A 57,671-nucleotide genomic window follows, 5' to 3' on the forward strand; every position below is an offset into this window, starting at 1 on the left:
CGCTGTGCTCTTGCGCGAACAGCCCGAGCTTTTCAAGGGTCGCAGGTCCCATACCGCGCTTTGGCGTATTAATGATACGCAAAAAGGCACTGTCGTCTTCGGGGTTTAGAATCAAGCGCAGATAGCCCATGATGTCTTTGATTTCACTACGCGCAAAAAACGACTGACCGCCTGAGAGCTTATACGGCACTTGCATTTGGCGCAGCTGCGCCTCTAACATACGCGCCTGAAAGTTACTGCGGTAAAGGACGGCGTATTGCTCCCATTCATTACCAAAGCGCAGTTTGTGAGTGACGATTTCTTTTGCCACGCGCTCGGCTTCGTCATCATCGTTACGGCAGTTGATGATACGGATTTTTTCGCCGTGTCCTTTGTCTGACCACAGCTTTTTTTCAAAGATGTGTTCGTTATTGACAATCACCGCGTTGGCTGCGGTCAAAATGCGGCTGGTCGAGCGGTAGTTTTGCTCAAGCTTGACCACTTTTAACTTAGGAAAATCGTCTTTAAGCAGTGCCATGTTTTCAGGCTTTGCGCCGCGCCATGCGTAAATCGACTGGTCATCGTCACCGACCACGGTAAAGCGACCTTCTGGACCGACCAAATATTTAATCATCTCGTACTGCGCGGTGTTGGTGTCTTGATACTCATCGACGAGCAGATAGCGGATACGGTTTTGCCACTTGTCGCGCAGCTCACGATTTTCACGCAAGATTTTGGTCGGTAAGACAATCAAATCATCAAAATCCACCGCGTTATACGCGCGCAAATTACGCTCGTATAAAGCATACAGCGTAGCAAAAATCATGTCCTCAGGGTCTTCTAAGGTATCGGCGGCTTTTTCTGGCTCGACCAAGTCGTTTTTCCAATCGGAGATAAACTTGATGGCTTTGCCCACCAGCTCGCGACTCTCTGCGCCACTTAAATTGTCGCGCATCATCAGCTCCATCAAGAGGCGTTTGCTGTCGTCGCTGTCCATGATTGAAAAGTTGCCTTTTAGCGGTGTGTGTATCAGCTCATAGCGCAAAAACTGCAAGCCAAATTGGTGAAAGGTTGAGACCGTCAGCCCGCGTGTTTTTTCACTGGGCAATAGCTTACCGACACGCGCCTTCATCTCGCGCGCCGCCTTATTGGTAAAGGTCACGGCGGTGATGCGCTCGGCGGGCATGTTGCAGTCTTCAATCAGATACGCAATTTTGCGGGTGATGACCGACGTTTTACCTGAGCCTGCACCTGCCAGTACAAGCAGCGGTCCTGACACATAGAGCATGGCTTCTTGTTGTTTGGGATTGAGTTGACTCATAAGTAAACCTACAGCATAAGCAAAAAAACGATGAGCGCACCGCAGCACGGGCAGCGCGTGAGCAATCAGTGGTATGGACAGTCATTAATCAAATGGGGTTGGTTCGGCGCAGCCATTATAAAGCAAAATCAAAGACTTTTGGGCGCGGATGCGGGGTTGTCGGCGGGGTTTATTGACGCGGTAGGCACAAAAAAACGGCTGGGAAATCAAGCATTGATGTCCCAGCCGTTGACGCTTTTGTTGCTTAGCGTGTGCTTACGCGTTGTTTAACTGACGCGCGGCCTCTAGGGCAAAATAGGTCAAGATGCCGTCTGCGCCTGCACGGCGAAAACCGATTAAGGACTCCAAAATCACCGCATCACTGAGCCAGCCGTTTTGAATCGCCGCCATGTGCATCGCATACTCGCCTGAGACTTGATAGGCAAAGGTCGGCACGCCAAAGGTGTTTTTGACTTCACGAATCAAATCAAGATACGGCTGACCTGGCTTGATCATCACCATGTCTGCGCCTTCGTTGATGTCCATCGCCACTTCGTGCAGCGCTTCGGCACGGTTGCCAAAGTCCATTTGGTACTGTTTTTTGTGCCCGCCTTTGAGGTTGCCAGCACTACCGACCGCATCACGGAAAGGACCATAGTAGGCAGAGGCGTATTTTGCTGAATACGCCATGATTGCAGTATTGGCAAAGCCTTCGGCTTCAAAAGCATCACGCATGGCACGGATACGCCCGTCCATCATGTCGCTCGGTGAGATGATATCTGCGCCAGCGCGGGCGTGAACGAGGGCTTGCTTGACCAGCACCTCGACGGTCGCGTCATTGACCACATAGCCGTCATCATCGAGCAAGCCATCTTGACCGTGCGAGGTGTAGGGGTCGAGCGCCACATCGGTCATCACCACCATTTCGGGCACAGCGTCTTTGAGCGCGCTAACGGCACGCGCCGCAAGCCCATTGGCATCATACGCCGCTTCGCCATTGGCGGTTTTTAGGCTGCCATCAACGACAGGGAAGATATCGATGGTGGTCACGCCTTCGGCAAGCAATTCTTTGGCATAGCTAATTAGTAAGTCAATTGATAAACGCTCGACGCCGGGCATGCTTTTGATGGCTTCGCGTTGGTTGCTGCCTTCTAAGACAAACACAGGCGCGATAAAGTGCTTGGGGTGCAGCTCGACTTCACGAATCATGGCGCGCACATTGTCGTTATAGCGCAGGCGGCGCAGGCGAGTTTGCGGAAATTGACGGTTAAAGGTATAGCTCATAAATCAATCCTTATAAAAGTTCTTATAAAAAAGACAAGCAGGCACATCATAGACCCAATTGCTGAGCAAAGGCACTGTGATAACCAAAAATGCACAAAGCCCCACCCGTGGGTGAGGCTTTTTGGGGTAGACAATCAGCCCATTTGCTTACGGCTGCGTGGTAGTTTTGGTCAATGTGCCGACCGCCGCATCAGCATTGCCATCGTTGTTGATATCGACCGCTTGTTCTGGGTCAAAGGACACTTCAGTCACAGGCGTGTCTGATTTAATAGCGATGGCTTCAGGTACGCTGACCACGCGCGCAGAGCTTGCCGCTTTGACAGCTTCGGCGGCTTTGGTTTCGCTACTGGTTGCCGCGGTGTGCAGATTTGCCAAGTTGGTGTACTGCGGCGTTGGGATAGCGGTTGGGATGTCAAGGTTGGCACCGCCGCCGAGCGCTTGGTACAGCTCGATTTGGCTGATGAGTTTTTGCAGTTCTAAATCCAAAATACCTTGCTGGGTCGCAAACAGCGAGCGCTGCGCGTCAAGCACGTCCAAGTAGTTGTCCAGACCCGCTTTAAAGCGCGCGTTGGCAATGTTAAAGGTCTGCTCGTAGTTGTCCTGCAAGCGGTACTGCGCCTTTAAGCGCTCATCGAGCGTACTGCGGGTGGCCAGCACATCAGAGACTTCTCTAAATGCCGATTGGATGGCTTTTTCATAGCTGCTGAGCGCTTGTTTTTGTTCAATCTGCGCCACTTCATAGTTGGCGTCCAAACGCCCTGCATCAAAAATCGGAATGCTCAGGTTCGGGCCAAACGACCAGCCGACCGCATTGCTGCTGACCAAATCACTCAAACTGCTGCTGCTGATACCCACACTGCTGGCAAGACTGATGGTGGGGTAGTAGGCCGCGCGCGCCGCTTCGATATTCGCGCCCGCTGCTTTTAGGCTGTATTCCGCTTGCAAGATATCAGGACGATAGCGCAGCAGCTCACTTGGCAGACCGGCATTAAAGATGCTTTCGCTGGCGATGTTGCTGACTTGCGGCGCAGGCAACAGCTCATCTGGAATCGGCGTACCTACAAGAAATTGCAAGGCGTTACGCGCGGTCAATACCGTGCTTTGGGCGCTCAGTACCGAAAGCTTGGCGTTATCAAGCGCTGCGCTGGCTTGTAGTGAAGGCAGCTTGGCATCGACGCCCGCTTTAAAGCGCTCATTGGCAATGAACAATGACTGCTCACGACTTTTGACGGTCGCTTGCGCCAGTTGCAGCTGGGCTGCGCCATAGCTGAGATTGGCGTAGCTTTGCGCGATATTACTGATAAGGCTGATTTGGGTCGCGTCTTTGGCTGCTGTGGTCGCCAAAAAGTTCTGTAGCGCTTGGTCTTTTAGACTGGCGATTCTGCCCCAAAAGTCCAGCTCATAGCTTGCCAGACCCAGATTGACATTATAGTTGCTGTTACTGCTTGAGTTTTGACCTTGACGTGTATAGCCTGCCGTACCGTTGATGGTCGGCAAGTCATTGATGTCCGTGATTTGATACTGCGCGCGCGCTTTTTGGATGGCGAGACGGGCATTTTCAAAGTCTTTGTTGTTATCAAGACCCATGGCAATCAGCGCCTTGAGACGCTCATCGCTATAAAAGCTCTGCCAGCGGGTGGCGGCAATACTCGGCTGCGCGCCTGTGCTGACGGTTTTGGCGTCATAGGCTTCATACGTCTGATTGATAGGCACGTTTGGCTGTGCCAATACAGGCGTATTATTGGCCTTTGGAATGGTGTTACAAGCACTGATACTGGCGGCAAGCGCGGTCAGTGCAAGGATGCGGCTTGGGCGTACCAAAGACGGACGTAGGCGAGCAACCGCAACGCTTGACTGAACGGCGCGCGGCTGAAAAAAGGAACGAAAACTCATCGTGTGTTGTCTCCAAAACTGGCTGGCTGATAAGCGTCGTCGTCTTTTGGCGGCTTATCATAATGATGCGGGAAGATGCCCCGCACCCAAACATAGAACATAGGAATAAAGAAAATACCCAGCAAGGTGGCACTAATCACCCCACCAAGGACACTGGTACCGATGGCGTTTTGGCTGCCTGAGCCTGCGCCGTTTGCCAAGAATAATGGCACAACCCCAATACCAAAGGCAAGCGAGGTCATGATGATGGGACGCAGGCGCTGGCGTGCGGCGGTCATCACAGCCTCTTTAAGACTGTAGCCTTCTTCTTGGTGGTCTTTGGCAAATTCGATAATCAAAATCGCGTTTTTGGCGGACAGACCAACGACCGTCAATAGACCCACCTGCAAGTAGATGTCATTGGCAAAGTCGCGCAGCCACGTAAACACCGCAGCCCCCAAGACCCCAAGCGGAACGACCAACAGTACCGAGAAGGGGATAGACCAGCTCTCGTACAGCGCGGCTAGGCATAAGAACACCACCAAAATCGAGATGGCGTACAGCATCGGCGCTTGTGCGCCTGACTTTTGCTCTTCTAATGACAGACCTGTCCACTCATAGCCGACGCCCTCAGGCAATTTGGCAATCATGTCTTCCATCGCGGTCATGGCATCGCCACTACTGAGACCAGGCGCGGCCTCACCTTGGATATTCATCGATGACAAGCTGTTATAACGGGTCAAGCGCGGTGACGCCATCTCCCACTCACTGCTTGAGAACGCATCGAACGAAATCATATTGCCAACATCGTTACGTACGTACCATTTGCCCAAGTCTTCTGGGTTGGTACGGCTGCTTGGCTCACCTTGCACGTACACGCGCTTGATGCGACCACGGTCGATAAAGTCATTGATATAGCCTGAACCCCACGCCGTTGAAATCACACTATTAATGGTCGATAAAGACAAGCCATAAGCGGCGGCTTGTTCTTGATTGACATTGACTTTGAGCTGCGGCGCGTCTTCTTGACCGTTTGGACGGACTTGGGTCACTTGGTCGCTTTGCGCCGCCATGCCTAAGAGCATGTTACGGGCTTCTAATAGACCATCGTGCCCGATATTGCCCACATCTTGGAGCATCAAATCAAAGCCGCTGGCATTACCCAGCTCCGTGATGGCGGGCGGTACTAGGGCAAAGACTTGCGCTTCATTCAGCTGCGTGACAAAGTAGCCCATCGCGCGTCCTGCAATCGCTTGCGCGGTGTTGTCATCGCCAGTACGCGCGTCCCAGTCTTTTAGACGGACGAAGGCAAGACCCATGTTTTGCCCTTGACCAGCAAAGCTAAAGCCTGCGATGGTAAAGACTGAGGCGACGTTGTCTTTTTCTTGCGTATGGTAATAAGTGTCGATTTTATCCAGCACTTCTTGCGTGTCGTTAATCGGCGCACCTGCGGGCAGCTGCACGATGGTCAGCATGATGCCTTGGTCTTCTTCGGGTAAAAATGAGCCAGGAATGCGCAAAAATATCAGCGCCATGATACCAATGATGGCGGCATAGCCAATCAGGTAAAGCCACTTAAAGCGAAAGCTCTTGCCAACAAAGCGTTCGTACGAGCTGCTCGCCTTATAAAAACTGCGGTTAAACCAGCCAAAAAAGCCTTTTTGCGTGTCGATATTGCTCTTGTCATGGCTTTTGCTGCGTTTTAGCAAAGTGGCACAAAGCGCAGGGGTAAAGACAAGCGCCACCGCGGCTGAGAGCACCATACTGGTAATCAAGGTAACGGCAAACTGACGATAAATCACACCCGTCGAGCCACCAAAGAACGCCATCGGTACGAATACCGCCGATAGAATAAGCGCGATACCGATAACGACTTTACTAATCTCACCCATCGATTGAATGGTGGCGTCTTTGACTGAGATGGTCGAATCTTCTTCCAAGATACGCTCGACGTTTTCCACCACCACGATGGCATCATCGACCAGTAGACCAATGGACAGTACCATCGCAAACATGGTCAACACGTTGATACTAAAGCCTGCGATATACAGTACCGCAAACGTACCGAGCAAGACCACAGGAACGGCAAGGGTAGGGATGATGGTCGCGCGCCAGTTTTGCAAAAATATGAACATCACGATAAAGACCAGCACAATCGCTTCAATCAGGGTTTTCACGACCTGCTCGATAGACAGCTTGACAAAGGGCGTGGTGTCATAAGGAACGACTGAGCTTAGACCTGCTGGGAAGTTTTGCTCCAGCTCCGCCATACGCGCTTCGACCGCTTCACGGGTTTCTAGCGCGTTGGCACCTGCGGCAAGGCTGATACCCATACCCGCGGCTTGTTTGCCGTTATATAGCGAGACCACGCTGTAGTTTTCACTGCCAATCTCGACATCAGCGACATCGCCCAAGCGTACCTGCGCGCCTGTACTGTCGGTTTTTAATAAAATATTTTCAAACTCTTCAGGCGTTTGCATATAGCTTTGTAGCGTTACTGTCGCACTGATGACCTGACGGTCGGTGTCGGCAGGCGCTTGCCCGAGCTGACCTGCTGAGACTTGCGCGTTTTGTGCCGATACCGCGCTGACCACGTCAGAGGGCATCAGGCTATAACCACGCAGGCGCTCAGGGTCGAGCCAGATACGCATGGCGTACGCTGAACCAAAGACCTGTACGTTACCCACGCCTTCGACACGGCTGATTTGGTCCACCACGTTGGAGTTGATGTAATCGGCGATGTCGTTACGGTCCATGCTGCCATCAGAGATGAATGCTTGTACCATCAAAAAGCTGCTGGAGGACTTATTAACATTGACCCCTTGGCGCTGTACTGATTCTGGCAATGAGGTCATTGCCGCTTGCAATTTATTTTGCACCTGTACCTGCGCGGTATCAGGATCGGTACCGTTCTCAAAAGTCAGCGTCGTTGAGGCGCTGCCGTTTGAAGCACTCGAGGAGGACATATACATCAGACCATCGAGCCCTTTCATGCGCTGCTCGATAATCTGTACCACCGAGTTTTCAACCGTTTGCGCATTGGCACCTGGATAGGCGGCGCTCACCGTGATGGTCGGCGGCGCGATGCGCGGGTACTGCTCAATCGGTAGGTTGAGTACCGATATCACCCCGATGAGCATGACCAAAATCGCCATGACCCATGCAAAAATAGGGCGATGAATAAAAAAACGTGACATGGTAAATCCCTAAGTCTTTACTGGCTTTAAATGAGGTTATTTCGCGCCTGCGGTGTCGTTATCGTCTTGTTGCATGGCCTTTTGCGCTTGCTGTGGCGTCTTGGCATTGGGCGCACCTGCACTTGCAGCACTGGCACTCGGCGCGCCTGCACTGCCGCTGTCCTCTTGATACGGCGCTACTTTTACCTCTTGCTCAGGCTTGACCTTAGCGCCACCGATGATGACCACTTGCTCACCTGCTTTTAGACCGTCGGTGACAATCCATTTGCCCTCATAAGTGCCATTGACCGTGACGGGACGTATTTGGATTTTGTTGTTGCTGTCCACCACATACACTTGGGTTTCACCTTTTGGTGAGCGGATGATGCCGCTTTGCGGTATCAAAGCGGCGTTGGTCAAGACGCTTTGGGTCAAGCGCGCGGTCACGTACATACCAGGCAGCAAGACGTTACCGTTATTGGGGAATACTGCGCGTAGGGTCACTGCGCCTGTAGACTCATCGACTCTGGCTTCAGAGAGCGCCAGCTGCCCACGAACGGGGTAGACGCTGCCGTCTTCGAGTACCAGCTCAACGCTATTCACACCTGCTTGGGCATCGCCTTTTGATATTTGCTCACGCAGCTTGAGCAAATCAGAGGACGATTGACTGATATCGACATAAATAGGGTCAAGACGAGAGATGGTCACCAACGGGTCGGCTTGGCTTGCGCTGACCAGCGTGCCTGCGGTTACATCTGAGCGACCCGTACGCCCTGTCAATGGTGCGCGCACGATGGTGCGGTTTAAATCCAGAGAGCTGGCGCTCAAGGTCGATTGGGCGCTTTCGATACCTGCTTTGGCGCTCTCGATACCCGCTTGCGCTTGACCTGCAGCGGCGCGCGCACTGGCTATTGCTGCCTGTGCGGTGCGTACTGCGGTTTTTGCCTGCTCATACTGCTGGTCACTGATGGCATCAATGGCGACCAGTTTTTCCATACGTGCTAAGTCATCTTGTGCTTGTGCCAACTGCGCTTGCTGGCTTGCGATTTCAGCCTGTGCGTTGGCTCTGTTCGCCAGCGCCGTCTGATAGTTGGCACGCGCTTGCTGTACCGCCGCCTCACCATTGGCAATAGAGGCAGTGTAGTTGTCAGGGTTGATGCGGTATAGCGGCTGGTTTTTCTTCACCACGCTGCCTTCGCGGAACAACACCTCATCAATAATGCCACTGACCTGCGGACGCACATCGGCGGTTTGATAGGCGGCGGTGCGCCCAGAAAAAGTCTGTACTTGAGGCACAGTCTCAAAACTGACAGTCTGGACGTTGACCACCGCAGGCGGCATTTGCTGCGCGGCAGCGGCGGCCTCTGCGTCGTCGTCTTTACTGCTACAGCCGACCAATACCGCGCCAGAAAGTACAGATGCTATTACAAGCGCAAGATAAGAGTGCTTCATCAATGTCCTCGGTAATCTTATAAAATAAATAGTGATGGTCTGTTCAATTTGTAGTTTGAGGTCACATCGCAGAGTGGGTGCAAAAAAATTGCTCGGCGTTGCCCAATACGGCAATCGACATAAAGCGTACGACACCCATGCCCAACAAAAATGCATCAAAGAAAAACGATTATTATAAACTATAGGGTATACCCCACAGTCAAGCCGTTATAAAAAGGACTGGACGCCACGATATTGACAAGGATATAAGGAATAGTGTAGTCATCCCTGATAACAAAGGCGTTACACGAACAAACGAATGAGAAACTTTGCAATAACTTATGCGGCAAAAGATTGTTATTTTTTGTTATAAGTGTCTGCTTGCCGCGTATTTCATAGGGGTAGGGAGCCAAAATGGCGTAAAAAAGTGCTTTGTACTCAAAATGAGACTTTTTGCAATGAAAAATTGCAAATAAATGCAAGTAGCGCGGTCACAGGTAATTTGTTCAACCTATTTACACGTTTAGATATGCTATAAGGCGCTGATGAAAGGTTTAGTTTTGTTTAAAAATGATTTAAAAATCGTTGCTTCTAAGGCAGCGGATAGGATGAAACAAACGTGAATATTTAGAGAGGCGGACAGCTAAATTTATGCGGTAACTGCGCATAGTAAATCAGAATAGTGAGTGCTTATGTACACTATAAATCATGGCGCTGCCTATAACAAAAAGCGGCATCACCTTTACCGATGACACCGCTTGTGGCGATATAAATACGCGCAGTCTGGCGACGCTTATACCAAGCGCGCGCTGGCAAGCTCGGTCAGTTGATACAAGCCTTGGCGATACTGGTTGTCAGGCAGTGTCTCTAGCGCCTGTTGTGCCAGTGCCGTCTCTTCGAGTGCCCGCGTACGGCAATATTCTAGCGCGCCTGATTCACGTACCAAGGCAATCAGCGCCGCCGCGTCATCGGTCTTGCCCGTTTGCACCGCGATACGCAGTTTATCAAAGCCTACTGTGTCATTATCTTTGAGCAGCGCTAACGCCTTAATCGTTGGCAAGGTAGGCTTGCCTTCTGCCAAATCATCGCCCAAGTTTTTGCCCATCACTTCGCTATCGCCGCTGTAGTCGAGCACGTCATCAATGATTTGAAAAGCATTGCCAAAATGCTGCCCAAAATCGGCAAGCGCATCCAAATGCTCAGTTTTGTCTTGCAAAATCGCCGCGCCTTGCGTCGCCATCATAAACAGACGCGAGGTCTTGCCATCAATAATGGCAAGATAATCCGCCTCAGTCGCGCTGGGGTTGTGCTGATGCTGGAGCTGCAATACTTCGCCCTCAGCGATGTCACACGTACCGTCTGAAAACAGCTGCAACAGCGGCAGGCTTTGAAAGCCGACCAGCAAATTAAACGCCCGTGCAATCAGATAATCCCCGACCAGTACCGCGGTGGCATTGTCCCACGTGGCATTGGCAGTTGGCTTACCGCGGCGTTGACCCGACTCATCAATCACATCATCATGCACCAAGGTCGCAGTGTGCAGCATCTCGGTGATGGCCGCCAGATGCATCGCCTCTTTGGACGGCACATCGTTTAGCATACGCGAGCAGAGCAAGGTGATTAGTGGGCGCATGCGCTTGCCGCCTGCATTAATCACATGCTGCGAGACACTCATCACCAGTTGCACTTTTGAGTTTAGGCTGCCGAACACCTGCTTGTCCATAATCTCAAAATCATCAGCAACGATGCTTTGGATATCGGCATAGCTTAAAGACGTTGGCGCGGTCGATGGGCGAGATAATGGGGTACTGGTCATAAATATATCGTCACAATCAAAAAAATGGCAAAAAGAGAAAAAGGAATACAATCGGTAGGGCGGCATACAGCCAAATAAAGGCAGCCCCAACAGGCGCTCATAATAGCATAGCCCTTATCCAAGCGCGGCGCGAATCTGGCATACGCACACAAAATACCGATAAAGCTGAGCCCAAGCGCGGTAACGGGATGTTTTTACTGTTGTTTTCGGCAAAAAGCGGGCTGCTGGCTTGATTTTATCAGCAAAAAGACGTAAAATTTTGCCTTTAATTTTTCCCTGTCGTGTTCGTTGATGAAGCGCTGGTATCATATCAGCCACGGCACACGGGTTAAGCGGAGTCATATCATGTACGCAGTAATCAAAAGTGGTGGCAAACAGCATCGCGTTGTTGTTGATGAGCTATTGAAAGTTGAACTACTAAAAGCTGAAGCCGGCGATACCGTTAAAGTTGAAGACGTATTGATGATCGTTGACGGCGATGACGTAAAAATCGGTCAGCCAGTCGTTGCAGGCGCAAGCGTTGAAGCGGAAGTAGTGAAGCATGGTCGCGGCGAAAAAGTTCGCATCATCAAGCACAACCGTCGTAAGCATTACCACAAAGAGCAAGGTCACCGCCAATGGTACACCTTGTTAAAAATCAAAGCCATCAACGCTTAATATCTGACAATATCGTATTTTAAGAAATACTGTATTCTGGTATTGGCCATTAGGCTTTAACGATATCGCACCGCGATACTCACATTAACAAGGAGATTTTCTCATGGCACATAAAAAAGCTGCCGGTTCGACTCGTAACGGTCGTGATTCAAACCCAAAAATGCTTGGTGTAAAAGTATTCGGCGATCAAGCCGTTGTTGCTGGCAACATCATCGTACGTCAGCGCGGCACTGAGTTCCACGCAGGCGAAGGCGTTGGCATGGGTCGTGACCACACTTTATTCGCGCTAAATGACGGCGTTGTTAAATTTGCAACCAAAGGCAAATTCAACCGTCGCTACGTGAGCGTAGAGAGTGCATAAGCACCACTAATAAATGCCTGCTGATTAACGGCATTTATTGATAAAACCTTCATAACTTCGGTTGTGAAGGTTTTTTTATACACCACCGTATATTAAGCAACAAAAGTCGATATGAATACCCAAGTCAGCGCCGATAGGTTGCCGTTACAAGGCTGTATCAGGCGTGTAGTAATGATTGCAATTGAAGACTAGGCGCGTAATAAAAAAGCTGGCACACTGTGCTTATCGATTGGCAGGTGCCCTGTTTATTATCGATAGCTTTATTAAAAGTCTTTTTTTATCATAAACTTATTTATGATAAACAAGATGTTAGTAAAGCAGATGACAAGACAATAGGCATCGCCAAAAAAAGCAAACCGCAGCCTAAATGCTGCCATCGACTATTGATGATTGTTGTATATTTATTTTTTTAAGATGAGAGGATTATCATGACGGTATCAACCAACAGCACAGTAAAACAAAAACTAATGAGTGGCGCGCTTGCCGGTGTATTGATGACCACTATCGGTGTCGCAGCGCCTATGGCAGCGATGACTCAGAGTGCCAATGCTGCTGCCGCTGACAATATGGTCGCAGCCAAGCGCTTGAACAGCCTATTGACCAATACTAAGAGCATGACCGCCAACTTTACCCAAACCACCAAAGGCGCAAAAAACGGCACGTTTAAGGGCACCATGAATGTCCAGCGTCCAAACCGTTTTCGCTGGGAAACCAAGTCGCCATCAGAGCAGTTGATTGTCGCCAACGGTAACGCGCTGTGGGTGTATGACAAAGATTTAGAGCAAGTCACCAAGCAAAAGGTAGACAACCAAGTGGGCAACACGCCAGCGCTATTGCTATCAGGTGACCCAAGCAAGATTGATAAAAACTTCAAAATCACGCAGCCGTACAACAGCAAAAACTATTATGTGTTGTATCCAAAATCAGGCGATGCCAGCTTTAAGAGCCTATCGGTCAGCTTTAGCGGCGGCAAACCTGTGATGATGGTGCTAAACGATTCATTGGGTCAAACCACCTCAATCAAGTTTAACAACATTAAGCTGAACCCAAGCATCAGCAGCAGCCAGTTTAAATTCACCCCACCAAAAGGTGTGGACGTGATTAACCAGTAAGACGAGCACGACGACAGATGATAAAAAGCAGGCCTTTGGGTCTGCTTTTTTTATGCGTATCGTTTGTGGCAATATGGGGCGCTTGAGTAATGCGTGCTAAGATGTAACGCGGTCAAAAAAATTATCCACCCATACAATAATTTTTTATTATCTGTTTTTTATAAGGACATCTTGATGAGCGAACAAGCCCAATCCCCAAGCTACGATAATGACAACATCATCGCTAAAATCATTCGCGGTGAGATTCCATGCCACAAAGTCTATGAAGATGATAAGACGCTAGCCTTTATGGACATCATGCCGCAAGCGACAGGGCATGTGCTTATCGTACCGAAGACAGCGGCGGTTGAGTTGAGTGATTTGCCGATTGAGGATGCCGCTGCGGTGATGACCACTGCCAAAAAAGTCATGCAGGCGCAGCGCGAGGTATTCAACCGTACCGGCATCGTGCAGCTACAGCTCAACAGCGCAGAAGCAGGGCAGTCGATATTCCATTACCACATGCACTTGATTCCGACCAATGTACACGAGCTGGGCAAACACGCCAGCACCAGTGCTGACCATGGCGCGCTTAGCGATATCGCCGCTAAGCTCTCTGCCGCCATTCAAGCATAAAGGCAGGCACGGCATAATGTACAAGCGTTAGATGACGCGCGCTGGGTGCAGGTATTTGCGCCCAGCGACCACTGATTTTGTGCGATGCATTGTTGCGGCGCACGTTACAGTCAGCACGCAAGCTACTGAAATCTGACAGATATGCTATGATGGCAAGCTGCTTTATCGGTCAGTGATGCCTTGCATGACTGTTTTTTTTCACCCAAACGTCGTCTTGACGTGCCATACAGTCAGTTGCCTTGTGAAACATTCTAATACCGCCGCGCACCCCTCGACCCCCCAAGACCAAGCCCCCAACCCTTCGTGGATTGTCAAATTGACCATCGGCATGATTGGCATGTTTGCCTTTTTGCAGGTGTATTCTATTCAGGCGATTTTGCCCGTTTTGATGGTCGATTTTTTAGCCACCGAAGTGCAGGTGGGGATGATGGTGGGTGCGACAGTGATGGCGATTGCGCTGATGTCGCCGTTTTTGGGCATGCTCTCAGATGCGATAGGGCGCAAGTCCTTTATCGTGGGTGCGCTCTTGTTCTTAGCCATTCCTACTGCGCTGATTGCCTTAAGTCCAAGTATTGGCTGGCTGGGTGTGCTGCGCTTTTTGCAGGGGCTGTCGGTTCCTGGCATTACGGTGGTGACCATCGCCTACGTGGGCGAGGAGTTTGAAGGGAAGGCGCTGACCAGCCTCATGTCCTTTTATGTCTCAGGGACGGTGTTTGGCGGCTTTATGGGGCGCTTTTTGCTTGGGCACATGCATGAGCTGATTGGCTGGCGCAATGGCTATTATGTGATGGGCGTGATGACGCTGATTGGTGCTGCGTGGGCTGCCAAGGCTTTGCCGCAGTCGCGCCGCTTTGTGCCTAATGCCAACTTTGGCTCAGCCATACAGACCCTTGGCGCGCATTTGACCAGCCGCTATGTGGTGACTGCCTGCTTGCTTGGGGCGTGTGTGCTGTTTTCCTTGGTCGGCTGTTTTACCTTTATCAATTTGCATTTGGCAGAAGCACCCTACAATCTCAGTACAGGCGCACTGGCCAATATCTTTGCGGTATATTTGATTGGGGTGATTATCACGCCGCTATCGACCCGCTTATTACAGCGCTTCGGCGCCGCGCGTACCGTCTGTGCTGCGGTCATCATGTCGATGTGTGGGGCGCTATTGACCCAAGTGACGCCGCTGTGGGGCATTGTCGTTGGCTTGACGATTATGTCCTCAGGGGTATTTATCACACAGTCTGCGACCATCAGCTACATCGCGGTCAATGTCAAAACAGGGCGCTCGCTGGCATCAGGGCTGTATTATATGGCGTATTACGCAGGCGGTACGGTAGGCGCTTGGGCGTGTGGTTTGGCGTATGCGGCGGGCAGCTGGCGTGGAACGGTCATTTTGCTGTTAATCGTGCAGACACTGGCGCTGTTGATTGCAAGCTTTGGCATGATAAAAACCAAGCGCTCGACGTAGGATACATTCATTATAAACGCGCTGGCAGTGCACAAAAAATACAGACACTGCCAGTAGCATCGCAAGCCAAGCAAATCTTCGCCTAAACAAAATGGCGAACGCCTCAGGGCACAGACGCCCCATATCTTCGCTTTACTTCACATTTGTTTTTCCCTACCATCAAGACATGACGGCTTTTTAGCAGATGACAATGATGTCGCGTTATTTTTATACTGCCCACACAAGGAAGTTGCCCCATGTCCATCATGTACGACAGTGCGCCTGACGCCTACGCTTATCCTTTATTAATCAAACAACTGCTCAACCGCGCCAAAGTCGCGTCTGCTGACCAAGAAATCGTTTATGCTGACAAACAGCGCTTTCGCTATGCTGACTTTTTTGTGCGTATCGCAAAGCTGGCAAACGTGCTGGCAGGTCTGAATCTTGAGGCGGGTGATGTGGTGGCGGTGATGGATTGGGACAGCCACCGCTATCTTGAATCCTACTTTGCGGTGCCGATGTCACAATATATTTTGCAGACTGTCAATATTCGCCTCTCGCCAGAAAAAGTCCTTTATACCATCAATCATGCCAAGCCCAAGGTGCTGATGCTCAATTCTGAATTTGCGCCGCTGGTCAAAGACTATCAGTTTGACAATTCGAGCATTGAGCACATCATTTGGCTTGATGACAATGGCGTGACGGCGGACAGCGTTTTTGATGCGTCACAAACCCGTCTGGTGGGTGAGTATGAGGCGCTGCTCGATGCCGCTAAGGACAGCTTTAAGTTTCCTGACTTTGATGAAAACACCATCGCCACCACGTTTTATACCTCAGGTACGACAGGCGACCCCAAAGGCGTGTTCTTTAGCCACCGCCAGCTGGTGCTACACACCATGGCAGAGGCCGCTTCGCTCGGTATGCTCCCCGACAAGCAAGGCGTGAGCTATGGTGATGTGTACATGCCGATGACGCCTATGTTCCATGTACACGCGTGGGGCTTTCCTTATACCGCCACGATGATTGGTCTAAAACAAGTCTACCCTGGACGCTATGTTCCTGAGCGCTTGCTTGATTTGATTGTGAGTGAGCAGGTGACGATTACCCACTGTGTGCCGACCATTTTACAAATGCTGCTTGAAGCGGCAGGCGCGCGCGATACGCAGTTTGCGGGTTTAAAAATGATTATCGGCGGCTCAAGACTGACCGAAGGCTTAGCAACCACAGCGTTGGCACAAGGTATCGAAATTTACACAGGGTATGGCATGTCAGAGACCGCACCGCTTATCAGTCTGAGCGCCTTTTCTATCGATGAGCCTAAAAAAACAGCCGATGAAGATATCAGCCGCCGCTGCATGACGGGCGCGCCTGTGCTTATGGTTGAGGCGCAGGTGTGGGGTGAGGACAGCACGCAAGCGCGCGTGGGCGAGAGCAACACTGGGGAGCTGGTACTGCGCGCACCGTGGCTTACGCAAAGCTATTTTAAAAACCCAGACAAAGGCGCTGAGCTGTGGCAAAACGGCTACATGCACACCCAAGATATTGCCTATATCACCGAAGATGGCGTGATTAAAATCACTGACCGCCTAAAAGACGTTATTAAATCGGGCGGGGAATGGATATCGTCACTTGAGATTGAGACCATCTTATCCTTGCACCCTGCGGTGGCTGATGTCTCGGTGATCGGTGTGCGCGATAAAGAATGGGGCGAGCGCCCTTTAGCACTTGTCGTGCTCAAACCAACGCACCAAGACACCACAGCAGAGGACATTATCGAAGTGGCCGAGCAAGCGGTCAGTCGCGGCATCATTCCTAAATACGGCATTCCGAGCCAATTTGAATTTGTGGATACCCTGCCCAAGACCTCCGTTGGCAAACACGACAAAAAAGTCATGCGCGAGATGTACGGCGATAGCGCGCCCAAACCGCAATAACTGCCATACAACAAGCCATGTAGTAACACCGCATAAAAAATGAGACGTATTACAGTGGTGTTGCTATGTAGAGCAGGGGACAGGGTATTTTATGCAGTTGGTAACATAGGCAAACTCTATACGAGTATGTCTTACACCGACACCTTGCCCAGTTTGCCCAATGCTAATGACGCCCATCCTTTATTACTCGTATTAAAAAAGCGCCGCAGGGTACAATTAAAGGCTGCTGCTGTGTACGTCTTTAGTAAACAACGTAACATAAGCGTATTTTGCAAAAAAAGTATGTCTAAATATTACGGCGCTGCCCGATTGGCGGTCATTTGCGCCTATTATGCGTATACCGCTTGTAACGCTTGACTGTAGGTAAGAATACAGACACATTTGCTCAAATCTTTGCCACAAAAAAGCAGACTATAAGTAAGTAACCCCATGATATTACGTGCCTTATCGGTAAGAGAATAATGAGCAGTTAACAGCAAAGAGACATTGTTTTAGATTGTGCATTAATCCTTACAATATGCCTGCAATGGTTACACAACGGCAAATAAAATCACCACTTAGATGCGTGACTTTCCACCGCAAACTTGGTTTAATCTGCTGCATAAGGTAATCGTTTAAAACTGAAGCGAAAAAGACGTTACCGTTTTTGGACATATTGTTCTATATTTGAGGAGCACTACCATGAAATTGATTAAATTGACCGCTGTATCGGCAGCTGTATTGGCATCAACTGCAGCACTGGCTGCTGAACCTGTAGTAATGGTTGATGATTCATATGACGCAGAGCCAATGGCATACACCACCACTAGCGCAAACACTGGCTATCAGTACAATGAAGATGCTGGCGTTGTTCGTAACACTACTGGCGCTGTTGTTGGTGGCACCAAGACTTTCTTTAACACAGTAACGCATCCAGCAGCCATCAGCGCTGAAGTGGGTACACTGGGTTACGGCGCTAACCTTGCTTGGGGCCTAAACGACAAAACTGAAATCCAAGCAGGTTGGGCAGGTGGCGACGTTGCTGACCTATTCGGCGGTGACTTTGATGCTAACGACGTAAACTACGAAGTAGACACTGACTTTAGCAACCCATACATGGGCGTACAGCTACGTCCAGCAGCCAACTGGTTCACTATGGGTGCTGGTATCATCGTTCCTGATAACGACATCACTGCGACTGCAAATGCTCGTGACGCAGGCGACAACGGCTACTACCCAGTAGACGGCGCACGTTACTACGTAGGTACGCCAGACGCTGACGCAGATCTTGACCCAACTCGTGGTGACTTGACCAACGTTGGCGGCGTAACTGCTGAACTAGAACACCGCAACAAGCTAGCACCTTATGCAACTATCGGCTTCCGTCCAAACATCACCAACAACTTCGGTGTATTCGGCGAGCTAGGTGCAGCATACCTAGGTAAAACTTCTGCTAAAGTAAATGCTAACGGCGCAAGCGGTGCATTGGCTGAGCAAAAAATCAAGCAAGAGCTAGAAGATGAAGATTACCTAGAGTGGATGCCAATCGTTAAACTAGGCGCGACTTACCGTTTCTAAGTAACGACAGGTAACACCTTCTGGTGATACAAAAAAGCGACCTTTTGGGTCGCTTTTTTTTTGCGCGTTATTTTTGGCGTCGGGACGTTCGCTAAACAAATGATTCAATGAGCGATCTTATAGACCACCGTAATACTTGGGGTATGTGCAAGGTGTACGGTATGGCTGTCTAGTGTAATGCTGACAGGAGTGGTTGGTTCATCACTAATAGCAATCAATGCGGCAACCAAGTTAGCATAATGTACGCCCAAGCCTTGCGCGAGTGTGTATTGATGAATTTTAATAAAGCTTTCTTTGATTTGCCACAGCCACAGGCTGACCATAGCGCGCTTATCTATCGGCAGGCGTTGCAGCTGACGCACATCATCTGCGTGATAAAAGCGCTTTGCCACCCGCCAATCAATCGCTTGTGTCTCGACATCAATGCCAATAGGGTGCATGTCTGATAACGCCACAGCGACGCAGGTCTGGGAATGGCTAAAGCACACATACTTGCCTGTCTTTACCAAGCGATACGGAAAGCGCTGCTCGTCGAGCGCATCGACAATGCCGAGCGTACCCAGCAAATGATGCAGCAAGGCACGCACCCCTAGACGCTGTCGCTGCCGTATCTGGCGCGCCCGCGTTCGTGCGTCTTGTACTGCTGGCAGGTATTGCCATGTACTGCCCAATAGCGCTTGCTTAAGGAAGTGATAAATAAAGGGTATACGCCACTGCAAAAATATGCGCGGTGTTATGGGCGCAAGCTCGGCGCTGGCATAGAGGGTCTGGTCATCTAGGCGCGTGATCGCAATAGACGATAAAGAAAGAGGCGGGGTCTGGTCAGTCATAGGTAGGCTGTAGCGTCGATGCGGCAACAAAAAGCCCAGTCATGGTAGCATGGCTGGGTCTGTTTGGGGCTTAAAACCGCGCGGTCTTATCGCCCATGCACGGGCTGATTAGTAAGACAGTTCAGCGCGGCGGTTTTGTGCGTAGGCAGCTTCGGTCATGCCAGTTGCGACAGGACGCTCTTCACCGTAGCTGATGGTGCGAATATTGGCAGTTGATACGCCTTGGCTTGCCAAGTAGTTAGCAACTGAGCTGGCACGACGCTCGCCCAATGCCATGTTGTACTCACGGCTGCCGCGCTCATCGGTGTGACCTGCAATCATGACGCCAGCGGCTGGGTTGGTACGTAGCAAGTTGGCGTGTTGGCTCAAAATAGCGACCGCTTCGGCATCAAGTGCGCTGCTGTCAAAAGCAAAATGTACCACCGCTTGTAGATTGTCCGCGGCAGTGACGATAGCGTTTGGATTGTTAACGACCACCGCACCAGTGTAGCCTACTTGACCTGCAGGTACGCCAAGCGGCGCAACCACAACTTCTGAGGTTGAGCGTTTGGTTGCACAGCCAGTGGTGATGGTGACGGCAGCAGACAAAGCCGCTAAGGCAGCAATTTTTGCAATACGTGTTGACATGGTTCTCTCCTAAATTTAAATACAGTATGCTTTATAATACGACTTATAATGAAAGCGATACAATGGCTACTCATATTAAAATTAGTGTTACGTTGTGTAAGTAGCATTACTGTAAATAATGTCAAAATTTGCTGAGTATTACAATAAGACTTTAGCAAACAAAAAAACCCAACCGTCAGTTTGCATGTACTTATTAACATAGCAAGCGGTGTATGAGATGTACCATAAGCGGTTGCTGGCTTATCAAGGTGCTGACACCAAAAGGTAGCAATAAGTTATTGATGGCATATTGTATCTGGGCAATATCAGACCCATGATAGAGCACAGACCGTTCTTTTTTGGCAGTAACAAACTGCCTTTTTTATAGTACTTCTCTTTTTTATAATCATTATAGGAATGACTATGTCCAATAACGACACACAAATTATTGATGCCGCGGTACCTGATGCGCCCGCACACCAGCCTGAACCACAAAAAATCTACCTGCGTGATTACGAAGCGCCAAAATACACGGTAGAGAGCGTCGCGCTCGATATTCGCTTGTTTGAAGAGGATGCGACGGTCGAAGGGCGTCTGCAAATCAGCCGTGATGCGGCAGGCGATGTGCTGCTTCATGCGGAAGATATGGAGATTGAGGCGCTGTACATCGATGATACGCGCGTCGATGATACCGCGTACACGCACAGTGAGGGTCGCCTGATGCTGCATGATGCGCCAGCCACATTTGCGCTGCGTACAGAGGTGCGTATATGCCCGCAGACCAATACCATGCTAGAGGGCTTATATAAAGCGGGTACGGGTGACGAGACCATGTTCGTGACCCAATGTGAGCCTGAGGGTTTTCGTAGAATCACGCCGTATCCTGACCGCCCTGACGTGCTTTCAACCTTTACCACGCGCTTAGAGGCGGACAAGCGCTATCCGACCTTGCTTGCTAATGGCAACTTGATAGAAGCGGGTGAGGTTGCGGACGCGCCCGAGCGTCACTACGCCATCTGGCATGACCCGACGCACAAGCCCAGCTACCTGTTCGCGTGCGTGGTGGCAAATCTGGACGTGCTGAGCGACCATTACACCACGAGTGATGGGCGCAAGGTATTGCTCGAAGTGTATGCCAAGGCGGCGGACATTGATAAGTGTCATGTGGGTATGCAAGCGCTCAAAGATGCGATGGCATGGGATGAAGATAACTACGGCTGCATTTACGATCTCGACCGCTATATGATTGTGGCGGTCAGCCAGTTTAATATGGGCGCGATGGAAAATAAGGGCTTAAATATCTTTAATACCGCGTGCGTGCTCTCCAGTCCCGAGACCACGACCGATGCGCGCAGCTTTAATGTCAAAGCGGTCATAGCGCACGAGTATTTTCATAACTGGACGGGCAACCGCATTACCTGCCGTGATTGGTTTCAGCTGTGTTTAAAAGAAGGTTTTACCGTTTTTCGTGACCAGTCGTTCTCCGCCGATCAGCAGTCAGCAGCCGTGCAGCGTATTGACGATGTGGCGACCTTGCGCGCTTATCAGTTTAATGAGGATGCAGGTCCGCTAGCGCACCCTGTACGCCCTGACAGCTTTGTTGAGATTAATAACTTCTATACCACGACGGTGTATGAAAAAGGCGCAGAAATCGTGCGCATGCTTGCCAATATGCTGGGCAAAGAAAAATTCCGCCAAGGTACAGATGAGTATTTTCGCCGTTACGATGGGCAAGCGGTGACTGTCGAGGACTTTTTATCAGCGCTGAGCGTTGCCGACGAGCGCGTATTGTCGTTTATCGATTGGTATCGTCAGCCAGGTACGCCTGTGGTGTCAGGGCATCAAAATTATGATGCCGAGACGCAAACGCTTGAGATTACCTTGACGCAAAAGACGCGCCATGTTGCAGGTTTTGACGCGCCAAAAGCCTTGCCGATTCCTGTAGCGACGGCTGTTTTTGATAAAGAATCAGGGCAAATCGTCGCCGAAGAGATGCTGCTGCTCGATAAAGAAACGCAGACTTATCGCTTTGACAATATCACAGGCGCGCCTGTGGTGTCGCTGCTGCGAGATTTTAGTGCGCCTGTACAGCTGAACTTCGATTATCAAGATGCCGATTTGGCGTTTTTATTGACGCATGAGACCAATGGCTTTAACCGCTGGCAGGTCACGCAGATATTGGTCAATCGTATCTTGCTACAAAACCATGAGCCTGCGATTTATTTAGAGGCATTGGCAAAAACATTGCCAAACTTGGCTAAAGACGATGCGATGTTGGCCGCGCGCCTGCTCGATATCCCTTCAGCGCAAGAGTTGGCATCGGCGATTAGCACCGATTATGACCCAGATGCGGTCAAAGCCAAGCGCGATGGCTTGTACCAGCAAGTGGCGGTGCATTTGGCGGATATGTGGCAGCCGCTCTATGAATCATTGCCTATCACAGAATATGACGACAGTGCTGAGGCGCGCGGCGTGCGTGCGCTACGCAACGTGGTGCTGGACATGGCATTGACGGCAGGCGTTGATAACGCGGCAGATTGGGCCGTGCAGCAGTACGAATCGGCGGCGTGTATGACGGAACGCTCTGGCGCGCTAAAAGCGCTAGTGAATCATCAGGTGGCAGGCTACGAGACGCAGCTCAAGAACTTTTATGAGCGCTTTAAAGCAGATGATTTGGTCATTGACTTATGGTTCAGCGCGCAGGCGGCGTCTGAGCAGGTGCGGGTTGCTGATATCGAAGCCTTGATTGCGCATACTGATTTTGATTGGAACACGCCCAACCGTGTGCGCTCGGTCATCAGTGCCTTTACCACGCAGCCTGCGGTCTTATGGACGCCTGAGGGTTTGGCGTTATATACCCAAGCGGTGGCAAAGCTGGACGACAGCAATCCTGTGATTGCCTCGCGTCTGGTGCAAGTGCTGGCACGTTGGTATACCTTAGTGCCGAGCAAGCGTGAGGTGGCGCACCGTTACCTGCAAGCGCTCAAAGAAAAAGTGCAGTCCAAGCACGTGCGTGAAAGTTTGGACAGTGTCTTGGGGGCGGCAGACGCCTAAACATCACTGTGCTAGGACAGGATGCGTCTTTGTCGTTAACAACAGGCAAGGGCGCATGCATTCAAGCATAAGATGATAAGTGATAAAAATAAAGTCAAAAAAAAGCCCATCATACGCGATGGGCTTTTTTATGCTTATTCGTCAATCATTAACGGTTTGGCAGTACGTCTTTGATGGTGTCGCGCAAGTTGTTTAGCGCAGCGACGGTGCTTTCCCAGTCAAGGCAGCCATCGGTGATTGACTTGCCGTATTCTAGCTTGCTGAGGTCAGCGGTTAAGTCTTGGCGACCGCCTTTTAGATGACTCTCAATCATCAGACCGATGATAGATTTGTTGCCATTGGCGATTTGTTCAGCGACGTTTTGGATGACCATCGGCTGCAAGTAGGGGTCTTTGCCTGAGTTGGCATGACTTGAGTCAATCATGATTTTGGTGCTGGTCTTGCCTTTTTCTAGTTCGTTTTCTGCTTGGGCAACCGCCGTTTCATCATAGTTTGGCTTGCCGTTACCGCCGCGCAGCACCACGTGCGCGTAAGGGTTGCCTTTTGATTTGATGATAGACACTTGACCGTCTGATGACAGACCTAGGAAGCTGTGACCTGCTTTGACCGCTTGCATGGCATTGACCGCAACCGTCATGCCGCCATCGGTACCGTTTTTAAAGCCAACTGGGCAAGACAAGCCTGAGCTCATTTCGCGGTGCGTTTGGCTCTCGGTGGTACGCGCGCCAATCGCTGACCAGCTGATGAGGTCTTGGATGTACTGCGGCGTATTCGGGTCAAGCGCTTCGGTAGCACACGGCAGACCTTTTTCGTTCAAGTCAATCAATAGCTTACGCGCGGTACGCAGACCTTTTTCGATATCGAAGCTGTCGTTCATGTCAGGGTCATTAATCAGACCTTTCCAGCCGACGGTGGTACGCGGTTTTTCAAAATAAACACGCATCACGACAAAGATAGAGTCTTCAATCTCTTTTGCCAAGGTGGCAAGGCGGTCGGCATATTCGTGCGCTGCCTTGAGGTCATGAATAGAGCAAGGACCGATGACCACAAAGATACGCTTGTCTTTACCGTCCAAGATGTTTTGGATGGTTTGGCGACCTTGTAGCACGGTGTTATAAGCGGCATCAGTGAGGGGCAGCTCTTTTTTAAGCTCGCTTGGGGTAATCAAAGGAATGAATTGTTCAATATTCACGTCATCAATATCTGCATTATGAGTAGCTGGTGTTGTCATGATTATGTATCGTCTAGCTAATGAATAGGAGTAATCCATTATGCGGACAAAACCTGAGGTTGACAAGGGTTGTCGTGAGTTAATTCCCTGATAACTGGAATGTGAAAAACAAAACTTTGTTATACTTGCTTGTTATTTACCCTCTATCTTGAGTGCATCAGACATTAAGAGCCAGCTATGAGCGATTCGACATCATTAACCGTTATGCCTTCATCTGCGCCTGCATCGAATAAGCCTTTGGTCATTGGTATTGTGGCAGGCGAGGTGTCAGGGGACAGTTTGGGTGCTGATTTTATGCAGCAAATGAATGCGCTGCGTGATGATATTGTGTGGGTGGGCGTTGGCGGCGAGCGTATGCGCGCTGAGGGGTTGCAGCCTATTTTTCCGTTAGAGCGTCTTGCGGTCATGGGTCTGGTTGAGGTGCTCTCTCAGCTGCCCGATTTGCTGCAAGCAAGGCGTGAGCTGTTAGAGGCATTCGCACAAGCAAAGATTGATTGGTTCGTCGGTATCGATGCGCCTGATTTTAACCTGCGCGTGGCAAAAAAGCTCAAACCCAAAGGCGTGTTCTGCGTGCAGTACGTCAGCCCGTCCATTTGGGCGTGGCGTGAGTCGCGTATCCACGGCATTATGGCGGCGACGCATCTGGTCTTGTGTCTGTTTCCCTTTGAGCTGCCTGTGTATGAGCGCTACGGTCATCCTGCGGTGTGTGTGGGGCATCCGCTACTGCACACGATAGACAAGACGCTGACCACCACGCCGATTATGCAGCTGCGTAGTGAGCTGGTGTGGCATCACGATGGCTTGCAGCAGTTTTTTACCCAGCGTTTTGATGAGGTCAGTCACTTGATTTGTGTGATGCCTGGCTCGCGGCGCAGCGAAATCACGGCAATATTGCCGCCGATGCTCGATGGTATTCAAAAGCTGTTGCTGCTCGATGATAAGCTGTGCTTTATTATCCCGACTGTCGACCAAAACCATCAGTATATCGTGCAGGATATTTTGGATAGCTACCCAGAGTCGGTACAGCGCGCCATCGCGGTGGTCTATGATGCCGCGCAGCCGACGTTCAGTCAGCAGGCGATGGCGGCGGCAGATTTGATACTATTGGCATCGGGTACAGCCACGCTTGAGGCGCTGCTTTTAGAGCGTCCGATGGTGGTGATGTATCAGCTGAACAATTTGACCTATCAAATCGCCAAGCGCTTGGTTAAAGTGCCTTATGTGGCGCTGCCCAATATTTTGGCAAAAGAAATGATTGTCCCTGAGCTGATTCAAGAGCAGGCGAGTGGGGCAAATATCAGCCGCACGGTCAAGCAGCAGCTACAGCCGCGCGCGTATAATGAGCAGTTAGAGGCACTGGTAGCCACCAAAACGATGCTCGAGCAGCAAAGCAATCATAGCCCAGCGGACAGTGTGGTCGAGGCGTGGTATATGCATAAGCAGCGCAAACAGCGTTCAGTCGCTAAGCAGTAGTCATCAGCGTACCTGTTTGGTGCCTGTGTGCGGCGCGCTTTTAAGGGTCTCATTATTTTTAATTTTTATCTTATATAGGTGTAGGGCGTTATTGTGTCAGAGTTTTTTACGATAGATATTGATGAAAAAATCACCCATACCACGCATCAAGGCGTGCCCATTGCGCTTGCTGCGCCTGTGACGCTGACAGGGCGAATGCAGCCTGAGGCAATACAAGATTTTTTTGTGCAAACGCCCAAAGCGCTGCTGCCGATGGGTATCGATGAGGCAGGGCGTGGACCATTGCTCGGCAGTGTGACCGTAGCCGCTGCGATATTGCCTGCCGCGTGGTCGGGGCTGATTGAAGAGTCGGTATTAAACGGTACGCCGCTGAGTATCTTGACCGACTCTAAAAAATTAAGCGAAAAAAAGCGCGATATGCTCTACCCACTGGTGCAGCAGCATGCGCTCGGCTATGTGGTGGCGGACGTGCCTGCGGCAGTCATTGACCAAATCAATATCTTGCAGGCGACGATGCTCGGTATGCGCTTGGTGGTTGAGACCTTGATTCAACAGATGGCGAGCAATAACGCCCTCACTAGTGCGGTGCGCCTGCCGATACTGCAAGCGCTGTTCGATGGCAACCGCTGTCCTGATTTGGACGCACAGCCGCTTACTGCCGTTGGTGTGCCAAGTGAGGCGATTGTGTCTGAAGCATGGGTCAAAGGCGATGCGCGGCACAGCAGTATCGCCGCCGCCAGTATCTTGGCAAAAGTAAGTCGTGACGCGCAGATGTATGCCTTGGCAAAACAGCATCCAGAATATGCGATTGACAAGCACAAAGGCTATCCGACCCGTGCGCATCTCGATGCCATTGATACCCATGGCGTCTTGGACGCACATCGGCGCAGCTTTGGTCCGATTAAGCGCTTATTAACGGATATTAAACCCCAATAATTTGTCAGTAACAATCAACCATAAATCCATAAAAAACAGCACTTTATCATAAATCAGGCGACAGTCTTTTTTTGTCTTTACATTAAGACATATTGTAGTAATATAGCAAAAATATAGCTACAAGATGTGTAAGCAATAAGGATTGTTGCCCGCCTCAGTCGCGGTATCTCGCTACCAGATTAAGGAAAGACTTATGATGAATCATCGCTCAGCAATGCAGTACCTCAGTATTATGATTGCCGCTGTATCATTGACCGCATGTGGTGGTGGCGGTGGCTCAGACGGTGGCAGCACCGCAAACAAAACCGCGCCGCCGCCTGCTGCGCCAACCCAACCTGCCCCTACCGACAGTATCGACTCAGACACCCTCGACCAAGCAAAAAACCTTCCAGACACCACCAGCACCCATATCGCCATCAGCAGTATTGAAAAAGACAACCATCTCAGTGCAGGTCTGGCAGGTGCTAATGTCATCAGTCTGGCACGCCAAAGCTGCGGGCTGAGTGGGCTAAGCTACGACGACGATTTGGCTGCGATTGCGGTGGGACATGCCAACTATATCAAGCACGTGTTTAGCAACAGCCAGCCGAGCAGTTTTAATGCGCACTCGCAGGCGAGTCTGCGCGAAGTGGCGGCCTATACGGGGAGCAATAACCCGTTTTTTACGGGCATTAATTTTAAAGAGCGCCTGCTGGCAGCGGCGTATCCCAACATGCGCTACGGTGCTGTCGAAAATATTGTCCAGACGACCACCAGAAACAGCGCGGGCACAGCGCTTGCACCGCAGTACGCGGCTGCCGATATGGCAACCTCATTGCTGGCAGCGCCTTATCATCTAAAATCGCTGATGGGTTTGACGCTTGGGCAAACAGGCTCAGCGATGGTGGCCTACACGCCATACAATACAGACCGCGCGACCAATATCGGCTATGTGTTCGTCAATCTCTCGGCAGGCAATGCGCAAAGCAGTCAGCAGCCTGCGCCTGATATGGTGACCTATCCTTGTGACGGCGTGACCAACACCACGACCGCCTTATATCACGAAAGCCCAAGCCCTGTGGCGGGCACAGGACGCGACCTTAGTACCGACCCCATTGGGCAGCCCGTCTATATCCGCCTGCCAGCTGCTACCAGTATCAAGGTCAGCAATGTGCGCTTGCATGATGCCAAGCGCAATATTGATGTGCCGACCACGCTACTGGACACGCTGAGCGACCCGCATCCAAACACAGGCTATGCACTAAAACCAAATGAAGCGTTTATCTTGCCCATCACAGACAACATAAACAGCTGTGAAGGCAAACGCGGCCGCGCAACCAATTGCGGATTGCATGGCAATACCACCTATACGGTGAGCTTTGATGTGCTTGTCGATAATACAGCACTCAAACAGCAACGCTTTAACTTCACCACAGGTGCAGTCAGCTACTAATCAGCGCTGCCATAACGTGCTATAAAAGTCCTCTATGCGCTCCGTCACCGAGCTGATAATGACCAAGCAGTCATAACCAGCATCGGTGATGGGGCGCTTGTTTTTGCGCGGTTTGGTCAAAGTGCTGCCACTTACGGCAGCAGGCAGAAAACAGCAGGTAAAATCAAGGGGGCAGTAACGTTCTGACACATTATTTAAATGCCCTCAAACCAAGCTGACGGGTTGCATTTAGGTATATTTGGTTTACAATATCCACCCAGATACATAAGTAAATCATGCTTTGTTATTGCCATGCAGTGATTGCGTTAATAATAGGGGTATATCAGCCCCACGCACACGTTATCAACTGCTAGCCCTGAGCCGAAAATGACCCATTGTCACTATAAGTTTCGGACTATGAGCATGGTATGTAAGGCGATGATGCTTGGTATGGGTATATGAACCGATAGATGCCAGTTGTCATGCTATGATGAACCGTTTGTGATGAATTATTAAATCAGTGACATGAGAAAGTATGATATTGATTTAATGATTTGACCTTGCGACACCACCAATCGCTCATCGACGTTGCGATATCAGACGTATTGTCATGATTTATCGCCGCGCCAATAAGCAATGATAATTGGCCAACACCAACACAGTAAGCTGTGTTTTGTCTGCGTCAAGCACATTATGTGCTCAATGATGATGGCTTATGACACTCGAATGGGTGAGGAGCGCGTATTATCATGTCTGCCTTTAATTGGTCAGCCGTTGCTTTTATTCTAGCCGCTGTCGGCTTGGTCGTCTTTATGCTTACCGTCCCACGTCTGTTGGGCGGACGTTCTAAAGGGTCACAAAAAGAAGAAATCTTTGAAGCGGGTGTTGCCGGAGCTGGTAACGCCCGTATTCGTTTGTCTGCCAAATTCTACTTGGTAGCCATCTTTTTTGTCATCTTTGATTTAGAAGCGTTATATCTCTACGCCTATTCTGTCTCAGTCCTTGAGTCAGGTTGGGCAGGCTATATTGCGGCTGCCACCTTTATCATTGATTTGCTCATCGGTCTTATTTATGCCTTAAGTCTGGGCGCGCTCAACTGGGCGCCTGCGGACAAAAGGCGCAAAAAACCCCGTCTGTCTGCTGCCCCTGCTGGATTTAATCTGGCGGACATCACCCGCTTTGATGGGGTGGACGAGCTGGTCACGGACCCAACAGGGAAAGTACCTGCCCAATCCTCAGGGCAAATCAATGTCTCAAACAACATCGAAGCCAATCGACGTCACTTAGAAAATATTGATCATATCAATACCACAGGCAACATTACGTCTGTAGATTTTGCGCAACCTGCTGGCCTATCAGGCAACAAGCTGCGCTAACGCCCAAAATAAAGCACGATGTACAACGACGATATCGACACGTGGTGATATGGTTGTGGCGTTGTGCTGAATATAAAGGTTGTATGTTATGAAATACACATTGACCAAAGCCGATCCCGATGCGGACACCTATCCTGCACAGACCCGCCAAACCGTGAATGACCCTATCGAAGATGAGGTCAATAAAAACGTGTTTATGGGGCGTCTGGAAGAGATGGTGAACGCCAGTGCCAACTGGGGACGCAAGCATTCGCTATGGCCCTTTAACTTCGGTACCTCTTGCTGCTATGTGGAATATGCCACCACCTTAACAGCGGTACATGATTTATCACGCTTTGGCGCAGAGGTTATCCGTGCTTCCCCGCGTCAGGCGGACGTGATGATTGTCGCAGGTACCTGCTTTATTAAAATGGCGCCCGTGATTCAACGTCTGTACGAGCAAATGCTGGAGCCAAAGTGGGTTATCTCCATGGGCGCGTGTGCCAATTCAGGCGGTATGTACGATATCTATTCGGTCGTGCAGGGCGTGGATAAAATCATTCCTGTCGATGTGTATGTGCCAGGCTGTCCGCCGCGTCCTGAAGCCTTGATCCAAGCGCTGATGCTGCTGCAAGACTCCATCACCAAAGAGCGCCGCCCACTGGGTATTCATGTCAATGACCAAGGCATCTATCAGCCGCAGATGACGCCTGAGCGCGACCGCAAACAAGCCGATAGAATCGCGGTCAAAAACTTGCGCAGCCCTGACAGTATCGATTAATACCGCGCTTAACCACAGTATCCCTAGGATTAATGAAGGAAGACATCATTCATGGTCACGGTCGTTGAAAATACAGATCCTAAGATCAAATCCGTACCAGCGGTCATCACGGAGCTGGAGCAAAAGTACGCAGGCAAGTTTGTGGTGCAGCAGACAGTCGATGAGATTCCTACCGTTTGGGTAGCGCGCAATGACGTGCTCGATATACTGATGTATCTGCGCACCCTGCCCAAACCTTATGTGACCTTGTTTGACCTATCCGCCATTGATGAGCGTTTGCGCCAGCACCGCCAAGGTCTACCTGACAGTGACTTTACGGTGTTTTATCACTTGATGTCGCTTGAGCGTAACAGCGATGTGCGTATCAAGGTGGCATTAAGTGAAGAGTCACTGAGCCTGCCAAGCGCGACCAAAATTTGGCCAAACGCCAACTGGTATGAGCGCGAAGTGTGGGACATGTTCGGCATTGTGTTTGACGGTCATCCGCATTTGACGCGTATTTTGCTGCCCAAGTATTGGGAAGGGCATCCGCTGCGTAAAGAATATCACGCGCGTGCAACCGAATTTACGCCGTACTTTTTGAACACTGCCAAGCAGCAATACGAGCAAGAAAACCTGCGCTTTGTGCCTGAAGAATGGGGCATGAAACGCTCAGGACGCGATGAGGACTTTATGTTCCTAAACATCGGTCCTAACCACCCTTCAGCGCACGGCGCATTTCGCTTGGTGCTGCAGTTGGACGGTGAAGAAGTGGTCGATTGTATCCCCGATATTGGCTATCACCATCGCGGCGCAGAAAAGATGGCAGAACGTCAGACGTGGCACTCATACATTCCCTATACCGACCGTATTGATTACTTAGGCGGGGTGATGAACGAGCTGCCGTATGTGATGGCGGTCGAAAAGCTGGCAGGCATTACCGTGCCTGACCGCGCCCAAACCATCCGCGTGATGATGAGTGAGTTTTTCCGTATCACCAATAACCTCTTGTACGTTGGTACGTTCATTCAGGATGCAGGCGGTATGACGCCTGTATTCTATATGTTTACCGACCGCCAAAAAGCCTATGACGTGATTGAGGCGGTGACGGGCTATCGCATGCACCCTGCATGGTTCCGCATTGGCGGCACGGCAGCGGATTTGCCACGCGGTTGGCAGCGCTTGGTGCGTGAGTTCCTCGACTGGATGCCCAAGCGTTTGGATGAGTATGTCAAAGCGGCGCTACAAAACAGTGTGCTAAAAGGACGTACCCAAAACGTGGCGCAGTACGATGCCAAGCAGGCCCTCGCGTGGGGCGTGACTGGCGCAGGTCTGCGCGCCACAGGCATTGATTTTGACTTGCGTAAAGCGCGTCCGTACATGGGCTATGAAAACTTTGATTTTGAAGTGCCGATTGGCTACAACGGCGATGCCTACGACCGCTGTATGATTAAGGTCGAAGAGATGCGCCAGTCACTGCGTATCATCCGTCAATGTCTTGACCACATGCCGCAAGGTCCGTACAAGGCTGACCATCCGCTCGCTGTACCGCCACCAAAAGACCGCACGCTAAACGACATTGAGACCTTGATTAACCACTTCTTGTCGGTATCGTGGGGTCCTGTGATGCCTGCGGGTGAGTGCTCGATGATGGTTGAGGCGACCAAAGGCATCAACAGCTATTATATAACCTCAGACCGTGCGACCATGAGCTATCGCACGCGCATTCGCACCCCGACATTCGCGCATTTGCAGCAGATGCCGTCGGTGATTAATGGCTCATTGGTGTCCGATGCGATTATGTATTTGGCATCGATTGATATCGTTATGGCAGATTGTGACCGCTGAGCCATAAATACGGCGACGCGTCGCTATTGTGGCGCGTGATTGCCTCCATTTATCATACAGTTATCGCCGATAGGCACACCAAACGCACTCAGGGCACTGATTGCGTGATGAGTGAGGATAAAAAAGAATATGAAAATAGTTTCTGACAAAGCGCCCAAAGTCGATGTCGAGAGCATCTTAACCGCGAGCGAGATTGCGGCGATTCATGAGTATATGCATCACTACCCGCACGCACGTGCCGCCTCATTAGACGCGCTAAAAATCGTACAAAAACGTAACGGCTGGGTCAATGATGCCCAAGTCAATGCCGTCGCCAACATGCTTGACGTTCCTGTGACAGACATTGAAGGCGTAGCAACGTTTTTTAACCGCATTTACCGTCAGCCCGTCGGTCGCCATGTGATTTTGATTTGTGATTCGGTCGCCTGTTACTTGACAGGCTATGAAGCCTTATCCATGCGCCTGCGTTCTGAGTTGGGCATTGAGTATGGACAGACGACCGCGGATGGTCGTTTTACCTTATTGCCCATATGCTGCCTTGGCAACTGTGACAAAGGTCCTGCGGTATTGATTGACGAGGACACGTACGGTCCTGTACAGCCTGACGATGTCGCACAACTACTGGAGCTATACGCATGAGATTAACGATTGCTGAGCAAATTGCCAAACGTGGTCAGGGTAAAGCCCCAAGCCAGCTGAACAAGCAGCGCATCCCTATCTATGGCGATAAAGAAACCGCCAACAGTAAGACCAAGCCATTAACGTGGCGCTTGGCACATCATGACGCGGTGCTTGATTTGGCAACTTATGAATCCTTACAAGGCTTTGAAGCGCTAAAAACGGCACTGTCTAAGCCGCCTGAAGAGATTTTAAAAACCATCAAAGATGCGGTGGTCAAAGGGCGCGGCGGTGCAGGCTTCCCAGCGGGTATCAAATGGTCACTGATGGCACCGCCCGATGGCGGTCCGCGTTACCTCGTTTGTAATGCTGACGAGATGGAGCCAGGCACCTTTAAAGACCGTCTGTTGATGGAACGTCTGCCGATGCAGCTTATCGAAGGCATGCTGATTTCAGCATACGTCATCGGTGCGACCGCAGGCTATATCTTTATTCGCGGTGAATACATTTTAGCCGCTGAGCGCTTGATGGCGGCGATTGATGAGCTAAAGGCGAACAATCTGGTCGGCGACAATATCTTAGGCTCAGATTTTAGCTTTGATTTACACGTCCACACAGGCGCTGGACGTTATATCTGCGGTGAAGAGACGGCATTGATTAACTGCCTAGAAGGTCGCCGCGCAAACCCACGTACCAAGCCGCCATTTCCACAAGTGGCAGGGGCATGGGGTCGCCCAACCGTGGTCAACAACGTCGAAACGCTCAACAACGTCCCTGCCATTGTATTAAACGGCAGCGAGTGGTATCAGAGCTTGCCTAAAGACAAAGGCGCGAGTGAAACCCCAGGCACCAAGCTGTTTGGTTGCTCAGGTCTGGTCAATGACCCCGGTCTTTGGGAGCTGCCTTTTGGCTATACCGCACGCGAGATTATCGAAGACTTTGCAGGCGGCATGCAAGAGGGGCGCAAGCTCAAAGCATGGCTACCTGGCGGCGCATCGACCGACTTTTTGACCGCTGAGCATTTGGATGTGGTGATGGATTTTGACCCCATTCAAAAGGCGGGCAGCCGTATGGGTACAGGTCTTATCATGGTCGTCGATGAAGCACAAGATATGGTGCCGTTGGTACGCAATTTAGAGATTTTCTTTCAGCGTGAGTCGTGCGGTTGGTGTACGCCGTGCCGTGACGGTCTGCCGTGGGGCGTCAAGATTTTGACCGCCATCAACGACGGCGAAGGGCAGGTTGGCGATGTGGAAAAGCTTGAGGGCTTGACCCGCGACTTGTGGATTGGCAAGACCTTTTGTGCGCACGCCCCAGGTGCGATGGAGCCACTCATGAGTGCGATTAAATATTTCCGCCCTGAGTTTGACCAAAAAATCGCTCAAGGGGTTGGTGAAGATGTCATAGACGCTGCCAGCCAGCAGCCAGCAGCGAAATAAGGAGAGCGGCATGGCAGTCATTCATATTGACGGAACGACCGTTGAAGTCGATGGCGCAGACAACCTCTTGCAGGCGTGTCTGTCCCTTGGCATTGATGTGCCGTATTTTTGTTATCATCCTGCACTTGGCTCGGTCGGCTCTTGCCGTCAGTGCGCGGTCAAGCAGTATCAGTCCAAAGAAGATTTAGAAGCAGGTCGCGGACGCTTGGTCATGTCGTGTATGGTCGCGCCGAGCGATGACATGTACATCTCAGTGACCGATGACGAAGCCAAAGCGTTTCGTAAGTCGATGGTTGAGCTGCTCATGACCAACCACCCGCACGATTGCCCAACTTGTGAAGAGGGCGGACATTGCCACTTGCAAGACATGACCTATATGTCAGGGCACAGCCGCCGCCGCTACCGCTTTACCAAGCGCACGCACCACAACCAAGAGCTTGGACCTTTTATCGCGCATGAGATGAACCGCTGCATCGCGTGCTATCGCTGTGTGCGTTTTTATAAAGACTATGCAGGCGGCGAAGATTTGGGCGTGTATGCGTCAAACAACCGCGTGTACTTTGGTCGTGACAAAGACGGACAGTTTGAAAGTGAGTTTTCGGGCAACTTAACCGAAGTCTGCCCAACAGGGGTATTCACCGATAAGACGCATTCTGAGCGCTACAACCGCAAATGGGACATGCAGTATGCGCCGAGCATCTGTCATGGCTGCTCGGTCGGCTGTAACATCTCGGCAGGGGAGCGCTATGGCGAGCTGCGCCGTATCGAAAACCGCTATCATGGCGACGTGAACCGCTACTTCTTATGTGACCGTGGTCGCTTTGGTTACGGCTACGTCAACCGCGCTGACCGCCCGTCACAAGCGCTTGAGCGTATCAATGACAAGCACGCCAAAATCAATGTCGACTACGCACTTGATGAAACCATCAAACGCCTCAAAGACAAAAAAGTCATCGGTATTGGCTCGCCACGTGCCAGCCTTGAGACCAACTTTGCCCTAAAAAATCTGGTCGGCTTTGATAACTACTCAACAGGTCTGAACCACCAGCAGCAAACCTTGGTCAATAAATGTATCGAAGTGCTCAGCACGGACGGCATTTACAACCCCACCTTGACCGATATCGAAAAACACGATGCGGTATTGGTCTTGGGTGAGGACATCACACAAACGGCGGCACGTGTGGCGCTGTCTATCCGCCAATCTGCCAAAAACGAAGCGGTAAAAATGGCAGCGGCGGTCAAAACCCAGCCGTGGCTCGCTGAGCCTGTGCAGCGCATCAGCCAAGGCGCAAAAAGCCCTGTGTATATCATCGATGTGGCACAAACCAAGCTCGATGACATCAGCAAGGTCAGCTGTGTGGCGACGCCTGAAGACATCGCGCAATTGGGCTTTAAGGTTGCCGAAGCGATTGACAGCTTGCCTGAAGTACGCGCCGAGCTGAACGCGCCAAATGATGACCACGACGACCCCATGCAAGCGCTTGCGCAGCAAATCGCTTATGACTTGATGATGGCAGACAAGCCGCTGGTGGTCTCAGGCAGCAGTCTGTATTCGGTCGCAGTGATTGAAGCGGCGGCGCAAATCACCCAAGCACTAAGCGCTAAGCGCACCGCACTGCAAGACCACGAGCATGAGCGTATCGAAGCGCACAATGCGCGTGTCCGTGCAGCGCAAGCAGCAGCCGATGAGCAAGCAGGGGATACGCTTGAGGACGACCAAGAGCTGGCGGCAAAACCTGACAAACCGGAAACAGGCACCAATAAAGACGCGCAAGATGATGTCGAGCGTAAGCCTGCGGACGCCCTAGAGTTGTTAGAAGAAAACACCGACTACGCACGAGTGGCAGGTATTTACCTCGCTGTCCCTGATGCCAACAGCATCGGCGTGTGTCTGCTCGGCGGCAAATCGGTAGAAGAGCTGCTGGCGAATGAGTATGACGTCGTCGTGGTCGCTGAAAACCAGCTGACCGATATCATGACCGAAGACAAGCTTGCGCAGCTGCTCAGTGAAAAAACGGTCATTGCCCTTGACCATCAGCTGCTCGATTGGCACAGCCATGCCGATATCGTATTGCCAGCGGCAAGCTTTGCCGAAGCAGACGGTACGCTCGTCTCTGCTGAAGGTCGCGCCCAGCGCTTTTTCCAAGTGTATGACAACCGCTACTATCACCCAATGAGCAGTATCAAAGAAGGCTGGCGCTGGCTACACGCGGTACACAGTAACCTTGAAGGCAAGCCTGTGGACTGGACGCAGCTCGATGATGTGATTAATGCCTTAGTCGCCACGCATCCAAAACTTGGGGGTATCAAAGGCGCTGCGCCCGATGCTGACTACCGCATCACAGGACTAAAAATCGCCCGTGAGCCGCGCCGTTATTCAGGTCGTACCGCGATGCGTGCACCGATTTCGGTACATGAGCCGATGCAGCCCAAAGATTTAGACACGGGTCTGACTTTTTCAATGGAAGGCTACAGCGGTGACAAAACCCCAAGCGCGATGATTCCGTTTGCCCAATCGGCAGGCTGGAACTCACCACAAGCGTGGAACAAGTACCAAGACAAAGTCGGCGGTCATCTCAAAAATGGCGATGCAGGCGTGCGTCTGTTCGATGAGCTGCCACGTCTTGCGCCGCGTCAGTATGTCGCGCCTGAGGAGCGCCCTACGCCAAGTACCGATATGGCGAGTAGCCAAGCCAAGCTCGTACCGTTATACAACCTATACGCGAGCTCAGCGATGGCCTCACGCAGCCCATTGGTTGCAGCGCAAATGATTGCGCCGATGTGGTATGTCGGTCAAGACGATGCGCGCGCGTGGGATATAACGGCGGGGGATTATCTGATGATTAGCGTTGACGATACGCAGGTGACGTTGCCTGTCAGCGTCGTGCCGTATTTGGCGGAAGGTTGTATTGGTTATCTGGCAGGACAAGTGCCGATTGTACACAGTCAGCTGCCTGCGTCTGTTCAAAAAGTTGCTGCCCCTGTCAAGACCACAGGGCTGATGCATGATGATGCGGATGCGCTGGCGGCTGAGTCGCGTGCTAACAGCACTGCACAGGAGATGTGATATGCAAGTCACCCGTATTGTCCCTGAGGTGCCAAACTTTTTGGCAGGTACGTTGAGCCAAGACACGTGGTCGATTTTATTTATGGTCGGTCAGTCGATTGTCATCTTTTTGGCGGTGGTGATTGTCGCCGCCTTAATGATTGTCTATGAGCGCCGTATGCTGGCGCTGTGGCAAGACCGCTACGGTCCAAACCGCGTTGGTCCATTCGGCTCGCTACAGCTGGTCGCCGATATGCTCAAAATCTTCTTTAAAGAAGACTGGACGCCCAACTTTACTGATAAGTTTATTTTTACCCTAGCGCCTGCGGTGGCGATGTTTACCGCGCTTGCGTCATTCATCATCATTCCTGTATCGCCGACCCTTGGCGTGGCAGATTGGGACATTGGTATTTTGTTCTTCTTTGCGATGGCAGGTATTGCGGTATACGCGGTGATGTTTGGCGGCTGGGCGTCGGCGAATAAGTTTTCACTGCTTGGCGGCTTACGTTCTGCGGCGCAAACCATCAGTTATGAGGTCTTTTTGGGCCTATCCTTGATGGGTGTGGTGGCACTGACAGGCTCGTTTAACCTACGCGCGATTGTCGAAGCGCAAGCGGATGGCTGGTACATCATTCCGCAGTTTTTGGGCTTTTTGACCTTTGTGGTGGCAGGCGTTGCGGTGACGCACCGTCATCCTTTCGACCAACCTGAAGCTGAGCAAGAGCTTGCCGAGGGTTACCACGTCGAATATTCAGGCATGAAGTTCGGTATGTTCTTTATCGGCGAGTATGTCAACGTGGTACTGATTTCGGCACTGATGACCTGTCTCTTCTTTGGTGGCTGGCTGGCGCCATTTAACCTTAATATTCCGTTCATTCCACCTGCGTTTTGGTTCATGATAAAGACCTTGTTCTTTATGACCATGTTTGTGCTGGCGCGTGGCTCCCTCATGCGCCCACGCTATGATCAGGTGATGAATTTTGGCTGGAAAGTGTGCTTGCCTGTGACCTTAATCAATCTGCTGGCGACAGCGGCGGTAATGTTAATGATGGCCTAGTGCACAGCGCATGAGACCTAAAAATAAAAAACGGCTCATTGGCGAGCGCGTTTGTTGTGATAAAAGCGAACTTCATTGAGTGAGCATTGCAAAATACGCAAAGGAAAGTTCCATGTTAGCACCTTTTTTTACGAGCATAAAAAAGACCATTGTTGGTATTTTTACCATTGTCCGTAGCATGTGGATGGTCAACAGTCATGCGCTCAGGCCGCGTGATACCATTTTGTATCCTGAGCAGCCTGTGCCTGTGCCGCCGCGCTTTCGTGGACGCATCGTGCTGACGCGCGACCCTGATGGGGATGAGCGCTGCGTGGCGTGTAACCTCTGCGCAGTCGCCTGTCCTGTCGGCTGCATCTCGCTGCAAAAGGCGGAGCGTGAAGACGGGCGCTGGTATCCTGAGTTTTTCCGTATCAACTTTTCGCGCTGCATCTTTTGCGGGATGTGTGAAGAGGCGTGTCCGACGACTGCCATTCAGATGACCCCTGATTTTGAGCTGGGCGAGTATGTGCGCCAAAACTTGGTCTATGAAAAAGAGCATCTGCTCATCTCAGGTCCTGGCAAGTACCCCAACTATAACTACTATCGCGTGACGGGTATGGCGGTGACAGACAAGCCAAAAGGCGCTGCGCAAAACGAAGCTGCCCCTGTGGATTTACGGAGCTTACTGCCATGATGGAGTTTTTTAACAATCCCGATTTGGTTGGGTTTTATTCACTCGCGGCGGTGGCGATTTTTGCCAGCTTGCGCGTGGTGATTCATGCCAATCCTGTACACGCTATCTTGTCGATGATTGTGTCGTTGCTTGCCGTCGCGGGTATCTTTTTTATTCTAGGTGCGCCGTTTGCGGGTGCGCTTGAGATTGTGGTGTACGCAGGCGCGATTTTGGTGCTGTTCGTCTTTGTGATTATGATGCTAAACCTTGGTATGGACAGCGATGCGCGCGAAGAGCGCTGGCTGGACGCCAAGACATGGGCGGTGCCGACAGGACTTACCCTTATCATTGCCATCGTACTGTATGCCATGATTGGGCTACAGCCGAACGAATCGGCGATGATTGGCGGTGCTACTGTACCTGCAAAAGCCGTCGGTGTAGCGCTGTTTGGTCAATATGTGATGATTGTTGAGGTGGCGGCGCTGTTGTTGCTTGCGGCACTGGTTGCAGCGTATCACTTGGGCAAAAAGTCCTTGGATGATGCCAATGATTATGATGAGCCTGCCAAAGCGCCAACGCCGTATGAGTACGAGTTGGTCGACCCCAAAGATTATGTGGGCAAGTCGCGTAAGGCACAAAAGGAGTCTGAGTGATGGTACAAGCAGTAAATGCAGTAGAGCCTTTTGCGCATGAAGTGGCAGGCTATGTGCCACCGATGGCGGATACGGCAACGGTACTGGGGTCGATTCCGATGACGCACGGTCTGATACTGGCAGGGATTTTGTTTGCTATCGGGCTGTGCGGCGTGATGGTACGCCGCAATTTTTTATTCATGCTGATGAGCCTTGAGATTATGATGAATGCGGCAGCGCTGGCATTCGTGGTCGCAGGCAGTCGCTGGGTCAATCCTGATGGACAGATTATGTTCATCTTTATTTTGACCTTAGCCGCGGCTGAGGCCTCGATTGGTCTTGCCATATTGTTGCAGTTTTATCATAAGCGCGGGCATTTAGATGTCGATAGCGCCAATGAGATGAAAGGATGATGTCATGAGTCTATTACCATTCACCTTTATATTTCCGCTCATTGGCTTTTTGATTTTAGCCTTTATGCGTGACCGCTTGTCACAGATGGCAGCGACCGTGGTCGGGGTGGGCAGTATGCTGCTCTCGGCACTCACGGCGGCGTTTGTTGGCTTTACTTTTTTAACCACTTATCCTGCAGGCGAGGTGGTACAGCTGCCGCTATGGACATGGTTTCAGGTCGGCGATTTTGCCCCTGGTTTTAGCCTCAGCTTTGATGGTCTGGCATTGACCATGACAGGCGTGATTACGGGCGTGGGCTTTTTGATTCATCTGTTCGCGTCATGGTATATGGATGGCGAGACGGGCTTTGCGCGCTTTTTTAGCTACATGAACCTGTTCGTTGCCAGTATGCTTTTGCTGGTCTTGGGCGACAACTTATTGCTGCTTTATCTTGGCTGGGAAGGCGTGGGTATTTGTTCTTATTTGCTGATTGGTTTTTATTACCATGAGCGTGCCAATGGCCGTGCGGCAATCAAAGCATTTACGGTCACGCGTGTGGGCGATGTGTTTTTAGCGTTCGGCTTGTTCTTATTGTTCCGCGAGTTTGGCACATTAAATATCCAAGACATTATTACCCGTGCGCCAGAGGTGTTTACGGTCAATAATCCAACGATGATTTTGACCACCATGATGCTGGTCGGCGGTGCGATGGGTAAATCGGCGCAGATTCCGCTACATACGTGGCTGGCAGATGCGATGGCAGGTCCAACGCCTGTATCGGCATTGATTCACGCGGCGACGATGGTCACGGCGGGTGTGTACTTGATTGCGCGTATGCATCCTCTATTCTTATTAACGCCTGGCGTGCTGCTGTATTGGGTGGGCGCTGTGGGCGCGATTACGCTGGTGGTGGCGGGTTTCTGTGCGCTCGCGCAAACCGATATCAAGCGTATCTTGGCGTACTCGACCATGAGTCAGATTGGCTATATGTTTTTAGCTTTAGGCGTTGGCGCATGGCAAGGGGCGGTGTTTCATTTGATGAGTCACGCGTTCTTTAAGGCGCTGCTGTTCTTAGCGTCAGGTGCGGTGATTCTGTCGGTTCATCATGAGCAAAACATCTTTAAGATGGGCGGCTTACGTCACAAGATTCCGCTGGTCTTTTGGTGCTTTGTCATCGGTGGCGGGGCGCTTGCGGCGATTCCTTGGGTGACGGTCGGCTTTTATTCTAAAGAAGCCATCTTGTGGGAAGTCTACGCCACAGGGCATCAGTATTTATTCTATATGGGCGTGTTCGGGGCGTTTTTAACCGCGCTATACACTTTCCGTATGATTTGGATTGTGTTCTTTGGCGAAGAAAAGACGCATGCGCACAAATTGTCAGGCGTGTCGTACTGGTTGCCACTGAGCGTGCTGCTCGTGCTATCAACGGCGGTGGGCGCGTGGATTACGCCGCCACTACAAGGCGTCTTGCCTGAAAGCGTGGGGCACATAATGGAGCTGGCAGGCGAGGCACATGGCAAGCACACGGCGGAGATTATCGCGATGTCGGCGATGGGTATCGGTCTGCTGATTGCGGTCGTGCTGTATGTGCTGGACAAAGGTCGTATGCTGACGCGCTTTAAAGCGTCACGTGTTGGCGGCGCTCTGTATCACTGGTGCTATCACGGCATGGGCTTTGATGCCTTGTACGATGTGGTTTTTGTGAAGCCCTTTTTGCTCATCGGTCGCTTGCTCAAGTCTGACCCTGTTGATAAGACGTGGAACATTTTGCCCATGCTGGTATCGGCAGGGAACAAGGCATTGTCTGCAACGCAGACAGGGTCGCTTCGAGGTTATGCGACAAGCTTTGGCTTGGGTATGGCTGTGCTGTTGGTGCTGGTAATGATGACGGTGGTATAACATGATGGAGTTTCAACAAAATTGGATGCTGCCAGCATTGATTGCAATACCTTTTATTGCCGGATTGCTGTGTTGGCTGGTCGAGCGATTCAATAAGCGCTTGCCGCGCTGGATTGCGCTGCTCGGTATGATGCTCACCTTTGCATTGTCATTGGTGTTGTGGCAACAAGGGCAGTTCGCTGGCATGAGTCAGCAGATGATTACCCCGCAAGCACCGACACCATGGATGGCGCAGTTTAGTGTGCCGTGGATACCTGATTTTGGTATCAGCTTTCACTTGGCGATGGATGGTATGTCGCTATTGATGATTGCGCTGACAGGACTGCTTGGTGTCGCTGCGGTCGCGTGTTCGTGGAATGAGATTCAGCGCCGCGTTGGCTTTTTTCACTTAAACTTGCTGTGGAGCTTGGGCGGCGTTATCGGGGTATTTCTTGCCATCGATATGTTCTTATTCTTCTTCTTTTGGGAGATGATGCTGGTTCCGATTTACTTCTTGATTGCCCTTTGGGGTCATGATGTGGTGGGTGGCAAGACCAAAGAGTACGCGGCGACTAAATTCTTTATTTATACCCAAGCCTCAGGTTTGATTATGCTCGTTGGCATCTTGATGCTGGTGCTGGTCAATTACAGCTTTAAAGGCGTGGTCAGCTTTAACTACAATGACTTGCTCGGCACGCCGCTTGGTGGCTGGGAATATCCCATCATGCTGTGTTTCTTTATCGGTTTTGCCGTCAAGCTGCCTGTGATGCCGTTTCATGGCTGGCTGCCTGACGCGCACGCGCAAGCACCAACCGCAGGCTCTGTCGATTTGGCAGGGGTGCTGATTAAGACAGCCGCTTATGGCTTGATTCGCTTTGTGTTGCCGCTGTTTCCTACCGCGTCACAAGAATTTGCACCGATTGCGATTACTTTAGGTACGATTGGTATCTTCTATGGCGCGTGGCTCGCCTTTATGCAGACCGATATGAAACGTCTGCTGGCGTATACCAGTATCTCGCACATGGGCTTTGTGGTACTCGCCATCTATGTCGGCTCATTGCTCAGCTTGCAAGGTTTGATGATTCAGATGCTGGCGCATGGCTTAAGCTCGGCGGCACTGTTCATTATGGCAGGTCAGATTTATGAGCGTTTGCATACCCGCGATTTGACGTTGATGGGCGGTATGTGGGGACAGTTCCGCTATTACGCGCCTGTGCTGATGTTCTTTTGCGCCGCGCTGCTTGGCATTCCAGGTACGGGTAACTTTATCGGCGAGTTTATGATTTTGCTTGGCTCGTTTGCCGATTACCCTGTGTTTGTGGTGCTTGCGACCATCAGCCTTGTATTGGCAGGCTTGTATTCGCTGATTTTGATTTACCGTGCGCTGTTTGGTCGCAATACGACTGAAGCGGTGGCGCTACAGACGATTGATTCGCATGGGCTGCCACATCGCCGCTTAAAAGATTTGGGTAAACGTGAGCTGTCACTGCTCTTGCTGCTCGCAGCAGGGCTTGTGTGGCTCGGTTTGTACCCACAACCGATATTGGACACATCCAGCCATGCGATGCAGTGGATCAGTAATGCCTATGTTTATAGTGATGTCAGCTCAGTCAATACATCACAACTGCTTGATGCAATGGAGGCTCGTTAGGTCATGAATGAATTTGTAATGAGTGATTTGATGGGGCTGATGCCTTATGCGCCAATCATTGCGGTGGTGCTGACGATACTGGTGGTGATGATTGCCATTACCGTGAAGCGCTCGCACATCGTGACAGCCGCGCTGACCATGATAGGTCTGAACGTCAGCCTAGTGCTGTTGTTGCTACAGATATTCGGTCTGGTCGATATGGGCAGCACGTTGCCGACGGCCGATCAGCTGTTTGTGGTGGACAACTTTGCCCGCTTTAATATGCTGATTGTGCTGGTGTGCGCGCTGGCGTGCTCCACGCTGTCTTATGCGTATCTAAGTACGCTGCGAGACAACAAAGACGAGCTGTATCTGTTGATGCTGTTGTCTACGGCAGGGGCGCTACTGATGGTGTGCGCGCAGCATATGGCATCGTTCTTTATGAGTCTTGAGCTGCTCTCCGTGCCGCTATATGGCATGCTCGCGTACACCTATTTGCGTGAGCGCTCGCTGGAGTCGGGGCTAAAGTATCTGGTGCTGTCCGCCACAGCGTCCGCCACGCTCTTGATGGGTATGGCATTTATTTATGCGGAAGTGGGCTCGCTGGCGTTTCGTCCTATCAGTGCGGTGTTGCCACAGCTCTTTGGCTCACCGATACTGATTTTAGGGGCGGCAATGATGCTGTTTGGGGTGGCGTTTAAGCTCTCAGCCGCGCCATTTCATGCGTGGACGCCAGATGTGTACGAGGGCGCACCCGCGCCTGTGGCGACTTATCTGGCGTCGGTATCTAAGGTGGCGATTGTTGCTTTGGCGATACGCTTTTTGCTCGATACGTCGCTATTGGCCTTGCCAAGCGTACAGCTGCTATTGACCGTGATGGCGTGTCTGTCTATCTTGGCGGGTAACCTGCTGGCCGTGCGCCAAAACAACGTCAAGCGCCTGCTTGGTTACTCCTCGATTGCGCATATGGGCTATGTGCTGATTATTATCGTCAGTGCTGCAGGCGCGGCAACGAGCATCGGCAGCATGTATATGGCGGTGTATGCCTTTACCTCTATCGGTGCCTTTGGCGTGGTGACCTTGATGTCTAGCCCCTATCGTCCTACAGGGGAGGCGGATGACTTGGTACATTATCAGGGACTGTTTTGGCGTCGTCCTATCTTGACCGCTGTCATGACCATCATGATGCTGTCACTGGCTGGCGTGCCCTTGACCGCAGGCTTGATTACCAAGCTGTTTGCTATCTTAACCGTGGTGCAGTTCGGTCATTGGTTCTTGGCAGCGATGATTATTTTGGGTAGCGCCATCGGTCTGTTCTATTACCTGCGCGTGATGCTGACCTTGTTTAAGCGTCCCAAGGCGTTTATTGAATTTGATGTCAATAAAGCGTGGGCAGGTCGTCTTGGCGGTATCATGATACTGACCGTGACCGCGATGATTTTGGTGTTCGGTGTTTGGCCTGCCAAGCTGATTGAATGGTCGGCGCTGGCATCTATTTGGTAACGCTGCGCTAGTAAAGCGACTGTCCATGCAGACGCGTGCGACACCCCAAGATGCGCCAGTTTATGATAAGCTTGGCGCATCTTTTTTATGGTGTTTCCTTTTTTCGATTGATAACCTAAGACGATATGCTATGAGTGAAAACAATATTCAGACCGTAAAAGTGCTGAGCAAAACCACATGGACGCCCAACTTATTCAGTTTTACCGTCAGCCGTCCTGACAGTTTTAAATTTACCGCAGGGCAGTTTGTGCGTTTGGGCGTCAATCCGACCCAGCTTCGCTATCATCAAGACAGCGGCGAGCACGTCGAGAACGAAGCGGTGTTTCGCGCCTATTCGATTGTCTCATCCCCTTTTGATGAGGTACTGGAGTTTTTCTCAATTGTTATTCCTGATGGGGCGTTTACCTCACAGCTGCAGCATTTAGAAGTTGGCGATACGCTGTTGTTAAACACCACGCCGTTTGGCTTTTTGACCCTCGCGCGCTATCAAGCGCCATTGCCCAAAGACTTGTGGCTTTTAGCGACAGGCACAGGGATTGCGCCGTTTTTGTCGATGCTCCAAGACCTAAAAACGTGGGAAGATTACGAGCATATCGTACTGGCGTACAGCGCGCGTAATGAGGCTGAGCTGGCGTATGTGGACAAAATCAAAACCCTGCAAGATGACTTTGGCAGTTTGGTGGAGAATCCTGCCAAGCTGATATTTGCGCCCATCATCACCCGCGAGGCGCACGAGGGTGTACTCAATGAGCGCCTGCCTAAGCTGTTATTGGACGGTACATTGCAAGCGCACGTGGGGCTGCCACTCGCCACTGAGCACAGTCATGTGATGCTGTGCGGCAACCCTGAGATGGTCGATGACACCAAAGAAGCCCTAAAGACATTGGGATTGGTGATGAACCGCCGCGGCGAAGGCAACATCGCAGTTGAAAACTACTGGTAAGCGCTTAATAAAACTGTTTGCGTTAATACATAAAAAAGCCCTCAAGCATCGCGGTTTGAGGGCTTTTTTTATACTGATTTTATGGTTAATACGTTTTTGTGGTCAGTGCTTTATTGCCTTGCGCTTAGGGCATTTGGCTCGGTTCGGTGGCGTCATCTATAGGATTGATCGGTCCTTTCATCAGCTCTGGCTCGTCATCATCGCCCAAGATGTCTTCACCGCGCCCGCTGCCGAGCAGGTCGCGGTAGTTGACTTGGGTTTTTAGTATCAGCTGCTCTTCTTCGACTTCGCCATAGTTGACTTGTACTTTGTGCAGCGAGCTCATGATTTTTTTGTTGTTTTTGAGCCAGCGGTGAATGTCTAAGTAAATGATGTCGTCTTTGGCGCGCGCAATATTGATATAGGTCAAAATCACACCCAAGGGGTCTTTTTTGAGCACGCTGTGATAAAACCATACCGCAAGCTTGATGCCTTGACGCTTAACAAACGACTCACAGCGCAAATTTAACACGTCGGTATAGGTCAGCTGCCCAAAGACAAAGCGCTGCACGTTGCGGTCAAGCTGAGCGTGGACAAGGCGAAAATTACTGGCAACCTCGACATAGATGCCCGCGACATTGATGGTACAAAACAGGCGAAACCACGCGTCATGCAGCTCAACGCGCAGCTCTAGAATCGAGGCGACATTGTCGGTTACGAATTTTTGTAAGGCGTCATTGACGTACTTTTGCGCGACAGGCAGGCGCATCTCGTCATCGAGTTTGTCGGTGGTTTTGCCATACAGTTTTTTTACGTTTTGAGCGACGTTCCTCCAGATATCAGCAAAAGAATCGTTCAGACGATTGCTAAAATTTTCTGAGAAGTCATCACGATTATCAAAGTCACTCAAGTGCATTATCCTTATGATCATGGTACGGGTTGTGCGGGCAATACCTGACAGCAGAAAAGAGGTCTGTCACAGCGCCATAACCGTCAACGCGCGCGTGTACTGCGCAAACCAGTATATAGCAAAATAATAGCGTAACAAACCGATGCACCGATTCGGTAGCAAATATCCTAAACAATACAAATTGCCCTACCAAACACACACGCGAATCCTTATGATGATAAGCCAACTGATGCCATCAATCGTGCCACTGGTCAAGAGCGTGGCTCTACAATTGCCAAGCATGTTATGATGTGGCGCAAGTAAAAGCCGACAAGCGGTCGCTGGTCGCAATACGACAAACGATGACATATCATGCGCTCGGCGTATGGTATCTACAATGATATAAAAGACAACAAAGAGTGGCTATGGAATTTTTAGGATACACCATTGATATTGGGTCGCTGGCGGACAATGCGTTGGTACTGCTTACCAAGGTATTGCTGGCTATCGTTATTTTTGTGGTCGGGCAGTGGCTCGCCAAACGCGTCATTGCCATCGCTGACCGTTTGATGACACGCAGTCGGCTTGATGCGACCGTTGCCAGCTTTTTAGGTCGTATTTTATACGGGTTGCTCATGGTGGTTGTGGTGCTCGCCGCGCTAAACAATGTCGGCGTACAGACCACGTCGGTCGTTGCTATCTTGGGTGGTGCTGCGGTAGCGATTGGTCTGTCATTAAAAGACCAGCTGTCGAACTTTGCCGCAGGCATTATGATTGTGACCTTCCGTCCGTTTGTGCGTGGTGATTACGTGCAGATTCAGGGCTACACGGGCACAGTGACCGAGATTACCTTGGTCAATACGCACATCACCACGACCAACAATCACGCCATCATTATTCCAAATGGTGACATCACCACCTCAGCGACCACCAACTATACGATGCTGCCCAACCGCCGTGTGGACATCACTATTGGTATCGGCTATGACGCGGATATCAAAGCAGCCAAAGCCTTGATGCTTAAATTGGCAGATGACAACCCCGTCGCTTTTAAAGACCCAGCGCCGATTGTGCGCGTGACCAACTTGGGTGACAACTCGGTCGATTTAACCTTAAACGTCTGGACGACCAATGACGACTGGTGGTCGATGCAGTGCGCGCTGTTAGAAGAGTTTAAATACGCGCTCGATAGCGAAAAAATTGAGATTCCATTCCCGCAGCGTAGCTTGCACGTTAAGGGGCTCGATACCTTGGTCAGCAGCATGAGCGCCGCAAATAAATTTCCGTCGCCAATGCCTGAGGACAGCGCGGTCAGTCAAGCGACCAGTGAGACGCCAAATCTTGCAAAAGGCAATGATGCTGCCATCAACGCCGCTTCTGCCAGTGAAGGCAAGCAAGATAAGTAAAGACGCTGGTTAAAATAAAAATATGACCCAGTGATATAAAAAAGGACGCGCTAAGTACATGAGCGCGTCCTTTTTTATGCTTCGTTATTGTGGCTTTGCTTGATACTTATTCTTCGTCAGCAAGATAGGGATTGGGCAAGCCATGTTGCGCCAAAATCGCAATCTCAAAGCTTTCCATCTCGGCTTGCTCAGACTCGCCCAGCTCGTGGTCAAAGCCGAAGAGATGCAAGAGACCATGCACAAACAAATGACTGATATGCTGATCCACAGTTTTGTGTTGCTCTTTGGCTTGCTGGACGACCACCTCATGACAGACGATAAGTTCGCCAAGCGGAATCTCAGGCATCATGGGCAAGACATCGGCGGGCAAGTCGCTTGGGTAAGATAAAATATTGGTCGCGTAGTCTTTGCCGCGCGCCTCAAGGTTAATGGCGCGTCCCTCGGTCGGGTCGGTCACATACACATCGACCGTTTTGTCCGTATCCTGCCACGTGTCCGCGTTTATCTGCGCAAAGTAGGGCAGTATCAGACCTTGCTGCATCTGCGCGCTGATATAGTTTAATGTGCTGTCAAATAACGGCTGCAAGCGCTCGGGCGCATAATGGCTGGCAAGCGCCTCGTCCATACCCTCAGCAAGGCTGGTATAGACACCTAAACCTGCGCTATCTTCTGTGTAATCTTGGGCATTGTCATTCATATCGTGTCCTTATGATTGCTGGTATTGCCATAAAAAAGACCAGATACGCTATCTGGTCTTTTTTTTGCTATCTTAATTGTGTTGCCGTTATACAGCCAATACCGATTTATTCAGCATCGCTTTTGACGCGGGCGGCTTCTTGTTCTCTTAAGCGCTCTTGCTTGCGGCGCTCTTTGAGGATTTCTTGCTCTTCATCAAACACATCATAGGCTTCGACGATTTTTTGTACCAGCTGGTGACGTACCACGTCTTTTGAGTCAAATTTGGTGATGTGAATCTCTTCAATACCACTCAAAATGTCTAAAGCTTGCGCCAAGCCTGATTTGTGCCCGCGTGGTAAATCGACCTGCGTGATGTCACCTGTGATGACCGCACGTGAGCCAAAGCCCAAACGGGTTAGGAACATTTTCATCTGTTCAGGCGTGGTGTTTTGCGCTTCATCCAAAATCACAAACGAGTTGTTCAGCGTACGTCCGCGCATATAGGCAAGCGGCGCAACTTCGATGATTTGGCGCTCAATCATTTTGCCGACCTTTTCAAAGCCGAGCATTTCATATAGCGCGTCATACAATGGGCGTAAGTACGGGTCGATTTTTTGGGTCAAATCACCGGGTAAGAAGCCCAATTTTTCGCCCGCTTCAACCGCAGGACGTACCAGCAAGATACGCTCAATCTCGTTGCGCTCCATCATATCGACCGCGCACGCCACGGCAAGGTAGGTCTTACCTGTACCCGCAGGACCAATGCCGAATGACACATCTGAGGTCAAGACGTTTTTGACATAGCGCTGCTGATTGCCGCCGCGCGGAATGATACGCCCTTTGCGCGTTCGCAAGCTAATCGGCGTAAAGTCATTGGGCGCGTCGTCATCGTGAGGGGTGTCGTCAGTCTCGTCTTCTTCGTCCTCGTCACGGGCGATGCTCGATTGGATGATAAGGTGCAGCTCTTCGGGGCTGATGTCTTTGGTTTTTTGGTTTTGGGCTTCGTCTGCCATCTTATATAAGATGCGCTCGGCGTGCTCGACAGCGGTAATGTCCCCCGTCAGCAAAAAGTCGCCTTGGCGCTGATTTATTTTAATGTCTAAACGGTCTTGTAAGTATTTGATGTGATTATTATATTCCCCAAGCACGGTCTTGAGCTGTGCTGGCGTGAGTGATTCAAACGTTACATGGCGGCTCATGGAGTCAGTCAAGCGAATATCCTTGTATTGGTTGCCCATATGCAGCGCATATCGGACGATATATAAAAAACATATCAGCAATACGTATTGTCAATACGGTAGCACGGGACGGTAGCACGCGGCTGCGATTTGCTGATGCGGGCAGCGGGTCTACGTCTTTCATTATGGTTGATAGTTTTTAAAATTCAAGCCATAAGCACGCATTCACGCGCGCGTTTTTGTATGCCGATTGCAACCGCTGTCTGTGTAGACGGTAGCGGTGTGGGTCGATGCCACTTGCGCATGACGGCGTAGATACTGCGCGGCGCAGGCATATAAAATAACAGACGATGGCACAGCTTTTTGGGCGATTTGTGATACTCTATTTGCTGCAAAAACAACACGCGGACGCTATCGCCGCTTAATAATAAAATCATTGCGTTGGTACTTAGCATGCGCGTCTATCGCCGCTTTAGAGTATCAACCATCGGCATCGTGAGGTGAGAGATGGAGAGTGTCAACAACAAAACAGCTGCCCAAAACCATGACCAGACGGCGATACCGCAAGTGCTGATTGTCGGTGGTGGGCATGTGGGGCTGTCGTTTGCACTGCTGCTCGCGCATCATGGCATGACCAGCACCTTACTGGAAAAAGGACGCTATCCTGATATCAGCCCCGATGCTGACCCCAAGCGCAGTCATTATTTGGATAGCCGCAATACCGCCTTGTCCCGCCGTACGGTGCAGATTTATCAAGAAATCGGGCTGTGGTCAGCGCTACAAAGCCACGCCTGCCGCATCGACTCAGTACAGATTAGCGAGCAAGGCAGCTTTGGCGCGGCGACTTTAAATAAAGACGAAGAGCAGGTCGAATCCTTTGGTCAAGTGATGGAAAACGCATGGCTCGGGCGTGAGTTGCTGCTCGCTGCCAAAGCCTCGCCACTCATTACCTTAATTGATGGCGCGTCAGTACAAGAGGTCAGCGAGACAGGCGACCAACAGGTCAGTGTCGGCTACACCTTGAGTGATAATGGTGCTGACGATACTGCCATGCATACCGCAAAAGCGCGACTGCTTGTGGCTTGCGATGGGCGTGACTCCAGCGTGCGTCAGCTGCTCGGTATCAGCACCGTCACTTATGATTATCAGCAAACCGCCATCGTCGGTGTGGTCGAGACGGACAAAGGGCATGAGCATGCAGCGATTGAGCGCTTTAGCCCCGCAGGACCGCTTGCGGTATTGCCACTGACCGACGCCGATGGCGATGGCAATGATGCACAGCAACAAGGACACCGCCGCTCGGTGGTGTGGATTTGCCCGAAAGGCGAAGAAGAACAGTATCTGAACGATGACGCGCACTTTCTGCAGACCTTGCAGCAAGCCTTTGGGCAGCGGGCAGGCACATTTATCGCCGCAGGTCGTCGCGGCGCGTATCCTTTGACCCGCGTGCTGGCACAGCGTCAGGTTCAAGGGCGCTGCGTGATTATGGGCAATGCCGCGCACACCTTGCACCCTGTGGCGGGACAAGGCTTTAACCTATGCATGCGTGACGCGCACGTATTGGCAAAAATGCTCAAGCATCAGGCGACACACGGCGGCGATATCGGCAATGCCAACCTATTAAAGCGCTATGAGACGGCACGCCAGCGTGACCAAAAGCGCGTGATTCGTTTTTGTGATGCGGTGGTACATGGCTTTACCCATCCCAATCCATTGGTAAAATTTGCGCGTAATGGTGCGCTCGTTGCCTTTGATAAATTGCCAAACATCAAGCCCTTAGTCGCCAATTATGCGATGGGTTTAAAGGCTTAAATGACAATAATAAAAAATAAAGGAACGTTTATGACCAACGACCATACCCTCATCATCGGCGGCGGCATTGTGGGCGCGAGCCTTGCATTGATACTGGCGCAAGAAAAGCGTGCTGTCACCTTAATTGACGCGCGTCCGCTACGTACGGATGCCGACTGGCAGCGCGCCTTGGACAAGCGCGACGCCCGCGTGTATGCGCTGAGCCTTGCCAGTATTGAGCTGTTTAAACAGATGGGCGTCTGGCAGCAGATTAGCGCATCTAAGCGCAAAGCCGACTATACGCAGATGCACGTCTGGCAGCGGGATGGTGTGGGCGAATTGTTGTTCCAAGATGATGTCGCGCCGCAACCCTTGCTCGGCAGCATGGTTGAGCCTGCGGTCATCGAGCACGCCTTATGGCAGCGCTTGCAAGATGAGGATGTGCGTGATTATGTGACCTTGCAATATGGGCAAAAGGTGCAGCAGCTTGAGCATGTGAGTAAGGAGACAGGCTACCGCGTGCAGCTCGCTGACGGTACAGAAATAGTGGGTAAATTACTCATCGGTGCAGATGGTCGCGGCTCGATGGTACGCCAGCAGGCAGGTATTGCCCTCGATACTTTAGATTATAAACAGACCGCCATTTGCTGCGCGATTCAGACCGAAAAGCCGCATCAGCAAACCGCCCGCCAAGCCATGCTGCCTACAGGCACACTCGCGCTACTGCCGCTTGCCGACATTACAGATGCGGACAAAGCCCGCCCGCAGCATTGGCAATCTATCGTTTGGACGCTGCCCAAACACCGCGCCCAAGAACTGCTAAACGAGACACCGCGTCAATTGGCAGACGCACTTGCGGCGGCGTGCGGCTATGAGCTGGGCAACATTGAGGCGATTGAGTCTATCGCCAGCTTTGACTTAAACGCTCAGCAAGCCACATCTTATGTCAAACACAACCTTGCCTTGATCGGTGATGCCGCGCACGGCGTCCATCCGCTGGCAGGACAAGGCTTAAACTTAGGTATGCTCGATGTGAAAGCTCTCAGCGAGCAATTATTGTCCGATTATGAGCGTAGCGGCTACTGCACATGGGGCGCGTACAGCAGCCTGCGTGCGTATGAGCGCCGCCGCCGTCCGCACAACAGCCTGATGATGCACACCTTTTCGGCACTCAATTGGCTGTTTGCAGGTAGCCTTGCGTCCTCAAAACCTGTGCAGCAGCTGCGCCATATCGGTATGTACCGCGTCAGTAAAATCAAACCGCTGATGCGCTTATTTGCCAAGCAGGCGAGCGGCTTGTAAATTTTACAGCCATAACTTTTCATCAGTAAAGAGCACACCCGTATGCGTATCCCAAAGTTTTGGGCAGAGCACAAACAGCGATTTCAAGCCGTGCGTGAAGGTAGTGATAACAAGCGGCAAGTCACCATCAAGCGCTATGGCTGGTCAGATAGCAGTCAGGCAGCGGCGCTGGCACATGCCAAAATGCGGGTCAGTGACGCGTACCAGCGCTGGCAGGCGGGCGCGGACATTTTGCGCCGTGAGCGTGATAAAGAGTACAACGCACAAAACGGTATCCCCATCCGTGAGCCGATACTCTTTGAGCAAACGTGGCAGCATACGACAGGCGATAGCCTTAGCAAAAGCCATGATAGCGACACACGACTGATCGTCACCCGCAACCGCTATGGCGCTCAGGTCGCGAATGTGAATAATATCGCCATTATTGATGTGGACAATGCCGATTTGTTAAGCCAGCGTTATCCCAAGGTCTACGATGCACAGCGCGCTACGGGCATTATGGAAAGCACTGGTGCAGCGGACAGCCCTTCAGCGATTAAAAAGCAAATGTGGATTATGGTCGTGGTGGCGATTGCGCTGGCGAGCATCATTGCCTTTCAGTCGCTGTCATGGCTGTGGCTGCTTGGCTATTTATTTATTGCCGTGGCGATATTGTGGCGACAAGCCAGCAAGGAAGAGGCTGAACAGCAGCAGCGCCAGCAAGCGCATCTGGACTCGCTTCAGCCCTATATGACCGAGCGGCTGCAGCAGTATGTCAAAGAGCAGACTACCGCATGCTTGCGACTGTACCAAACACCCGCAGGCTTTCGTATTATTGCTATGCACGATACCTTTTTACCGAGTGATGATGCAGTAACGGCATTGTTCCAACACCTTCACGCCGACAACAACTATGTACGTCTGTGCCAAGTGCAGCAATGCTTTCGCGCCCGCCTGACCGCCAAGCCGTGGCGCATGGCAGAAGTCACGCAAACAGGCGAGCTGGATAAAACGCTGCCAGCCAATCCCCAATGGCTTGCTCATGATGCGGACAATAACAGCGACATTGACGACAATGCGCAGGCACGCGCACAATGGCTCAGCGCGTATGACACTTTTGCGACCCGCTACCGCGCGTGTCATTATATAGATACCATCCGTGGTGAAGACGCCAAAGCCAATACGCCAGAGGCAATTACACAGTTTATCGACTGGCATGACGAGGCGTGTCGGGTGATGAAAGATTTGCCACTGGCATGATATTGACAATACATTATTATTGGAATAATGTTTGTTGATATTACTAAGCGCGGTACACCTGCATGCTCAAAACATTACCCTTATCCATCGTTATCACTGCTGCATTGACAGGCTGTCAAACGCTGACCCCATCCACACCCTTTAGCACCGAACACAATAAAAAACTGATTAAAAATCAGGTGAGCATGACTGCCAATACAGAGGTCATGGACTCAGACGGCGATGGCGTACTTGATGATGTTGACAAGTGTCCTAAAACGCCGCTGCACAGGGTCGTTGATCGTCAAGGATGCATCATCATTATCGAAGGCGGCACAGCCCTTGAGATGTCGTTTGTTGGTTTTTTTGCGTCAATGAGCAGTGAGTTGCCTAATAGTTACGCTCGTGAATTTGCACAAATAGAAAAATCACTGAATGACCATCCCAAAGCGAGCGTTTTTATTTTTGGTCATAGCGCAACCAAAGAGCACGATGCAGCGACAATGCCCCGCGCTATTGGTGACGCCTTAGCACGCGATCGAGCACGGATGCTTAAAAACAAACTGGTATTCACGCACGGTATCGCACCTGAACGCATTCGCACGTATGACTGTGCAGACAGGTACTTGGTGACAGACAATGCCTTTACAGATGCGCATTTCAAAGTATTGGGTATCAATACTATCGAGGAAAAACAGCGGCGTGTCATACTCATGGCAAGCGATGAAGTACATGACTTGCAAAACTTTAAGTATAAATCTGCTGAGCAGTTATACGGCGAGTATGCCCGCCAATGCGATGTGTTCAAATAGCACCCGCACCAGTAAAGCAAACTGAGCGTCCGTGTCCATTATCTTGTTATCGTCACTCAACCAAACGCCGCAAACACTACCATCAGCACAGGCGAGACGATATTAATAATAAAGCCAAAGCTGATGGCAAGGGGCACAACCGTCAAGCCGCCTGATTGCTGGATGACGGGCAGGGTAAAGTCCAAGCTGGTCGCGCCGCCCAGACCCACCGCCGCCGAGGGGTACTGGCGCATCACCATCGGGATAAATAGCAGCGCAAAAAACTCACGGATTAAGTCGTTAAACAGCGCTACGCTGCCCCAGACCGCGCCATACGCATCGGTCATCACAATCGCTGAGAGTGAATACCAGCCAAACCCTGAGGCGAGCGCCAGCCCCTGTGTCCACGATACCTCACGAAAGAGCATGGCAAAGCCTAGCCCGCCCACGAGTACCGCCAGCGTAAAAATCACGCTGATTTCTACGCCGCGCCGATTGAGCATCACTTCTTTTAAAGTAATGCCTGAGCCTTTGAGTCCAATACCTACGAGCAAAATCAGCAGCATTAACAGCGCGGTCATGGCATTTTCTGGTGGCAGATACGCGCTCGGCAAAAAGTGCCCAATCACAAAGCCAATCACCACGCATATTACCTGTATCAGACTGCCACGGATACTGATGCGATGCTGATTGCCTTTTTCGGCATTGTTTTTACTGCGCCATGGCTTAAAGCGGTCAAACCACAACAGTGCCACCAGTCCTGTGCCCACCGTCAAAATCGACAGCACCGCCACGTATAAGGCAATGTCGCCGAGCTGATTGCCCAGCCCATGCACCTGTGACAGCTCAATACCAATCAAGGTCAAAATGACAAACACCAAATACGACAGCGCTTTGTCCGCCGTCTGCGCCATACGCGGGGTGACAGGAATCGCAAAGCCGATAAATAAGGGCAGTAGGACAAGGAGAAGGGTAATAAAGCTTTGCATGGGTCGGCTCGTTGGTGGCGCAAACCCATGATTTTAGCACAGTAGTCGCGGCGTACTGCGATGATGCAGGCAGCATTTGTGCCCAATCAGTCACGACCACTGTGCCAAGCGTATTTTATTGTTATTAAGGCGTGCTCTAACACGCAGGACGTAGCGCATAACTTGCGGGTATGGCTGCTATTTGTGGCAGCGGTTGATAAGACAAGCTGCTGCCCACATTTGGCGCGATAGGTGCAATGACACTGACCGCTGCCGTATCGTTGCTCATTGGGAAGTCTAGGCGCGTGTGTCCGCCACGGCTTTCACAGCGTAGCCGTGCCGATTGCAGCATCAGCGCCGCTAAAGACAGCTGCCGCTGGATACGCTGGTAAGCAATCTTTTCAGATATGCTTAGATTGGAAGCGTTGTTTATACCTTGCTGGACATCATCTTGCCAAGACCGCACTTGCTGCAATGCTTCGCTTAAGCCTGCTTCTGTGCGCGTGATGCCCATGTTGCGGCTCATCAGCTGCTTAAGCGCACCTGCTACATTAGCGACCGATTCGGGAAATTGGCTGTCTGTAAAGCGAGTATGGGTGTTTTGACGGTTGGTGCTTTGCTTAGCCTTACTTTTCTTAGCAACATTATTGGGCAAGGTGATGGGCAAGATATTATCCACGCTCGGCGCTTGCCAGCGCGTTTGATGGGCGAGATATTGCGGCAAATGCGCAGCGATATTGCGACCGACGACCACGCATTCAAGCAAAGAATTACTCGCCAAACGGTTCGCGCCATGCAGCCCTGTATAGGCGACTTCGCCAGCGGCATACAGCCCTTGCACATCGGTCATGCCATCAGTGTCCGCGACCACACCGCCACAGCTATAATGCGCGGTCGGCGCGACAGGAATGGGGTCACGCGTTATGTCGATGCCGTGCGTGAGTAGCGTCTGATAAATCTGCGGGAAATGCGCGGTAATAAATTCGGCAGGCAAGTGGCTGATGTTCAAATGCACGTAGCCCAAGCCGTTGTTTTGGATTTCGGTCGCGATGGCGCGGGCGACAATATCACGCGGTGCCAACTCAGCGCGGGCATCATAGTCGGGCATAAAGCGCTTGCCTGTATTTGGGCAATATAAATGCGCGCCTTCCCCGCGTAAGGCTTCGGAGATTAAAAAACTACTATCTGCCAGCGCAAGCCCCGTGGGATGAAATTGCACAAACTCCAAGTTTGCCAAGCGGCAACCCGCCTGCCATGCCATCATTACGCCATCACCGATACACACGTCAGGGGCGCTGGCACGCGCAAACATCTGCCCCAAGCCGCCGCTGGCAAGTATCACCGCCGCGCTGTGTATGCTCATAACCGTATCATTGTGGCTGGCATAGACGTGCGCACCACAGCAGCGTGTGCCTGCTGGCGTGTCTGTGGTGAGTAAAGACAAGGCTTCGTGGTAGGGCAGTAAGGTAATGTTGTCCGCCGCTTGCGCCTTAGCAATCAAGGTTTGCATGACGTAGCGCCCAGTTGCGTCCTCAGCGTGTGCCACACGGCGGCAGCCATGCCCGCCTTCTTTGGTTAAGTGTAGCGCGTTGCTGCCTGTCACATCGGTGCTCGTAGGCTCTTGGGTAAAGGGCACGCCTTGCG

At 51.2% G+C, this 57,671-nt stretch carries 47 protein-coding genes (2 of these 47 cut by a window edge); 31 read left to right on the forward strand and 16 right to left on the reverse strand.

Going from position 1 to position 57,671, the window contains the following annotated elements:
- A protein-coding gene (locus JMW05_RS09665; RefSeq protein WP_201505057.1) for a UvrD-helicase domain-containing protein crosses the window boundary here: on the reverse strand, positions 1–1,300 show its 5' portion. It extends 734 nt beyond the left edge of the window; only the first 1,300 of its 2,034 coding nucleotides appear in the window; its start codon is at positions 1,298–1,300; the stop codon falls past the left edge of the window.
- A 30-nt stretch (positions 1,301–1,330) separates the two neighbouring features.
- On the opposite strand from JMW05_RS09665, the gene JMW05_RS09670 reads away from it, so the two are divergent.
- A complete protein-coding gene (locus tag JMW05_RS09670; RefSeq protein WP_201505058.1) occupies positions 1,331–1,570 on the forward strand; it encodes a hypothetical protein in 240 nt (79 codons plus the stop codon).
- On the opposite strand, the gene hemB is transcribed toward JMW05_RS09670, so the two are convergent.
- The 5 genes from hemB to JMW05_RS09695 all read right to left on the reverse strand — a co-directional run bounded on the left by hemB (position 1,556) and on the right by JMW05_RS09695 (position 10,858).
- Positions 1,556–2,563 carry a porphobilinogen synthase gene (hemB, locus tag JMW05_RS09675; protein WP_201505059.1) on the reverse strand — a complete coding sequence of 336 codons (1,008 nt, stop codon included), beginning with the start codon at positions 2,561–2,563 and terminating at the stop codon, positions 1,556–1,558. The genes JMW05_RS09670 and hemB overlap by 15 nt on opposite strands.
- A 147-nt stretch (positions 2,564–2,710) precedes the next feature.
- Positions 2,711–4,456, reverse strand: a complete 1,746-nt coding sequence (locus JMW05_RS09680) for an efflux transporter outer membrane subunit (protein WP_201505060.1) — start codon at positions 4,454–4,456, stop codon at positions 2,711–2,713.
- Positions 4,453–7,632, reverse strand: a complete 3,180-nt coding sequence (locus JMW05_RS09685) for an efflux RND transporter permease subunit (RefSeq protein WP_201505061.1) — start codon at positions 7,630–7,632, stop codon at positions 4,453–4,455. Before JMW05_RS09685 ends, JMW05_RS09680 begins: the two co-directional genes overlap by 4 nt.
- Positions 7,633–7,668: 36 nt before the next feature.
- Positions 7,669–9,063 carry an efflux RND transporter periplasmic adaptor subunit gene (locus JMW05_RS09690; RefSeq protein ID WP_201505062.1) on the reverse strand — a complete coding sequence of 465 codons (1,395 nt, stop codon included), beginning with the start codon at positions 9,061–9,063 and terminating at the stop codon, positions 7,669–7,671.
- A gap of 772 nt (positions 9,064–9,835) precedes the next feature.
- Complete coding sequence (locus JMW05_RS09695) at positions 9,836–10,858, reverse strand: polyprenyl synthetase family protein (protein ID WP_201505063.1); 1,023 nt, start codon at positions 10,856–10,858, stop codon at positions 9,836–9,838.
- Positions 10,859–11,203: 345 nt separating this feature from the next.
- Between JMW05_RS09695 and rplU the strand changes: the two genes are divergently transcribed.
- The 7 genes from rplU (at position 11,204) to JMW05_RS09730 (ending at position 18,532) form a co-directional block, all read left to right on the forward strand.
- On the forward strand, positions 11,204–11,515 hold the full coding sequence (rplU, locus tag JMW05_RS09700) for a 50S ribosomal protein L21 (RefSeq protein WP_201505064.1): 312 nt from the start codon (positions 11,204–11,206) through the stop codon (positions 11,513–11,515).
- 103 nt (positions 11,516–11,618) lie between these two features.
- Positions 11,619–11,876, forward strand: coding sequence for a 50S ribosomal protein L27 (gene rpmA / locus JMW05_RS09705; RefSeq protein ID WP_199506753.1), 258 nt, complete (start codon positions 11,619–11,621; stop codon positions 11,874–11,876).
- 428 nt (positions 11,877–12,304) lie between these two features.
- A complete protein-coding gene (lolA, locus tag JMW05_RS09710) occupies positions 12,305–12,988 on the forward strand; it encodes an outer membrane lipoprotein chaperone LolA (protein ID WP_201505065.1) in 684 nt (227 codons plus the stop codon).
- 174 nt (positions 12,989–13,162) lie between these two features.
- Positions 13,163–13,603, forward strand: coding sequence for an HIT family protein (locus tag JMW05_RS09715; RefSeq protein WP_201505066.1), 441 nt, complete (start codon positions 13,163–13,165; stop codon positions 13,601–13,603).
- A 328-nt stretch (positions 13,604–13,931) separates the two neighbouring features.
- Entirely contained in the window at positions 13,932–15,062 is a 1,131-nt protein-coding gene (locus JMW05_RS09720) for an MFS transporter (RefSeq protein WP_265090613.1), read from the forward strand.
- Positions 15,063–15,298: 236 nt separating this feature from the next.
- Positions 15,299–16,975: a fatty acid--CoA ligase gene (locus JMW05_RS09725; RefSeq protein ID WP_201505067.1), complete on the forward strand. Its 1,677-nt coding sequence runs from the start codon at positions 15,299–15,301 to the stop codon at positions 16,973–16,975.
- A gap of 681 nt (positions 16,976–17,656) precedes the next feature.
- Complete coding sequence (locus JMW05_RS09730; RefSeq protein WP_201505068.1) at positions 17,657–18,532, forward strand: hypothetical protein; 876 nt, start codon at positions 17,657–17,659, stop codon at positions 18,530–18,532.
- Between the two features lie 104 nt (positions 18,533–18,636).
- Here the strand turns inward: JMW05_RS09730 and JMW05_RS09735 are convergent, their stop codons facing one another.
- A complete protein-coding gene (locus JMW05_RS09735) occupies positions 18,637–19,362 on the reverse strand; it encodes a 4'-phosphopantetheinyl transferase family protein (RefSeq protein ID WP_201505069.1) in 726 nt (241 codons plus the stop codon).
- 108 nt (positions 19,363–19,470) lie between these two features.
- Positions 19,471–19,989 carry a peptidoglycan-associated lipoprotein Pal gene (gene pal / locus JMW05_RS09740; RefSeq protein WP_201505070.1) on the reverse strand — a complete coding sequence of 173 codons (519 nt, stop codon included), beginning with the start codon at positions 19,987–19,989 and terminating at the stop codon, positions 19,471–19,473.
- Between the two features lie 396 nt (positions 19,990–20,385).
- Between pal and pepN the strand changes: the two genes are divergently transcribed.
- Positions 20,386–23,022 carry an aminopeptidase N gene (pepN, locus tag JMW05_RS09745; protein ID WP_201505071.1) on the forward strand — a complete coding sequence of 879 codons (2,637 nt, stop codon included), beginning with the start codon at positions 20,386–20,388 and terminating at the stop codon, positions 23,020–23,022.
- Positions 23,023–23,170: 148 nt separating this feature from the next.
- On the opposite strand, the gene JMW05_RS09750 is transcribed toward pepN, so the two are convergent.
- Positions 23,171–24,253, reverse strand: coding sequence for a 3-deoxy-7-phosphoheptulonate synthase (locus JMW05_RS09750; protein WP_201505072.1), 1,083 nt, complete (start codon positions 24,251–24,253; stop codon positions 23,171–23,173).
- A gap of 177 nt (positions 24,254–24,430) precedes the next feature.
- On the opposite strand from JMW05_RS09750, the gene lpxB reads away from it, so the two are divergent.
- The 3 genes from lpxB (at position 24,431) to JMW05_RS09765 (ending at position 28,094) form a co-directional block, all read left to right on the forward strand.
- Entirely contained in the window at positions 24,431–25,726 is a 1,296-nt protein-coding gene (gene lpxB / locus JMW05_RS09755) for a lipid-A-disaccharide synthase (protein ID WP_201505073.1), read from the forward strand.
- Positions 25,727–25,921: 195 nt separating this feature from the next.
- Positions 25,922–26,662: a ribonuclease HII gene (locus tag JMW05_RS09760; RefSeq protein ID WP_201505601.1), complete on the forward strand. Its 741-nt coding sequence runs from the start codon at positions 25,922–25,924 to the stop codon at positions 26,660–26,662.
- Between the two features lie 193 nt (positions 26,663–26,855).
- The gene (locus JMW05_RS09765) at positions 26,856–28,094 is read left to right on the forward strand and encodes a spore germination YkwD domain-containing protein (protein ID WP_227691501.1); all 1,239 of its coding nucleotides are present in this window, start codon (positions 26,856–26,858) and stop codon (positions 28,092–28,094) included.
- On the opposite strand, the gene JMW05_RS09770 is transcribed toward JMW05_RS09765, so the two are convergent.
- Positions 28,095–28,283 (reverse strand): hypothetical protein, encoded by a 189-nt coding sequence (locus JMW05_RS09770; RefSeq protein ID WP_201505074.1) that lies wholly within the window; start codon positions 28,281–28,283, stop codon positions 28,095–28,097. It abuts the gene before it with no gap.
- 539 nt (positions 28,284–28,822) lie between these two features.
- Between JMW05_RS09770 and ndhC the strand changes: the two genes are divergently transcribed.
- From ndhC to JMW05_RS09840, 14 genes are all read left to right on the forward strand, one after another.
- The gene (gene ndhC, locus JMW05_RS09775) at positions 28,823–29,449 is read left to right on the forward strand and encodes an NADH-quinone oxidoreductase subunit A (RefSeq protein WP_201505075.1); all 627 of its coding nucleotides are present in this window, start codon (positions 28,823–28,825) and stop codon (positions 29,447–29,449) included.
- A gap of 88 nt (positions 29,450–29,537) precedes the next feature.
- On the forward strand, positions 29,538–30,209 hold the full coding sequence (locus JMW05_RS09780; protein ID WP_201505076.1) for a NuoB/complex I 20 kDa subunit family protein: 672 nt from the start codon (positions 29,538–29,540) through the stop codon (positions 30,207–30,209).
- Positions 30,210–30,260: 51 nt separating this feature from the next.
- Entirely contained in the window at positions 30,261–32,036 is a 1,776-nt protein-coding gene (gene nuoC, locus JMW05_RS09785; protein ID WP_201505077.1) for an NADH-quinone oxidoreductase subunit C/D, read from the forward strand.
- 129 nt (positions 32,037–32,165) lie between these two features.
- The gene (gene nuoE / locus JMW05_RS09790) at positions 32,166–32,675 is read left to right on the forward strand and encodes an NADH-quinone oxidoreductase subunit NuoE (protein WP_201505078.1); all 510 of its coding nucleotides are present in this window, start codon (positions 32,166–32,168) and stop codon (positions 32,673–32,675) included.
- Positions 32,672–34,093, forward strand: coding sequence for an NADH-quinone oxidoreductase subunit NuoF (gene nuoF / locus JMW05_RS09795; RefSeq protein ID WP_201505079.1), 1,422 nt, complete (start codon positions 32,672–32,674; stop codon positions 34,091–34,093). Before nuoE ends, nuoF begins: the two co-directional genes overlap by 4 nt.
- Positions 34,094–34,103: 10 nt before the next feature.
- Positions 34,104–37,160, forward strand: a complete 3,057-nt coding sequence (gene nuoG / locus JMW05_RS09800; RefSeq protein WP_201505080.1) for an NADH-quinone oxidoreductase subunit NuoG — start codon at positions 34,104–34,106, stop codon at positions 37,158–37,160.
- Between the two features lies 1 nt (position 37,161).
- Positions 37,162–38,196 (forward strand): NADH-quinone oxidoreductase subunit NuoH, encoded by a 1,035-nt coding sequence (gene nuoH / locus JMW05_RS09805; RefSeq protein ID WP_201505081.1) that lies wholly within the window; start codon positions 37,162–37,164, stop codon positions 38,194–38,196.
- Between the two features lie 112 nt (positions 38,197–38,308).
- Positions 38,309–38,869, forward strand: coding sequence for an NADH-quinone oxidoreductase subunit NuoI (gene nuoI, locus JMW05_RS09810; RefSeq protein WP_201505082.1), 561 nt, complete (start codon positions 38,309–38,311; stop codon positions 38,867–38,869).
- Complete coding sequence (gene nuoJ / locus JMW05_RS09815; protein ID WP_201505083.1) at positions 38,866–39,501, forward strand: NADH-quinone oxidoreductase subunit J; 636 nt, start codon at positions 38,866–38,868, stop codon at positions 39,499–39,501. The genes nuoI and nuoJ overlap by 4 nt, the downstream gene beginning before the upstream one ends.
- Positions 39,502–39,584: 83 nt before the next feature.
- A complete protein-coding gene (gene nuoK / locus JMW05_RS09820) occupies positions 39,585–39,893 on the forward strand; it encodes an NADH-quinone oxidoreductase subunit NuoK (protein WP_201505605.1) in 309 nt (102 codons plus the stop codon).
- A gap of 4 nt (positions 39,894–39,897) precedes the next feature.
- Positions 39,898–41,772, forward strand: a complete 1,875-nt coding sequence (gene nuoL, locus JMW05_RS09825) for an NADH-quinone oxidoreductase subunit L (RefSeq protein ID WP_201505084.1) — start codon at positions 39,898–39,900, stop codon at positions 41,770–41,772.
- A gap of 4 nt (positions 41,773–41,776) precedes the next feature.
- Entirely contained in the window at positions 41,777–43,402 is a 1,626-nt protein-coding gene (nuoM, locus tag JMW05_RS09830) for an NADH-quinone oxidoreductase subunit M (protein ID WP_201505607.1), read from the forward strand.
- Positions 43,403–43,405: 3 nt separating this feature from the next.
- The gene (locus JMW05_RS09835) at positions 43,406–44,884 is read left to right on the forward strand and encodes an NADH-quinone oxidoreductase subunit N (protein WP_201505085.1); all 1,479 of its coding nucleotides are present in this window, start codon (positions 43,406–43,408) and stop codon (positions 44,882–44,884) included.
- Between the two features lie 130 nt (positions 44,885–45,014).
- Positions 45,015–45,827, forward strand: a complete 813-nt coding sequence (locus tag JMW05_RS09840; RefSeq protein ID WP_201505086.1) for a ferredoxin--NADP reductase — start codon at positions 45,015–45,017, stop codon at positions 45,825–45,827.
- A 124-nt stretch (positions 45,828–45,951) separates the two neighbouring features.
- Here the strand turns inward: JMW05_RS09840 and JMW05_RS09845 are convergent, their stop codons facing one another.
- Positions 45,952–46,722: a hypothetical protein gene (locus JMW05_RS09845; protein WP_201505087.1), complete on the reverse strand. Its 771-nt coding sequence runs from the start codon at positions 46,720–46,722 to the stop codon at positions 45,952–45,954.
- A gap of 398 nt (positions 46,723–47,120) precedes the next feature.
- Between JMW05_RS09845 and JMW05_RS09850 the strand changes: the two genes are divergently transcribed.
- Entirely contained in the window at positions 47,121–48,101 is a 981-nt protein-coding gene (locus JMW05_RS09850; protein ID WP_201505088.1) for a mechanosensitive ion channel family protein, read from the forward strand.
- Between the two features lie 106 nt (positions 48,102–48,207).
- Here the strand turns inward: JMW05_RS09850 and ybeY are convergent, their stop codons facing one another.
- From ybeY to JMW05_RS09865, 3 genes are all read right to left on the reverse strand, one after another.
- Positions 48,208–48,798, reverse strand: a complete 591-nt coding sequence (gene ybeY / locus JMW05_RS09855; RefSeq protein WP_227691502.1) for an rRNA maturation RNase YbeY — start codon at positions 48,796–48,798, stop codon at positions 48,208–48,210.
- A gap of 106 nt (positions 48,799–48,904) precedes the next feature.
- Positions 48,905–49,978 carry a PhoH family protein gene (locus JMW05_RS09860; RefSeq protein WP_201505616.1) on the reverse strand — a complete coding sequence of 358 codons (1,074 nt, stop codon included), beginning with the start codon at positions 49,976–49,978 and terminating at the stop codon, positions 48,905–48,907.
- Positions 49,979–50,163: 185 nt separating this feature from the next.
- Positions 50,164–50,412 carry a hypothetical protein gene (locus JMW05_RS09865; RefSeq protein ID WP_201505089.1) on the reverse strand — a complete coding sequence of 83 codons (249 nt, stop codon included), beginning with the start codon at positions 50,410–50,412 and terminating at the stop codon, positions 50,164–50,166.
- 52 nt (positions 50,413–50,464) lie between these two features.
- Between JMW05_RS09865 and JMW05_RS09870 the strand changes: the two genes are divergently transcribed.
- From JMW05_RS09870 to JMW05_RS09885, 4 genes are all read left to right on the forward strand, one after another.
- Positions 50,465–51,769, forward strand: coding sequence for an FAD-dependent monooxygenase (locus tag JMW05_RS09870; RefSeq protein WP_201505090.1), 1,305 nt, complete (start codon positions 50,465–50,467; stop codon positions 51,767–51,769).
- Between the two features lie 30 nt (positions 51,770–51,799).
- Complete coding sequence (locus JMW05_RS09875; protein ID WP_201505091.1) at positions 51,800–53,050, forward strand: FAD-dependent monooxygenase; 1,251 nt, start codon at positions 51,800–51,802, stop codon at positions 53,048–53,050.
- A 42-nt stretch (positions 53,051–53,092) separates the two neighbouring features.
- The gene (locus JMW05_RS09880) at positions 53,093–54,289 is read left to right on the forward strand and encodes a UbiA prenyltransferase family protein (RefSeq protein ID WP_201505092.1); all 1,197 of its coding nucleotides are present in this window, start codon (positions 53,093–53,095) and stop codon (positions 54,287–54,289) included.
- Positions 54,290–54,351: 62 nt separating this feature from the next.
- Positions 54,352–55,080: an OmpA family protein gene (locus JMW05_RS09885; RefSeq protein ID WP_201505093.1), complete on the forward strand. Its 729-nt coding sequence runs from the start codon at positions 54,352–54,354 to the stop codon at positions 55,078–55,080.
- Positions 55,081–55,136: 56 nt separating this feature from the next.
- Here JMW05_RS09885 and JMW05_RS09890 read toward each other — a convergent pair whose 3' ends face one another.
- The gene (locus JMW05_RS09890; protein WP_201505094.1) at positions 55,137–56,048 is read right to left on the reverse strand and encodes a lysine exporter LysO family protein; all 912 of its coding nucleotides are present in this window, start codon (positions 56,046–56,048) and stop codon (positions 55,137–55,139) included.
- A gap of 136 nt (positions 56,049–56,184) precedes the next feature.
- A protein-coding gene (nadB, locus tag JMW05_RS09895; protein WP_201505095.1) for an L-aspartate oxidase crosses the window boundary here: on the reverse strand, positions 56,185–57,671 show its 3' portion. The gene runs 343 nt beyond the window's last position; the window shows 1,487 of its 1,830 coding nt (coding positions 344–1,830); the start codon falls outside the window, past its right edge; the stop codon is at positions 56,185–56,187.

This window comes from Psychrobacter aestuarii, from assembly GCF_904846035.1.
GTDB lineage: Bacteria > Pseudomonadota > Gammaproteobacteria > Pseudomonadales > Moraxellaceae > Psychrobacter > Psychrobacter aestuarii.

Coding starts and splice junctions, on each gene's coding strand:
- JMW05_RS09680 (WP_201505060.1), bottom strand. CDS start 4,456: ATGAGTTTTCGTTCCTTTTTTCAGCCGCGCGCCGTTCAGTCAAGCGTT.
- ndhC (WP_201505075.1), top strand. CDS start 28,823: ATGTCTGCCTTTAATTGGTCAGCCGTTGCTTTTATTCTAGCCGCTGTC.
- JMW05_RS09865 (WP_201505089.1), bottom strand. CDS start 50,412: ATGCTAAGTACCAACGCAATGATTTTATTATTAAGCGGCGATAGCGTC.
- JMW05_RS09870 (WP_201505090.1), top strand. CDS start 50,465: ATGGAGAGTGTCAACAACAAAACAGCTGCCCAAAACCATGACCAGACG.
- JMW05_RS09670 (WP_201505058.1), top strand. CDS start 1,331: ATGAGCGCACCGCAGCACGGGCAGCGCGTGAGCAATCAGTGGTATGGA.
- JMW05_RS09685 (WP_201505061.1), bottom strand. CDS start 7,632: ATGTCACGTTTTTTTATTCATCGCCCTATTTTTGCATGGGTCATGGCG.
- JMW05_RS09840 (WP_201505086.1), top strand. CDS start 45,015: ATGAGTGAAAACAATATTCAGACCGTAAAAGTGCTGAGCAAAACCACA.
- JMW05_RS09880 (WP_201505092.1), top strand. CDS start 53,093: ATGCGTATCCCAAAGTTTTGGGCAGAGCACAAACAGCGATTTCAAGCC.
- JMW05_RS09890 (WP_201505094.1), bottom strand. CDS start 56,048: ATGCAAAGCTTTATTACCCTTCTCCTTGTCCTACTGCCCTTATTTATC.
- JMW05_RS09850 (WP_201505088.1), top strand. CDS start 47,121: ATGGAATTTTTAGGATACACCATTGATATTGGGTCGCTGGCGGACAAT.
- JMW05_RS09860 (WP_201505616.1), bottom strand. CDS start 49,978: ATGAGCCGCCATGTAACGTTTGAATCACTCACGCCAGCACAGCTCAAG.
- pal (WP_201505070.1), bottom strand. CDS start 19,989: ATGTCAACACGTATTGCAAAAATTGCTGCCTTAGCGGCTTTGTCTGCT.
- JMW05_RS09690 (WP_201505062.1), bottom strand. CDS start 9,063: ATGAAGCACTCTTATCTTGCGCTTGTAATAGCATCTGTACTTTCTGGC.
- JMW05_RS09725 (WP_201505067.1), top strand. CDS start 15,299: ATGTCCATCATGTACGACAGTGCGCCTGACGCCTACGCTTATCCTTTA.
- nuoJ (WP_201505083.1), top strand. CDS start 38,866: ATGATGGAGTTTTTTAACAATCCCGATTTGGTTGGGTTTTATTCACTC.
- JMW05_RS09715 (WP_201505066.1), top strand. CDS start 13,163: ATGAGCGAACAAGCCCAATCCCCAAGCTACGATAATGACAACATCATC.
- JMW05_RS09730 (WP_201505068.1), top strand. CDS start 17,657: ATGAAATTGATTAAATTGACCGCTGTATCGGCAGCTGTATTGGCATCA.
- nuoF (WP_201505079.1), top strand. CDS start 32,672: ATGAGATTAACGATTGCTGAGCAAATTGCCAAACGTGGTCAGGGTAAA.
- nuoC (WP_201505077.1), top strand. CDS start 30,261: ATGGTCACGGTCGTTGAAAATACAGATCCTAAGATCAAATCCGTACCA.
- nuoH (WP_201505081.1), top strand. CDS start 37,162: ATGCAAGTCACCCGTATTGTCCCTGAGGTGCCAAACTTTTTGGCAGGT.
- pepN (WP_201505071.1), top strand. CDS start 20,386: ATGACTATGTCCAATAACGACACACAAATTATTGATGCCGCGGTACCT.
- nuoG (WP_201505080.1), top strand. CDS start 34,104: ATGGCAGTCATTCATATTGACGGAACGACCGTTGAAGTCGATGGCGCA.
- JMW05_RS09885 (WP_201505093.1), top strand. CDS start 54,352: ATGCTCAAAACATTACCCTTATCCATCGTTATCACTGCTGCATTGACA.
- nuoE (WP_201505078.1), top strand. CDS start 32,166: ATGAAAATAGTTTCTGACAAAGCGCCCAAAGTCGATGTCGAGAGCATC.
- ybeY (WP_227691502.1), bottom strand. CDS start 48,798: ATGAATGACAATGCCCAAGATTACACAGAAGATAGCGCAGGTTTAGGT.
- JMW05_RS09695 (WP_201505063.1), bottom strand. CDS start 10,858: ATGACCAGTACCCCATTATCTCGCCCATCGACCGCGCCAACGTCTTTA.
- JMW05_RS09780 (WP_201505076.1), top strand. CDS start 29,538: ATGAAATACACATTGACCAAAGCCGATCCCGATGCGGACACCTATCCT.
- JMW05_RS09845 (WP_201505087.1), bottom strand. CDS start 46,722: ATGCACTTGAGTGACTTTGATAATCGTGATGACTTCTCAGAAAATTTT.
- nuoI (WP_201505082.1), top strand. CDS start 38,309: ATGTTAGCACCTTTTTTTACGAGCATAAAAAAGACCATTGTTGGTATT.
- rpmA (WP_199506753.1), top strand. CDS start 11,619: ATGGCACATAAAAAAGCTGCCGGTTCGACTCGTAACGGTCGTGATTCA.
- nuoL (WP_201505084.1), top strand. CDS start 39,898: ATGAGTCTATTACCATTCACCTTTATATTTCCGCTCATTGGCTTTTTG.
- hemB (WP_201505059.1), bottom strand. CDS start 2,563: ATGAGCTATACCTTTAACCGTCAATTTCCGCAAACTCGCCTGCGCCGC.
- JMW05_RS09760 (WP_201505601.1), top strand. CDS start 25,922: ATGCAGCCTGAGGCAATACAAGATTTTTTTGTGCAAACGCCCAAAGCG.
- lpxB (WP_201505073.1), top strand. CDS start 24,431: ATGAGCGATTCGACATCATTAACCGTTATGCCTTCATCTGCGCCTGCA.
- JMW05_RS09835 (WP_201505085.1), top strand. CDS start 43,406: ATGAATGAATTTGTAATGAGTGATTTGATGGGGCTGATGCCTTATGCG.
- nuoM (WP_201505607.1), top strand. CDS start 41,777: ATGGAGTTTCAACAAAATTGGATGCTGCCAGCATTGATTGCAATACCT.
- JMW05_RS09735 (WP_201505069.1), bottom strand. CDS start 19,362: ATGACTGACCAGACCCCGCCTCTTTCTTTATCGTCTATTGCGATCACG.
- JMW05_RS09765 (WP_227691501.1), top strand. CDS start 26,856: ATGATGAATCATCGCTCAGCAATGCAGTACCTCAGTATTATGATTGCC.
- JMW05_RS09750 (WP_201505072.1), bottom strand. CDS start 24,253: ATGACAACACCAGCTACTCATAATGCAGATATTGATGACGTGAATATT.
- JMW05_RS09875 (WP_201505091.1), top strand. CDS start 51,800: ATGACCAACGACCATACCCTCATCATCGGCGGCGGCATTGTGGGCGCG.
- rplU (WP_201505064.1), top strand. CDS start 11,204: ATGTACGCAGTAATCAAAAGTGGTGGCAAACAGCATCGCGTTGTTGTT.
- lolA (WP_201505065.1), top strand. CDS start 12,305: ATGACGGTATCAACCAACAGCACAGTAAAACAAAAACTAATGAGTGGC.
- JMW05_RS09720 (WP_265090613.1), top strand. CDS start 13,932: ATGATTGGCATGTTTGCCTTTTTGCAGGTGTATTCTATTCAGGCGATT.